Raw genomic sequence first — 57,671 nt, 5'->3', positions numbered from 1 at the left:
TTTCCGATGGCGCGCCGCCGCCTCTGCACGGAGGTCAGGCCGCGTCCGGCCGGGGCCAGCGGCAGCACCGACGGAATCTTCTCCAGGTCCTCGAGCCGCAGCACCTCCTCGACGAGGTCGGCCGGCTGGATGAGGTCGGGCCGCCAACTCGGCGGGGTGACCGTGAGCGCGCCGTCGGCGGAGACGACCCGCGCGCCGATCTGAGTGAGCCGCCGCTCGGCGGTGCCCGGCGCATAGTCGACACCCGCGGTCCGGTCGGGCAGGTCGACCGCCATGGTCACCGGCGGCTGCGACCAGTCCTCGCGGGGCGGTTCACCGCGCCAGTCGGTGAGCGTGGGTTCGACCGTGCCGTCGGCGATCTCGGCCAGCAGCGTGGCGCAGCGGTCCAGCGCGGCGACCGAGATCGCCGGGTCGACGCTGCGCTCGTAGCGGCGGCCCGCCTCGCTGTACAGGCGCAGCCGCCGCTGGGTGCGTGACACCGCGGCCGGATCCCACACCGCGGCCTCGAGCAGCACGTCGGTGGTGGTGTCGCGCACCTCGGTGGTGCCCGCGCCCATCACGCCGCCGATCGCCGCGGTCGCGACGTCGTCGACGATCAGCACGTCGGCGGGGTCTAGGCGGCGTTCGACGTCGTCGAGGGTCACCACGGTCTCCCCCGGTTCGGCGAACCGCACCCGGAATCCGCCGGTGACGAGGCTTCGGTCGTGGGCGTGCATCGGGTGCCCGAGCTCGAGCATGACGTAGTTGGTGACGTCGACCGCGGGTGAGATGGCCCGGATGCCGGACAGCAGCAGCCGTCGCTGCATCCACCACGGTGAGACGGCGTCCGGATCGATTCCGGTCACCGGCCGCAGCCCGAACCGCCGCACGCCGGTGCCCGGTTCGATCGACACAGGCAGCGCCGCGCCCTCCGCGGGAAGCGGCGCGATGTCGGCCGGATCGGCGTAGTCGAGGTCGTAGGCTGCGGCGATCTCGCGGGCCAGACCGCGCACCGACAGGCAGTAGCCGCGGTCCGGTGTGATCGCGAGGTGGAAGACGACGTCGTCGAGGCCCAGCACGTCGGCGGCCGGGGTCCCCGGTTCGGCGGTGCCGGCAGGCAGCACCAGGATGCCCGAATGGTCGGTGCCCAGGTTCATTTCGGCCGTCGAGCAGATCATCCCGTCGGAGATCCGGCCGTAGGTCTTGCGACTGGCGATCGTGAAGTCGCCCGGCAGTACTGTCCCGGGCAGCGCCACCACGACCAGGTCATCCACGACGAAATTGGTTGCGCCGCAGACGATGTCACGGGGTTCGGCCTCGCCGACGTCGACCTTCACGGCGCGGATGGGCTTCTTGAACTCGGTGAGTTCCTCGATCTCGGCGACCCGACCCACCGTCAGCGGTCCGGTGACCGGACCGACGGGAATGACCTCCTCGACCTCGTGGCCGATGCGAATCAACGCCTGCTCGAGGTCGGAAGGGCTCACGTCCCAACCCGGTGCGCCGGCCTGCACGACGTCGCGCAGCCAGCTGTACGGTAGCCGCATCAGGCCCCTACCCCGAACGGCAGGGAGAACCGCACATCACCCTCGACCATGTCGCGCATGTCGGGAATCCCGTTGCGGAACTGCAGCGTTCGTTCCAGCCCCATACCGAATGCGAAGCCCGAGTAGGCGTCGGGGTCGATCCCGCAGGCGCGCAGCACGTTCGGGTTGACCATGCCGCAGCCGCCCCACTCCACCCATCCGGGTCCGCCCTTTTTGTTCTCGAACCAGATGTCGACCTCGGCCGACGGCTCGGTGAACGGGAAGAAGTGCGGCCGGAACCGGGTGCGGGCCTGTGGTCCGAATTCGGAGCGGGCGAACGCGTCGAGCGTGCCGCGCAGGTGTGCCATCGTCAGCCCCTTGTCGACGGCCAGCCCCTCGACCTGATGGAAGACCGGGGTGTGGGTGGCGTCGAGTTCGTCGGTGCGGAAGGTGCGCCCGATCGAGACGATGTAGACGGGCGGTTCGCGCTCGAGCAGCGTTCGGATCTGCACCGGCGAGGTGTGCGTGCGCAACACCTGGCGCGACCCCTCCGGCGCGATGTGGAAGGTGTCTTGCTCGCTGCGGGCGGGATGGTCCGGCGGGAAGTTGAGCGCGTCGAAGTTGAACTGCTCGGTCTCGACCTCGGGCCCCTCGGCCAGCTCCCAGCCCATGGCGACGAACGTGTCGGCGATGCGCTCGCCCAAGATCGTGATCGGGTGGCGCGCGCCGACCGGTTGCCGCGTCGACGGCAGCGTGACGTCAATGCGCTCCGCGACCAGCACCGCGGCGTCGCGCTCCGCGCGCAGCGCCGCCAACCGCTCGTCGTAGGCGCGCTGCGCCTCGCCGCGCGCCACATTGACGCGCTTACCCGCGTCGGCCCGGTCGGCCTTGGCCAGCGACCCAAGCGACTGGCGCGCCAACGCGATCGGCGACCGGTCGCCGAGGTGGTCGGTCTTCGCCCGCGCGAGCGCGTCGAGGTCGGCGGCCGCGTCGAAGGCACGCCGAGCAGCGCTGACAGCCTCGGTCAGCGCTTCTTCGGACAGGTCTGCGGGCTGATCAGCCACCCGGCGATCATAGGCGATGCGCCAGTTGGCCCTCGAACGCCCATCGGCGCCGTAGGCGGGCGACGACCAAACCCGATGCGGCGGCGACGAGCCCACACGCCGTCGCGAGCGTGGCCGACGGACCGCTGGTCACCAACAGGGCGTAGCCGAACGCGACGGCGACACCCAGCAGCAGCCTCCGCACCGTCGTCCAACGTCCCTCGCGGGCGAAGCGGGCGCTCGCCAGCATCCCGAGCGTCAACGCCGCGACATGCCCGACGTCGCTGAACCCGCGCTCGATGGCGAGGGTGGCGAATCCGATCGCCAGCCACCAGCCGATCCAGGCCGGGCGCCACCGCGCCGGCAGCGCCGCGGTGAGCGAGCCCAGGACTGCGGCGGCTCCGTAGCTCATTCCGACATCCGGCGCGCGGGCCACCGAACCCGGCAGCCACGCCTGCGCGACGCCGGCGCCCAGAGCGGCCGCCACGAGCAGGGTGGCCCCGACATGTCCGACCCCGAACACCACCAGCAACCGGATGCTGCCCCACTGCAACTCGGCCAACGCCAGCAGGCAGATCAGCCCTGGCAGCCACACGTAGATCGGTCCCGCGTCGACCACGAACGCGCTGCCCACCAAGGTGCCGAGGCGCCCGTGGGAGAGGTTGTGCAGGTTCGTGCTGGCATGGCAGACGACCCGGTCCTTGAACTCGGGTCCCTGCCACAACAGCACCGACGTCACCGACGTGAGAATGACCGCGTACGCCAGGGTCACCCGAACCGGCCCGAGACGCCCGATCACCACGAGAATCCACTATTCCCCCGCGGGGTGCTCCTCGTTGTTTCCGCCACCTGGCAAGTGCCTGAGGGTTTTCAGCCGGTACATGACGAAGTCGTTCGGCACCCCGTCCTGTTTGTGCGCGAAGACCTGGCGGCGCAGGCGTTTGGCCTCCACGCCCAGCGATGCGAACTCTTCGGCGGGGATGCGGTCGAGCGTGGTCGCCGAGACCACCAATTCCCCGCGGGTCGCGCGGCTCATCACCCGCGCGGCGATGTTGACATCGACGCCCAGCCAATCCGATCCGATGCGCTGCGGGTGGCCGGTGTGCACACCGACCCGCATGCGTGGGGTAAACCCGTCGATGTCAACGGCTTTGACCGCCTCGCGTGCGGAGATCGCCGCTCGTACGGCCGTCGTCGGGTCGGAGAACACCGCCATCAGGCCGTCGCCCATGCGCTTGACGATCTGTCCGCCCGCCTCCAGCAGCGGCGGCTCGGCGACCTGCGACACGCGACGGAGCAGCTTCAACGTCGCATCGTCGCCGGAGTTCAACGCCCACGCCGAGAAGCCGACGAGGTCGGTGAAGACGAGCGTCGCCTCGCGGTTGGCCGGTTTCCCGGAGACCCGCTCGGTGAGCGCCTGCCACACCTGCAACGCGCCGAGGCTCACCTCGCGGGTGGCGGCATTGCGTTCGAGTATCCGGTCCGCGGCGCGGGCGGCCGCCCGCGGTCCGCCCACTCCGTCGGCCGACAGTGGATCCCCGAACTCCGGATCGCCCGGCAACACGCGGCGGGTCCGCCGCAGAAAGGCGATGACGCTCTCGTTGCGGTTGGTGTTCTTCAGCCAGCCCAAAGGCCCGGTCGACCGCTCGAACGGCTCGACATCCACGACGTCAGCCTAAGCGGGCCGCTCGACGCCGAGCAATCTCGTCAGACGAAGCCGTCATCCGAATCACGAAAGCACGGTCAGCGAAGCAGCTGGTCACAGCGATGTGGAGGCCCAGTAGCCACGGAATAACGGTGCGAGACGACGCGCCCCGCAAATCGTAGACAACATTCGTTGTCAGCATTATCGTCGAGTTCGACGCCGATTCAGCGAGGAATCAGATGACCGCGAACCACAGCACCGATCCCCTTGGTCCCGACTCGTTGACGTGGAAGTACTTCGGCGATCTGCGGACCGGGCTGCTCGGTGTGTGGATCGGTGCGGTGCAGAACATGTACCCCGAACTCGGTGCGGGCGTCGAAGACCATTCGATCCTGCTGCGCGAACCGCTGCAGCGCGTCGCGCGCTCGGTGTACCCGATCATGGGTGTCGTCTACGACGGCGAACGCGCTACCAGTACCGGCGAGCAGATCAAGAACTACCACACCACGATCAAGGGCGTCGACGCCGAAGGGCGTCGCTATCACGCGTTGAACCCCGAAACGTTCTACTGGGCGCACGCCACCTTCTTCATGCTGATCATCAAGACGGCCGAATACTTCTGCGGTGGGTTGACCGAGGCCGAGAAACGTCAGCTGTTCGACGAGCACGTGCAGTGGTATCGCATGTACGGCATGAGCATGCGCCCGGTGCCTGAGAGCTGGGAGGAGTTCTGCGAGTACTGGGACCGCAAATGCCGCGAGGAGCTCGAGATCAACCGCGCCACGCTCGACATCTTCTCGATCCGCATCCCCAAACCGTGGTTCGTGTTGATGCCGACCGGGCTGTGGGATCAGCTCTTCAAGCCGATGGTGGGCGCGCAGCGCTGGATCGCGGCGGGCGTTTTCGACGAAGCGCTTCGCGAGAAGGCCAACATGCGGTGGACGCCGGGAGATGAGGTTCTGCTGCGGCTGTTCGGCAAGTTGGTCGAGTTCGCATTCGTGGCGGTGCCCGACGAAATCCGTTTGCATCCACGGGCATTGACCGCATACCGGCGCGCCCAGGGGCGCCTGCCCGCGAACGCCCCGCTGGTCGAGGCGCCGGCGTTCATGGCGCCCCCGAGCGACCGGCGCGGCCTACCCATGCACTATGTGCCGCCCCGCAAGTCGCTGCTAGACCGGGCGGGCTCTCTTGTGCACACCACGTTCTCTTTGGCGGGGCTGCGTCCGGCCCGCGGACGCCATAAGGCAGCCTGAGTGCATGCTCGAATGGTCTGACACCGATATCGCCGTCCGCGACGCCGTGCGCGAGTTCGTCGACAAGGAAATCCGCCCGCACGTCGATGCGCTGGAAAGCGGCGAGATGGAGCCCTACCCCATCGTCCGCAAGCTGTTCGCGACGTTCGGCATCGCCGACATGGCCCGCGAGTCACTGAACAAGCGGCTCGCCCGGCTGCGCGACGGCGGCGGCGCGTCGGAGAAATCCTCGGGCGGCGGCATGTTCGGCGAGGGTTCCGGCGGCATGGGGTTCGTCGTGATCAGCGAGCTGTGCCGGGTCTCGATGGGCGTGGTCACCGGCATGGGCGTCAGCCTCGGGCTGACGGTGCCGACGATCATGAGCCGCGGCACGCTGGCGCAACAGGAGCGCTGGCTGCCGGACCTGGTCACCTACGACAAAGTGGGCGCCTGGGCGATCACCGAGCCCGACTCGGGGTCCGACGCGTTCGGCGGCATGAAGTCCTACGTTGTGCGCGACGGCTCAGGAAATGGGGAGTACATCCTCAACGGCCAGAAGACCTTCATCACCAACGGACCCGATGCGGACGTCGTGGTGGTCTACGCCAAGTTGGACGAGGGCGACCCCAGCGTCGACAAGCGGGACCGCAAGGTGCTGACGTTTGTGCTCGACCGCGGCATGGAGGGCTTCGTGCAGTCGAAGCCGTTCCGCAAGATGGGAATTCACAGCTCCCGCACCGGCGAGTTGTTCTTCAACAACGTGCGTCTGGGCCGCGACCGGCTGCTCGGCGAGACCGAGGAGAATTCCGCCGGCGACGGCCGCGCCAGCGCGCGCTCGAGCTTCAGCACCGAACGCATCGGCGTTGCCGCGATGTCGCTCGGCGTGATCGAGGAGTGCCTGCGGCTGTGCGTCGACTACGCCAAGAGTCGCACGCTGTGGGGTCAAGAGATCGGCCAGTTCCAGCTGATCCAGCTCAAGCTGGCGAACATGGAGGTGGCGCGGATGAACGTGCGCAACATCCTGTTTCGTGTGATCGAAGCGGCGCAGGCCGGCGTGCCGATTTCGCTGCCCGAGGCCTCGGCGATCAAGTGGTACTGCTCGCAGGCGGCCACCGACGTAGCGATGGACGCGGTGCAGTTGTTCGGCGGCAACGGCTACATGACCGAGTACCGAGTCGAACAACTGGCGCGCGACGCCAAGTCGCTGATGATCTACGCCGGAAGCAACGAGGTGCAGATCACGCACGTGGCGCGGGGTCTGCTCGGCTCCTGACGGGTCAGCGGTCCTCGACGATGAACTGCGCGGCGCGCGCGGCCATCGCCATCACCGGCCCGTTCAGGTTGCCCGCCAACATGATCGGCATCGCCGAGCAGTCGACGATGCGCAGACTGTCGATACCGCGCACGCGCAGTCGGCCGTCGACGATGTCGTCGTCGCTGGGACCCATGGCGCAGCTGCCGATGGCGTGATAGCCGCAATAGCCGCCGTCCAACGCGGCGTCGACCAGTTCGTCGTCGCTGCGCGCCTGTGGGCCTGGGAACGTCTCGTGGTCGATGTGCTCGGCGATCGGTGAGTGCTCGAACAGCTCGCGGGCCCGGCGCAGGAGGTTTGCGGTGGTGCTGCGGTCGTAGTCGCTGGTGAGGTAGCTCGGGTCCAGCAGCAACGGCGCCGCCGGGTCCGGCGCGGTGATCTCGACGCTGCCCTCGGATGTGGGGCGAAGGGTGAAACCCAGACACGAAACCCCTGGCTCCCGTTCGAGGGCCACCGGCTCACCGTCGTTGTACGCCGGGATCGTGAAGGGGCCCAACAACAGTTGTCCGTCGACGCGGGGCGCGTCCGGGGTGGTCTTCATGAACGCGAGCACGTCGAAGGTCGGTGTCGCCAGCGAGCCCCGGCGTCTTGCCAGGTAGCGTGCGGCGCTTCTGGCCTGCCCGGATCGGCTGGACAGCTGCCGGTTGTATCCGAGCTCGGCGTTGAGGCGGTACTTCAGCGCAAAGCAGCGGTGTTCACGCATCCGCCTGCCCACGTTCTCGCGTTCGAGCAGCAGCGGGACCCCGGCCCGGTCGAGCACTTCGCGCGGGCCGATTCCCGACAGTTGCAGCAGCTTCGGGCTGCCCATGCTGCCGAGGGCGAGGATCGTCTCACGGTCGGCCTGGAACTGTGAGCGCGCGCCGTCCGGCGTTCGGACGGTGATGCCGGTGGCTCGGTCGTTGTCGATGTCGATGCGGCACACCTCGGCTCGCGTGATCACGGTGAGGTTCGGTCGTCGCATCGCCGGGCGCAGGAACGCGTCGGCGGCGCTCACCCGGCGGCCTCGGCGAATGGTGGCGGGGGTGAACCCGATACGGGGTTCGTCGCTCTCGTTGATGTCGTCGAGCGGCCGGAGCCCGAGGTTCGCGCCCGACCGCACCAACTCGTGGCTCACGACGTCTTGTTCGGCCGCTACCGAGATGTGCAGCGGCCCGCCCGCGCCGCGGGTGGGTGAGGCGCCGAACGCGTTGTCCTCCATGGCTTTGAAGACGGGCAGGATCTCGTCCCAGCCCCACCCCTTGTTGCCCAGCTCCTCGAGCTCGTCGTAGTCGGCCCGGTTGCCCCGGTTGTAGACCATGCCGTTGATGGAACTCGAGCCTCCGATCACCTTGCCGCGGGTCCAGAACTCGGGGCGTTGCCTGGGTCCGAACGGCGTTGTCGCGTAGCGCCAGACGTACTTCTCGTTCTCGAACAACATGCCCGAGCCCTTGGGCACGTGCAGCATCGGATGCCTGTCGAGGCCGCCGGCCTCGACCAGCAGCACCGTCGTCGCCGGGTCGGCTGACAACCGGTTCGCCAATACGCAGCCGGCCGAACCGGCGCCCGCGATGATGTAGTCGAAGCGACGCATCGCCGCACAATACTTCGCCGAGCTAAGTCTGTGGGGAGTTTGGGCGCTGATGTGACGCAGCGCGCTTCGGCGCTAGGTGCGTTGTGCCCGCGCGCTCTGGTAGAGGCAGATCGCCGCGGCCGCGGCCACGTTGAGGCTCTCGGTGCTGCCCGGCATCGGGATGTGGACGCGGTGCGTGGCCGACGCCGCGAGCGCTGCCGGCAGACCGTGCGCCTCCGGCCCGAACATCCACGCCGTCGGTCCCGCGAGGTCGGCTCCCAGATCGGGGCTGTCGAGCGAGATTTCGCCGTCCACCGTGGTCGCCAGCACCTGCAGGCCGGCGCCGGCGAGTTGCGACACCGCCGCCGCAGCGTCGTTTTCAGTGACGACGGGGATGGAGAAGATGCTGCCGGTCGAGGCGCGCAGGCACTTACCGTTGTACGGGTCGACGCTGTGCCCGGCGAACACCACGGCGTCGGCCCCCATCGCGTCAGCGATCCGGATCAAGGTGCCCGCGTTGCCCGGCTCGGACATCTCGACAGCGACGGCCACCAGTCGCGGCGACGCGGCCAGCACATCGTCGATCGAGGTCTGCGGTGTCGTGCAGACCGCGACCAGGCCTACCGGAGTCACCGTCTCCGACAGCGCTTTTGCGGCGCGTTCCGTCACCACGTGCACGGGTGCGTCGGCCAGCAGGGCACCGAACCGGTTCAGCGCATCCTCAGTGGCGAAGACCTCGGATACGAGACCGCGCCGCAACGCCGCCTCGACGAGGTTGGGCCCCTCGGCGAGGAAGCGCGCGGCGCGGCGTCGCCCGACGTGGCGGTGCAGCTTGGCCGCAGCGACCACCCGGGCGGATCGTTCGGTGAGCGTCAGGCAGCCTCGCCCGACGGCGCGTTGACGTCCTCGGGCAGTGCGCCCTTGGCGACCTCCACCAGCGCGGTGAACGCGGCCGGATCACTGACGGCGATCTCGGCGAGGTTCTTGCGGTCCACCTCGACCCCGGCGGCCTTGAGCCCCTGGATCAGCCGGTTGTAGGTGATGTCGTTGGCGCGGGCGGCGGCGTTGATGCGCGAGATCCACAGCTTGCGGAACTCGCCCTTGCGGGCGCGCCGGTCACGATAGGCGTAATTGAGCGAATGCAGCTGCTGCTCTTTGGCCTTGCGGTACAGCCGCGACCGCTGGCCCCGGTAGCCCTTGGAGGCCTTGAGGATTGTCCGCCGCTTCTTCTGGGCGTTGACTGCGCGCTTGACGCGTGCCATGGGAATGTCCTTCGTTCAGGTCGTACGTGTTTGGTCGGTCAGCCGTTGAGCATCTTCTTGATGCGGGCGTTGTCGTTGGCCGACACAACGGTGCGACCGTCGAGTCGCCGGGTGCGCTTGCTCGGCTTGTGCTCGAGCAAGTGGCGGCGGTTGGCCTTCTGGCGCACGATCTTGCCGGTTCCGGTGCGACGGAACCGCTTGGAAGCGCCGCTGTGGGTCTTCGCCTTGGGCATGGGTCCTCTGCTCTGTTGTTCTAGCTGTTTCTGTCGGGTGCTGGGGTCGGCTCTGCGGAGCCTTCGGCCTGCTGCGCTGCCTTGGCGCGAGTCTTCGCGCCGCGGTGCGGGGCCAGCACCATCGTCATGTTGCGCCCGTCCTGCTTGGCGGACGTCTCGACGAAGCCGTAATCGGCGACGTCGGCGCCCAGCCGCTGCAGGAGCCGGAAACCCAACTCGGGTCGCGACTGCTCGCGGCCGCGGAACATGATCGTCACCTTCACCTTGGACCCGGCCTCGAGGAAGCGGATCACGTGACCCTTCTTGGTCTCGTAGTCGTGCGGGTCGATCTTGGGACGGAGCTTCTGTTCCTTGACGACGGTCTGCTGCTGGTTCTTGCGAGACTCGCGTGCCTTCTGAGCCGTCTCGTATTTGAACTTTCCGTAGTCCATGATCTTGCAGACCGGGGGTTTGGCGTCCGGCGCTACTTCGACGAGATCGAGATCGGCATCCGCGGCGACGCGGAGAGCATCTTCGATGCGCACGATGCCTACCTGTTCACCGCCCGGTCCGATCAGGCGGACTTCAGGTACGCGGATGCGCTCGTTGACGCGGGTCTCAGTGCTGATGGGGCCTCCTACTGTTGTCCTCTAGGAGCCCACTCCATCAGCGCTCTGCTCTGCCGAACAGAAAAGCCCTGCTCAAAGCAGGGCCCACAGCCGACCAGGACAGGCATTGATGCCTGTGACCGGACCGCTGAGCCGGTATGGCCAGCGGTGGGAGAGGGACTCCACTTGCTGTCCCTGGCGTTTGCCGGGACGGTCGCGCATGCCAGTCTAGCAGGCATGACCGATGACTCGAACTCAGCTGACCTTGACAGCGCCAGCGGCTCTGCCGGCTCAGGTGATCTGAACGGCTCAGCCGGCTCAGGTGATCTGAACGGCTCAGCCGTTCGTGAGCTCGCCGACATCCCCGCCGTCGAGGTGATCACGCGGTCGGCGGTGATGCTGATGAGCGCGGCCGCCGAGAAGCTCGGGCTGTCGGCCGAGAACCCGGACGACAGCCCCCACCGCGATCTGGACGAGGCGCGCCGGCTGATCACCGCGCTGGCCGGGTTGGTAACCGCCTCCGTCGAGTATCTCGGACCTCATGCCGGGCCGGTACGAGACGGCCTGAAGACGCTGCAGTTGGCCTTCCGCGAGGCCAGCGCATCACCGGACGAACCGGGTCAGGGTCCCGGCGAGAAATACACCGGTCCCGTCTGGTCGTGAGTCGCCGCCCATTCAGCGTCCTAACCGAATAATGTCGCGGCCTATGACCGTCGCTAACGTGCCTGTGACCCGCCGCAGGTCGAGGCACTGGTGGGTGCCCGCCGCGGCCGGTTGGACGGTCGGCGTCATCGCCACGCTCTCGTTGATGGCGAGTGTCTCGCCCTTCGTGCGGTCGGTCATCCGGGTGCCGCGCGAGTTCGTCAACGACTACATCTTCAACTTCCCGGACACCAGCTTCGCGTGGGCGTTCGTGCTGGCGTTGCTGGCCGCGGCGCTGGCCGCCCGTAAGCGCATCGCCTGGTGGATCCTTGTCGCCTACATGGTGGGCGCGATCGTGTTCAACGTCGTCGGCCTGGTGTCCGGCGAGGAGTCGGTGATCGAAGACATCGGCGAGGTCATCGGGCTGGCCTTCCACATCGCCGCGATCCTGTTCCTGCTGCTGGCCCGTCGCGAGTTCTGGGCGAAGGTCCGCCGGGGCGCACTGCTGAAGGCGGCGGCCGTGCTGGTCGCCGGGATGGCGATCGGCACCGCGATCGGCTGGGGTCTTCTCGAACTGTTCCCCGGCAGCCTGGCCCGCAGTGACCGGTTCTGGTACGCGCTGAACCGGGTGAGCGCGTTCGCGGGCGCGGACTCGTCGAACTTCAGCGGCCATCCGCACGTGCTGATTAACGCGCTGCTCGGGCTTTTCGGTGCCCTCGCCCTGATGGTCGCGGCGATCGTGCTGTTCCAGTCCCAGCGCGCCGAGAACGCGCTGACCGGCGAGGACGAATCCGCGCTGCGCGGGCTGCTCGAGTTGTTCGGCAAGAACGACTCGCTCGGCTATTTCGCCACCCGCCGCGACAAGGCGGTGGTGTTCGCACCCAACGGCCGTGCCGCCATCACTTACCGCGTGGAAGTCGGCGTCTGCCTGGCCAGCGGGGACCCCGTGGGTGATCCCAAGGCGTGGCCGGCGGCGATCGATGCGTGGCTTGCGCTGTGTCTGGCCTACGGCTGGGCCCCGGGTGTGATGGGCGCCAGCTCGACGGGCGCCGAGGCCTTCCGCCAGGCCGGACTCAACGCGTTGCAGCTCGGCGACGAGGCCATTCTCTATCCGGACAACTTCCGGCTCTCCGGCCCGGACATGCGCGCGGTCCGCCAGGCGGTGACCCGCGCGCGGCGCGCCGGTGCGAGTGTCCGCATCCGCAGGCACCGCGATCTGGGCGCCGAGGAGATGGCCGATGTCATCGCCCGCGCCGACGCCTGGCGCGACACCGACGACGAGCGCGGGTTCTCGATGGCGCTGGGCAGGCTCGGCGATCCGGCCGACGGCGACTGCCTCCTGGTCGAAGCGGTGCAGAACGGGGGCGGGAACGATGAAGTGGTTGCGATGCTGTCGTTGGTGCCGTGGGGCACCAACGGCGTCTCGCTGGATCTGATGCGCCGCTCCCCCCAGTCTCCCAACGGCACCATCGAGCTGATGGTCAGCGAACTGTGTATGCAGGCCGAAGACATTGGCATCACCAGGATCTCGCTGAACTTCGCGATGTTCCGCTCGGCGTTCGAACATGGCGCCCAGCTCGGCGCGGGCCCGGTCGCGCGGCTGTGGCGCAGCCTGCTGGTGTTCTTCTCCCGGTGGTGGCAGCTCGAGACGCTGTACCGCTCGAACATGAAATACCAACCGGAATGGGTGCCGCGCTACGCCTGCTACGACGACGCCCGGCTGGTTCCCCGGGTCGGGGTGGCATCGGTGATCGCCGAGGGTTTCCTGGTGCTGCCCTTCTCACGGCGCCACGAACAGCCGCACACCGGTCACCACACCGCCGTGCCGCAGAACCTGATGGCGACGGGGCTGCTGCACCACGACGGCTCGGCGCCCGACGTCAGCGGCTTGGCGGCGGATCTGCCCGACGCCGAGGAAGCGCGGCTCCCGGAGCAGGTCCGGGTACGCATGTCCAAGCTGAAGGCGTTGCAGGACAACGGGATCGATGCCTATCCCGTCGGCACGCCGCCGTCGCACACGGTCATCGAGGCGGTCGATGCCGACGACGATGTCGCGGTGACGGTGGCGGGCCGGGTGCTGCGCAGCCGCGACTACGGCGGTGTGCTGTTCGCTCAGTTGCGTGACTGGTCCGGTGAAGTTCAGCTGCTGCTGGACAATTCGCTGCTCGAATCGATGACGACGGCCGACTTCACCCACGCAATCGATCTTGGCGACTTGGTCGAGGTGTCGGGCACGATGGGCTACAGCAAGAAGGGCACCCGCTCGTTGCTGGTACGTAACTGGCGGATGATCGGCAAGTGCCTGCGGCCTCTGCCCGACAAGTGGAAGGGTCTGACCGACCAGGAAGCCCGAGTGCGCGCCCGCTACGTCGACCTGGCGATCAACACCGAGGCTCGTGACCTGATCCGTGCGCGAAGCGGTGTGCTGCACGCAATCCGGGAAACGTTGGTCAGCAAGGGTTTTCTTGAGGTCGAGACGCCCATCCTGCAGCAGATTCACGGCGGTGCAAACGCACGGCCGTTCCTCACCCACATCAACGCCTACGACCTGGACCTGTACCTGCGCATCGCTCCCGAGCTCTACCTCAAGCGGCTCTGCGTGGGCGGGGTCGAGCGAGTCTTCGAGCTGGGCAGGGCTTTTCGCAACGAAGGCGTCGACTTCAGCCACAACCCCGAATTCACGCTGTTGGAAGCTTATCAGGCGCACGCGGACTACAACGTCTGGATCGACGGATGCCGTGAGCTGATCCAAAACGCCGCTGTCGCTGCCAACGGTGCGCAGGTGTTCAACCGGCCCAAGGAAGGCGGCGGGCTCGAGCCGGTCGACATCTCCGGTCAGTGGGCGGTGAAGACGGTGCACGATGCGGTGTCCGAGGCCCTCGGCGAGCAGATCGGCCCCGAAACAGAGCTCCCGAAGCTACGTAAGCTGTGCGACGCCGCGAACATCCCGTACCTGACCCATTGGGACGCCGGGGCCGTGGTGCTGGAACTCTACGAGCGCCTGGTCGAGGACCGCACCGAGGCGCCCACGTTCTACAAGGATTTCCCGACATCGGTGTCGCCGCTGACCCGCCCGCACCGCAGCATCCCCGGCGTCGCAGAGCGGTGGGACCTGGTGGCGTGGGGCGTCGAACTCGGCACCGCCTACAGCGAACTCACCGACCCGGTCGAACAGCGCCGCCGGCTGCAGGAGCAGTCGCTGCTGGCCGCCGGTGGCGATCCGGAGGCGATGGAACTCGACGAGGACTTCCTGCAGGCGATGGAATACGCGATGCCGCCTACCGGTGGCCTGGGTATGGGCGTGGACCGCGTCGTCATGCTGATCACGGGACGTAGCATCCGCGAGACGCTGCCGTTCCCGTTGGCCAAACCCCGTTGACAGCTTCTCCACAGCGCGTCTTAAGGATTACCCCTCACCCTGTAGTCCGTGACACTGGTGACACTGGCTCATTCGCTGCGTGGGCACCTGTCGTTGATGCATGGGTGGATTCCCACCATGGTGCAGATCGTCGCGGCGGTGGTGCTGATCGCCGCCATCGGATGGCGAACGCGGAGGTGGCGCCTGGTGTGGGTGCCGTGGGCCGTGCTGTGTGGTGTCGCGCTCGCGGCGGCGACGTACGCATACATCGCATCCGAGGGCCTGTCTGACAACCCTGCTCCGCGCTCGCTGTGGGTGTGGGTGGCGCTGACGGGTACGGCATGCGCCGTGCTGATCGCGGGTTGGCGAGGCGCGCGTTGGTGGCGGCGCGGCGCCTCGTTGATGTCGCTCCCGCTGTGTCTGCTGTCGGTCGCGCTGGCCGTGAACCTGTGGGTGGGTTACGTCCCGACCGTGGGGGCCGCGTGGAATCAGCTGACCGCGGGGCCGCTGCCCGATCAGACCGACGCGGCGACCATGCTTGCGATGCAACAGCGCCACCAGATTCCGGCCAGGGGCACGGTCGTGCCCGTCAACATCGGCGACAAGGCGTCCGGATTCAAACACCGCGGCGAACTCGTCTACCTGCCGCCTGCGTGGTATGCGACCGATCCCCCGCCGCCGCTGCCGACGGTGATGATGATCGGTGGCGAGTTCAACACCCCGGCGGACTGGGTCCGCGCGGGCAATGCGGTCGCCACGGCCGACGACTTCGCCGCCGTGCACGGCGGCTATGCCCCGGTGCTCGTGTTCGTCGACGCCGGCGGGACGTTCCGCAACGACACCGAATGCGTGAACGGCAAACGAGGCAACGTCGCCGACCACCTCACCAAGGACGTCGTGCCGTTCATGGTGTCGAGGTTCGATGTCAGTGCCAAACAGTCGAATTGGGGAATCGTCGGATGGTCGATGGGCGGAACCTGCGCGGTCGACCTGGCGGTGATGCATCCGGACATGTTCGGCGCCTTCGACGACATCGCCGGCGATCTGAGTCCCAACTCAGGCACGAAGGACCAGACGATCGAGCGCCTGTTCGGGGGTAACGCCGCGGCCTACGCGGCGTTCGATCCAACGACGGTGATCGGCCGTCACGGCCGCTATTCGGGTGTGACGGGGCGCTTCGACGTCAATACCGTGGACGCAGCGCCACAGAAGAATGCGGCCGACGCGCTGTGCGGACTGGCCGCATCCAACGGCATCGACTGCAGCGTCGTGGTTCAACCGGGTAAGCACGACTGGCCGTACGCCGCACACGCTTTTGCGACGGCCCTGCCGTGGCTGGCGGCCCAACTCGGCACGCCGGGCCTCGCGGTCGCTCCCGTTCCGGCCGCGGTTCGCAGTGTCGCGACTCCACCCTCACCGGTGCGCGAGCCGCATTAGCGACCACTATCTCGAATCCTGCTCGGCAGCAGGAACTCCGGCCGTCCGATGAACTAGGACGGGCAGTACGACTGGGTCGCGGCGCCGACGAAGAACCCGCTCTGCTCCACGGTCCAGTTCGCCGGCTCGCTGATCTCGACCGCAACCTGTTCGGGTTTCTGGCCCGCTTCCACGTAGTCACATACCGCGTGGGCGAGGCTGATCGCGTCCTTCGCGGTCGAGAACGGGATTCCTTCTTCCTTGATCACCGAAACGAATATGTCGTCGGTGTCGTCGGCCAGGGCCGGTGCGGCGGCGCCGAGGGACATGCCCGCACCGATGACCGCTGTGAAAATGAGGGTGCCGCGCATGGTGGCTCCTTTCGGCTGAGTAACGGCAGAACGCTATGCGCACCGTGCCGCCGCCGCGGTAGTTTCGTCAAAATTGCCATAACCGTCAGGACCCGCGGAAGGGGTAGCGTGAGCGGCATGCCGGACGACACCACTCCGGAACCGGAGCAGGAAGCCGCGGTCGACGCCGAGGTCGTCGAGCCCACGCCTGGATCCACCGCACCGGTCGAACCGGTCGACAACGGCTACACCCCGGGCGGCGTACCGACTTTCGACGCCGTACGGGAAAAGATCGAGACCCGTTACGGCACCGCGATCGGTGCCTCCGAGCTCGCGGCAGAAACCCCCGAAGGACGCAGCGTCGCCGAACAGTACGACGAACGGCAGCGCGCGGCCGCCGAACGCCTGGAGCAGATTCGGGAGCAGATGCGCAAACAGTCCGACGAGTCTCAGTAATCCGATTCCGCGGCCAGGATCTCGGCCAGGAACGCATCGGGACCGGGCTCGTTCAACCGTGACCGCGCGAAGGCGCGAACCCGGTCGCGGGTTCGCACCGACTCGTCGACGTCGGCACCCACCAATACCCGCGTGGTAGCCCAATCATGGTTCCAGGCAACAGCTTCGGATATCGGCACGCCGTCGTTGTCGACGACGGGGAAGGACGCGCGTCCGTCCGCTCCACGTCGACCACCGCGTCCGCGCCTGTGCCCGCCGGTTCGACTGACCACTCGACGGTGTCCTCGGCCGCGTCGAAGACACCGGGCGGGACGGCCGCCCAGCTGATCGAAGCGAAGCCCCGGGCGACGGTAGCCTAACTGGGACCGCGTGAATTTGAGCCTGCCGCAAGGGCATAGTCGGCTCGCCGGCTGACCGGTTCAGCGTCGAGTGCGACACCGACGTCGTCGGCCACGTCGCGACACCGCTCGATGAGCGCGGTGACCCGCGGATCACCTTCGCGGGCCGCGGCGCTGAGCGCCGCCGCATGCGGCGCGAGCAGATGGGTGATCTCCGAATCGAAGGTGTCCTCGCCGAAGTAGTCCTGGGCGGCGGCGGTCAGGAGCGCAACCTCGGCGTCGAGGACGGCGCCGTCGAGCGTCGCGATCGCGTCGCGTTGACTCGCCGGCCACCAGCGTCGCAGCCAATGGCCGAGCGCGAGTCGGCGCAGCGGAGCCAGCGCATCGGGCGTCAGACTCACGTCGGCCACCTCGACACTGTCTTCGGGGTTGCGGCCGTCCAGCGCGGCCGTCACGGCGTAGTGGCCCCGCTCGCCCACCACACGCCACAACCAGTCGGCTCGCGCAGGGTCGGTGAACGCTATGTGCGCATCCGAAGCCTCGTCGACGGTCCACGACAGCACCGCTCCGCTGACCTCCAGCACGGCCACCAACGGAGCCGATGCGGCCGGCGATCCCGTCGTCCACAGCCCCGAATCCGCGACGAGCCTCATCCGGCCACCTGCAATTCCAGCATCGTCTTGATCCGCTGGCGGTGGTCCAGGCTCACCGACCTGGCCACCCCTTCCAGCACCGCGCGCACGTCGTCGATGTCGTCGCACGGTTCCTGCCACACGTCGCGGCCGTGTAGCCGGGCCCACAGGGCGCGGCAGGCGTTGAAGGACATCGGCGCCGTCGAGGTCGACCTCGACGGCAGACCGGGATTCGCCCTACCCGACGATCTCGACGTCGAACCCGCACCGGAGCCGTGGTGCGCGTTACTGCCGGGCCTCGACGTCACGACGATGGGCTGGTTCGACCGCGACTGGTACCTCGGGCCGCATCGTGAGCAGGTGTTCGACAGGAACGGCAACGGCGGGCCCACCGCGTGGTGCGACGGCAGGATCGTCGGGGCTTGGGGTCAGGACGACGCCGGAGGGGTCGAGCTGCGGCTGCTCGAGGACGTGAGCCGTTCGGCGCATGCCCGATTGCAGAGGCGCGCCGACGAGTTGAGCGAATGGCTGGACGGCGTGCGGATCAGCCCGCGGTTCCCGTCGCCCCTGTCTAAGCGCTGACCTTCCTGCGTTTACCGTTGCGCGCCTTCGCTTTCGGCCGGTCGACACCAAGGCACTCAGCGAGGAAGTGTCCGGTGTAGCTGTCCGGATTGGCCGCGACGTCCTCGGGCGTTCCCGATGCGACGAGCGTGCCGCCGCCGGCCCCGCCCTCGGGCCCCATGTCGATGATCCAGTCCGAGGTCTTGATCACGTCGAGGTTGTGCTCGATGACGATCACCGTATTGCCCTTGTCGACAAGGCCGTTGATCACCTTGAGCAGCTTGCGGATGTCCTCGAAGTGCAGGCCGGTGGTCGGCTCGTCCAGGATGTACACCGTGCGCCCGGTCGACCGCTTCTGCAGTTCGGAGGCCAACTTGACGCGCTGCGCCTCACCGCCCGACAGCGTCGGGGCCGGCTGGCCGAGCCGTACGTAACCCAGGCCGACGTCGACGAGCGTCTTGAGGTACCGATGGATCGAGGTGATCGGCGCGAAGAACTCGGACGCCTCCTCGATCGACATGTCGAGGACCTCGGCGATGGTCTTGCCCTTGTAGTGCACCTCGAGGGTTTCGCGGTTGTACCGGGCGCCCTGGCACACCTCGCACGGCACGTACACGTCGGGCAGGAAGTTCATCTCGATCTTGATGGTGCCGTCGCCGGAGCACGCCTCACAGCGGCCGCCCTTGACGTTGAACGAGAATCGACCCGGTTGGTAGCCGCGCACCTTCGCCTCGGTGGTCGCCGCGAACAGCGTGCGGATCTTGTCGAAGACGCCGGTGTAGGTGGCGGGGTTCGAGCGCGGCGTACGGCCGATCGGCGACTGGTCGACGCGGACCAGCTTGTCGAGCCTGTCCAGGCCCGTCACCCGCGTGTGCCTACCGGGCACCTGCCGCGCGCCGTTGAGCTTGTTCGCCAGCACGGACGCCAGGATGTCGTTGACCAACGTCGACTTACCCGACCCCGACACCCCGGTCACCGAGGTCAGCACGCCGAGGGGGAACGACACGTCGATCTCCCGCAGGTTGTGCTCGCGGGCGCCGACGACGGTCAGCTGCCGCTTCCTGTCGACCGGCCGCCGAATGGCGGGCACCTCGATCTCTTCCTTACCCGAAAGATACGCTCCGGTAAGCGATTCCGGGTTCTTCAGCAGCTCCTCGTACGGACCGCTGTGCACGATCTGACCGCCGTGCTCGCCGGCCGCGGGACCGATGTCGACCACCCAGTCGGCATGGGCGATGGTGTCGAGGTCGTGTTCGACGACGATCAGCGTGTTGCCCAGGTCGCGCAGCCGGACCAGCGTGTCGATCAGCCGGCGGTTGTCGCGCTGGTGCAGGCCGATCGACGGTTCGTCGAGGACGTAGAGCACCCCGACGAGGCCCGACCCGATCTGGGTGGCGAGCCGGATGCGTTGCGCCTCACCGCCGGACAGCGTGGCGGCCGCCCGCGACAGCGACAGATAGTCCAGGCCGACGTCGAGCAGGAAGCCGAGCCGTGACTGGATCTCCTTGAGCACCTGCCCCGCGATGGCCTGCTCGCGTGCTCCCAGCGTCAGCGCGTTGAGAAACTCCGAGCAATCCGCGATCGACAGCTCGGCGACCTCGGCGATGGACTTCGCGCCGAACTGCCCCGCCGTCAGCGACACCGCGAGGATCTCGGGCTTGAGCCGTGTGCCCTCACACTCCGGACACGGCACGTCGCGCATGAAGCCCTCGTAGCGCTCCTTCATCTGCTCGGAATCGGTCTGCTCCATGCGGCGCTGCAGGAACGCCATCACACCCTCGAAATCGGCGTAGTACGAACGTGTTCGGCCGTAGCGGTTTTTGTACCGCACATGCACCTGTTCGTCGCAGCCCTCGAGGATCGCCTTGCGCGCCTTGGCCGGCAGCTTCTTCCACGGCGTGTTCACGTCGAACCCGAGCGCGTCGCCGAGGCCCGCCAGCATCCGGGTGAAGTACTCCGCCGTCTGCCCCATCGACCACGGTGCGATCGCGCCCTCGGCCAGGGTCAGGTCCGGGTCGGGCACGACCAGCTCGGGATCGACCTCCTTGCGGACGCCCAGCCCGGTGCACTCCGGGCACGCCCCGTAGGGCGAGTTGAACGAGAACGAGCGCGGCTCGAGGTCGTCGACGGCCAGCGGGTGGCCGTTGGGGCAGGCCAGCTTCTCGGAGAACCGCTGTTCACGGTGGGGGTGGTCGTCCTCGCGGTCGACGAACTCCAGCACGACGATGCCGTCGGCCAGGTTGAGTGCGGTCTCCACCGAGTCGGTCAACCGCTGCTTGGCGCTGGCCTTGACCGTCAAGCGGTCGACGACCACCTCGATGTCGTGTTTCTCCTGCTTCTTGAGCTTCGGCGGATCGGTGAGCGGATACACCACGCCGTCCACCCGCACGCGGCTGTAGCCCTGGGTGTTCAGCTTGTCGAATAGGTCGACGAATTCGCCCTTGCGGGTGCGGACCACCGGCGCGAGCACCTGGAATCGCAGGCCCTCATCCATCGCGAGCACCTGATCGACGATCTGCTGAGGTGTCTGGCGGGCGATGCGCTCACCGCAGATCGGGCAGTGCGGCGTACCGGCGCGGGCATACAGCAGACGCAGGTAGTCGTAGACCTCGGTGATGGTGCCGACGGTCGACCGGGGGTTGCGGTTGGTCGACTTCTGGTCGATGGATACGGCGGGCGACAGGCCCTCGATGAAGTCGACGTCGGGTTTGTCCATCTGCCCGAGGAACTGGCGCGCATATGCCGACAACGACTCGACGTAGCGCCGCTGGCCCTCGGCGAAGATCGTGTCGAATGCCAGGGACGACTTCCCCGAACCCGACAGCCCCGTGAAGACGATCAGCGCGTCGCGTGGTAAATCAAGATCGACACTTCGCAGGTTGTGCTCGCGCGCACCCTTGACGACAAGGCGGTCAGCCACCCGGTTCCCTCCCGAAGAGATAGTTCAAATCCACTCTATGTGGACCCACCGACAAGCCCCAGACAAGCCGGATACCGTGAGGACATGACCGTCGTCGAGGACAACTACACCGGCCACGTCGAACCAGGGACCGGGGCCCGGCGCACGCTTCCCGGCGCTTCGATCGTCAAGGTCTCGGTCGGCCCGATGGACAACAACGCGTACCTGATCACGTGTTCCCGAACCGGACAGACACTGCTGATCGACGCCGCGAACGACGCGCCGGTCCTGCTCGAGGTGATCGAGAAGCACGCCCCCAAACTGTCGCTGATCGTCACCAGCCACCAGCACTTCGACCACTGGCAGGCGCTGGAGGAAGTGGCCAAGGTCACCGGCGCCCCGACGGCGGCGCACCAGCTCGACGCCGGACCGCTGCCGGTCCGCCCCGACCGGATCCTCGCCCACGGCGACACCGTCGAGATCGGCGATTTGTCCTTCGACGTGATCCACCTGCAGGGCCACACGCCCGGTTCGGTGGCGCTCGCGCTCGACGGGGCCGACGAGGCGACGCACCTGTTCACCGGCGACTGCCTGTTCCCCGGCGGTGTCGGCAAGACGTGGGAGGACGGTGCCTTCGACCAGTTGCTCGGCGACGTGACCCGCCGTGTCTTCGACGTCTACGGCGATTCGACGGTGATCTATCCGGGCCACGGAGACGACACCACGCTCGGCACGGAACGCCCGCACCTGGCCGAGTGGAAAGAACGCGGTTGGTAGACGCGCCGGTCGCGGTCGTCACGGGCGCCAGTCGCGGTGCCGGGCGCGGGATCGCTCACGCGCTGGGCAGCCACGGCTGCACGGTGTATGTGACGGCGCGGTCCGAGTCGATCCACGAGACCGCCGAGCTGGTGACGGCGGCGGGCGGCACCGGCATCGCCGTCCGCGTCGACCACGCCGACGACGTGCAGACGCAAGCGCTGTTCGACCGGGTCGCGCGGGATCACGGGCGGCTGGACGTCCTGGTGAACAATGCGGTGATCCTCCGCGAGGAGCTGATGGGCCGCACCCGGTTCTGGGAAGAACCGGTCAATGTGATCGACACCATCGAGGTGGGGCTGCGCAGCAGCTACGTCGCGACCGTGTACGCGGCCCCGCTGATGCTGCCGCAGCGCCGCGGGTTGGTGGCCTTCACCTCCGCGCCCGGGTCCGCACACTACGTGTTCGGCCCGGCTTACGGCGTGCACAAGGCGGGAACCGACAAGATGGCCGCCGACATGGCCGTCGATTTCAAGGACTTCGGCATCGCGACGGCGTCGATCTGGATGGGCGTCCTGCTGACCGACCGCTTCAAGCAGCTGGTCACGGCCGCGCCCGACAAGCTCGCTCACCTGCTCGACAACACGGAGACACCGGAGTTCACCGGGCATCTGATCTGGGCCCTGTTCAACGACCCCCAGCTGATGGACAAGAGCGGCCAGACCTTCATCGGGGCGGAGCTGGCGGCCGAGTACGGGATCAGGGACGCCGGAGACCGCGAGCCGACGTCGTACCGCGACCTGCACGGAATTCATCCGATCAGGCAATTCGACCGCATATTGCGGTGACACTGATGGGGTGGACGGCGCGCGGTGCCCGTCGTGTGGCACCGAAGTGGGGACGCGGGCCAAGTTCTGCAGCGAGTGCGGAACACCGCTGACCCGTGCCGCTGGGTCGGCCGAGTACAAGCAGGTGACGGTGCTGTTCGCCGACGTCGTGCATTCGATGGACATCGCCAGAGCCGTCGGCCCCGAGCGGCTGCGCGAGATCATGGCCGACCTCGTCGACGTGGCCGGAGGGGTCGTCGCACGGTACGGCGGCACAGTGGACAAGTTCACCGGCGACGGCATCATGGCGGTATTCGGCGCGCCGCTCGCGCTGGAGGACCACGCGGTGCGCGCGTGCCTGGCCGCGCTGGGCATCCAGGCCGCGATGCACGCGGTCGCCGCCGATATCGCCAAGCGCGACGGCGTCGACCTACAACTGCGCATCGGCCTCAACTCCGGGCAGGTGATCGCGGGCGAATTGGGTTCCGGCGCCTTGGGTTACACCGCGGTTGGGGAACACGTCGGAATGGCTCAACGAATGGAGTCGACGGCACCGCCGGGAGGGGTGATGCTCAGCGCGTCGACGGCGCGGCTGGTGGAGTCGGTTGCCACGCTCGCCGCGCCGGAATCGGTGCACGTCAAGGGCGGCGGCGAATCCGTACCCGCCCGACGCTTGCTGAGCATGGGCCGCGAGCAGGGCTCGCTGCGATCCGAATCGGCGCTGGTCGGGCGGCGGTGGGAGAAGTCGGCGCTCGAAGGCTTGCTGGACAGGGCGATCACCGGTCAGGGCGCCGTGGTCGGCATATCCGGGCCACCCGGTATCGGCAAGAGCAGGCTGACGCGCGAGCTGGCCGCGACCGCGCTCGGCCGAGGAATCCCGGTCTACACCACCGTATGTGAGTCCCACACCACCCAGGTGCCGTTCCACGTGGTGGCCCGGCTGCTGCGGGCGGCGACAGGCGTCGAGGACCTGGACGCCATGTCCGCCCGTGCGCTGATCGAAGCGGGGACCTTCCCCGACGCCGGCCGCGACGACGTGGCGCTCCTCGAGGACATGCTGGGCATCGCCGATCCATCCGTCGAGCCGCCGCGGATCGACGCTGACAGCCGTCGGCAACGCCTGATCGCGCTGGTGAATTCGGCCACCCTGGCCACACCGGCGCCTGCGCTCTACATCATCGAAGACGCCCACTGGATCGACGAGTCCAGCGAGTCGATGCTCGCCGCGTTCCTCACCGTCATCCCCAAGACACCGCTGTTGACGGTGATCACGTACCGACCCGAATATCGCGGATCGCTGGTCCAGGTGCCGGGGACGCAGACCGTCGCGCTCGGCCCGTTGAACGACGCGGAAACCGCCGACCTGGTCTCCGCCCTGCTCGGCCCGGACCCGTCCGTGCGTCAGCTCACGCAGACTGTCGTCGAAAAGGCCGTGGGTACACCGTTTTTCGCCGAGGAGATCATCCGCGACTTCGTGGAACGCGGCGTGCTGCAGGGACGCCCGGGCGCCTACGCGTCGACGGCGGAAGCCGCCGATGTCAGTGTGCCCGCCACGCTGCAAGCGACGATCGCGGCCCGCATCGACCGACTCGATCCCGCCGCGAAACAGACTCTCAGTGCCGCGTCGGTCGTCGGATCACGCTTCGGCACAGAGCTGTTGAAGGCGCTCGACATCGAACCGCGCCCGGTCGAGCTACTGACGGCGCAGCTCATCGATCAGGTTACGTTCACCGACGAGCCGGAGTTCGTGTTCCACCATCCCCTCATTCGTGCAGTCGCCTACGAGGCCCAGCTCAAGTCCGACCGGTCCGAGTTGCACCGCCGGGTGGCCGCCGCGATCCAACGGCGAAGCGCAGGCAACCTCGACGAGAACGCGGCCCTGATCGCCGAGCATGCCGAGGCCGCTGGCGATCTGCACGCCGCATTCGGTTGGCATATGCGCGCGGCCGGGTGGTCGAACAACCGAGACGTCTCGGCCGCATTGCTCAGTTGGGAGCGCGCGTGCCGGGTTGCCGACGCCCTGCCCGAGGACGATCCGGGGCGCAACACGATGCGCATCGCGCCACGCACCTTCCTGTGCGCGAGCGGCTGGCGGGTGGCCCGCGAGTGCGGTGCGCGCTTCGATGAGTTGCGCGAGCTCTGCGAAATGACGGGAGACAAAGCGTCGCTGGCCGTCGGCATGATGGGTCCTCTCTCCGATCATCACTTTCGCGGCGAAACACAAGAGTCCGTTCGGCTCGCCACCGAGCAGATGGCGCTGTTGGAGTCGATCGGCGACCCCGGTCTGACGGCGCAGGCCGCATTCGGTGCCATCGGTATCAACGTCCAGAACGGGCGAATGAGCGAGGTGCTGCGTTGGGCCGAGAGCACCATCGAGTGGGCCGACGGCGACCCGGCGAAAGGCGGGCTCGTCTTCGGCTCGCCACTCGCGATTGCGACGGCATTGCGGGGACTTGCCGGCTGGTGGTTCGGCCGCCAAGGCTGGCGTGACGACATCGATGCCGCCTTCGCGTGGGCAGAGGACAGCAACGAACCGCTCACGATCTCCCTCACGACATCGTGGATTCTGGGTTTAGGAGTGCCCTTCGGAGTGGTAGCCGCCGACGAAGCGGCCCACGAGAAGGCCGAAGTGACTCTGAGAACCGCCGACGCGTTCTCCTACGGCTACGCCGCTGAGATCGCCCGATATGTACTCGGTGGACTGCTGTTGTACCAGGACAAGATCGACGGTTGGGACCGCGGACGCGAGATGGTCACTCAGGTCAGGGACGCCTGGACCCGCAACCGGACGATGTTGGTCGAGCTCGCCTTCATGGACGCCCTTCTCGGGCTCGAGCGCGCCAATCGGAACGACTTCGACGCCGCGATCCCCTTGATGCGCGCAGCGGCGGAGATGGTGTTCGCGCGAGGCCAATACACCTATTGGATCCCTGTGATCTGCCTTCTCGTCGAGACACTGCTCAAGCGCGGGGGCGAGGGGGACGCCGCAGAAGCCGCGGCCGCCGTCACCGAGTTGGAGCGCGCGCCACTAGAAGGGGCGGTGATCCGCGACATCTGCGCCCTGCGCTTGAGGGCACTGCTGGCCCGGGCCCGGGGCGACGGCACTGCGTATCGCCGACTCAGGCAACGTTATCGAAAGATGGCTGACGACTTTGGATACGAGGGGCATCAAAAGTGGGCCGCGGCGCTGCCCTGATCAGGCGGGCACCGTCCAGGCGACGGGTAGTCGTTTCATGCCGTGCACGAAAGCCGAATGCTGGACGGCCGGTTCCTCTGCGGCGACGATGTCTGGAAGCCTGCGACAGAGCTCTTCGAACAGCACCCGGATCTCGCGGCGGGCCAGGTTGGCGCCCAGACAGAAATGCGCGCCTCCCGCCCCGTACCCAATGTGCGGGTTGGGATCCCGGGACACATCGAACAGCCACGGATTGTCGAACTTGGTCTCGTCGCGGTTGCCCGAGTTGTACCACATCGAAATCTTGTCACCGGCGTGCATCGTGATGCCGCGCGTCTCGACGTCCTGAGTCAGGTTGCGCCGCATGAAGATGACGGGCGAGGCCCACCGGACGATCTCCTCGACCGCGGTGGCGGCCAGACCGTCGAAGTCGGCCCACCATCTGGCTCTCTGCTCGGGATATCGGGTCAGTGCCACGAGACCGTGACTGATCGCGTTACGCGTCGTCTCGTTGCCCGCCGCCGACAGCAGGATGAAGAAGGATGCGATCTCGTCGGATGTCAGCCGTTCGCCGTCGACCTCCGCCTGCACCAGGTTCGTGGTGAGGTCCTCTGTGGGGTGGGCGCGCCGCTCCTCGGCCAGCTGCACGCCGTACTGGCCCAGTTCCGTTACCGCGCTGACGATCTCCTCGAATCCCCCGGCCACCACCTCGTCGTCGCCGGCGCCCAGGGTGACCGACGTCAGGTAGAAGATGCGCGCTTCATCCTCTTCCGGGATGCCCATCATGTCGCAGATGATCTGAAGCGGCAGCAGCCTCGACACCTCGGCGACGAAGTCGGCTTGCCCGTCCGGATGGTCGGCGATCAGCTTGGTCACGATCCGCCGCGCCCGCTCACGCACGCTGTCCTCGATGCGCGCCACCACCTTGGGCGTGAAGGAGCGGTTGACGATCTTGCGGAGCCGGAGGTGGCGCGGGTCGTCGAGGCTGATCATCGAACCCACGTACTCGGCGACCTCGGCGGGCACATCCGTGAGCGCCGTGCTGGTCGGTACGGAGCTGAAGATCTCGGGGTGCCTGCTGGCGTGGTGGATGTCGTCGAGCGTCGTCAACGCCCAATGACCGGACCCCGCGGTGAAGCCCGGGAACTCCGGCGCGTCGAAGAAGGCGATCGGCGCTTCGCGACGCAGTGTCGCGAACGCGCCGTCGCGTACGTCGTCGTCGCGCTCCCAGAACTCGAGGGAGCCGAGGTTGACGTCGGCGAGTGGTACGACCGGGGGCGGGACACCGTTCTCGCGCGGTGCGATTCCTGACTTGGCCACTGTTGCAGTCATAATTGGCCTCCCCGTCGAGCGCATTGTCCCACCCGAACAAGGCTTGCACCGGAAGTTGGGCGGCCATCTGACGATCGGCGATGTGAACTTCGCTAGATTGCCTGGTGAGGAAGAAAGGGCAGACATGAACACCGATCAGTTGAAGAAGGCGCAGAGCGGCGCCGGGTTCATCGCGGCGCTGGACCAGAGCGGCGGCAGCACCCCCAAGGCGCTGAAGCTCTACGGGATCTCCGAGGACGCCTACTCCGGCGACGACCAGATGTTCGACCTGGTGCACGAGATGCGCACCCGGATCATCACCAGCCCGGCCTTCGACGGAGACCGCATCATGGGCGCGATCCTCTTCGAGATGACGATGGACCGCGAGATCGAGGGCCGCCCAACGGCCGATTACCTGTGGAACGTCAAGAACATCGTGCCGTTCCTCAAGATCGACAAGGGTCTGGCCGAGGAGAAGGACGGCGCGCAGACGATGAAGCCGATGCCCGGCCTCGACGATCTGCTCGACCGCGCCATCGAGAAGGGGATCTTCGGCACCAAGGAGCGTTCAGTCATCAAGCTGCCGGGCGCCGGACTGGACGCTGTGGTGGCGCAGCAGTTCGAGGTCGCCGAGCAGGTGCTCGCCAAGGGCCTGGTGCCGATCATCGAGCCCGAGGTCGACATCAAGAGCCCGAAGAAGGCCGAGGCCGAGGATCAGCTCAAGGCGGCTCTGCTCGACGGGGTCAACAAGCTCGGCGACAAGAAGGTGATGCTCAAGCTGACGCTCCCCGACACCGACAACCTGTACGAGGAGCTGGTCGATCACCCGAACGTGCTGCGGGTGGTCGCACTGTCCGGTGGCTACAGCCGCGATGAGGCCAACGAGAAGCTGTCGCGCAACATCGGGGTCATCGCGAGCTTCTCGCGCGCACTGACCGAGGGCCTGACGGCTCAGCAGAGTGATGAGGAGTTCAACTCCACGCTCGATCAGGCGATCGCGAGCATCGCCAAGGCGTCGAGCACCTGATCTGATCTCGCTGCGGGGTCACGCGCCGGCGGTCGTCGCCGGCGCGTTCCCCGCGCTCGCGTTTCCCGCCCCCGCTCTGTGGTGGCTGGCCTGGTTCGGGCTGGTCCCGCTGTTGCTCGTGTGCCGCGCCGCCCCCACGACCGGGCAGTCCGCCGTCCGGGCGTGGTTGGCGATGGCGGTGTTCGTCGGCGTCACCCAGTACTGGCTGTGGCCGAGCGCCGGTCCGCTGCTGCTCGTGCTCGCGGCCGGATTCGGTGCGCTGTGGCTGCCGTTCGGGTGGGCGGCACGCCGCCTGCTCGCCGGCGAACTCACCACTGCCAGGGCGGTGGTTGCCGTGGTGGTGCTGCCCAGCATGTGGGTGCTCGCGGAGGCGGTCCGGTCGTGGGACCGCCTTGGCGGGCCCTGGGCTGTCCTCGGCGCATCGCAATGGAATCAGCCGGCCACCCTTGCTACCGCCTCCCTCGGCGGCGTGTGGCTCGTCAGCTTCCTCGTCGTCGCGGTCAACACCGCACTCGCCTCGGCCCTGGTACAGCGCTCCGCGGTGCCCGCGGCACTCGCGCTGGCTCTGTTGGCCGCCGGGCCCGCGTGGTTCTGGTGGGGACCGGCACCCACGCCGGGCTCCACGGTCCGCGTCGCGCTCGTACAGCCGGGTGACATCGACGAGGCCACGGCCCGCCAGGCGGCCAGCGAAGCGCTGACCGAAGGGCTGACGGGCCAATCGGTCGACCTAGTCGTATGGGGCGAGAGCAGTGTCGGCGTGGATCTCGCCACCCACCCCGACACCATCTCGCGCCTGTCCGACCTGTCCCGGCGGGTCGGTGCGGACCTGCTGGTCAACGTCGACGCCCGGGCGGCGTCGGGCGGCATCTACAAGACGTCGGTGCTGATCGACTCCGGAGGCGTGCGCGGCTCGTACGCCAAAACCCGTCTGGTGCCGTTCGGTGAGTATGTGCCGTTGCGGCCGTTGATCGGCTGGGCCACCTCGAACAGCGGAGCCGCCGGCGAGGACCGGCGTCGCGGCGACGGACCCGTCGTGCTGCACACCGACACCGTCGCGATCGGACCGCTGATCAGCTTCGAGACGTTGTTTTCCGACCTCGCGCGGTCACAGGCGCGACAGGGCGCCGAGCTGCTCGTCTACCAGAGTTCGACGTCGTCGTACCAAGGCAGTTGGGCCCAACCGCAATTGGCGGCGATGCCCGCCGTTCACGCGGTCGAGGTAAGCCGTCCAGCGGTCCATGCGGCGCTGTCTGGGGTGAGTTCGGCGTTCGACGCGCAGGGACGCAGGTTGGCGTGGTTGCCGTCCGCCGAGCGCGGGGTCGCCGTCGTCGAGATCCCGCTGGATGCGCGGACCACCCTCTATCAGCGATGGGGTGCGTGGCCGATCGCGGCGGCCCTGGCGGTGGCTACGGCGTGGTGTGCACGATCAGCACGTCGGTCTTGGACCGGCGTGCGACGTTGGCTGGGACGGAACCGAGCAGCCTGCCCGCGATGGTGGAGAGGCCGACGTTTCCGACGACCAGGAGGTCGGCCTTGACCTCCTCGGCGAGTTCGACCAGCGCATCGACGGGGGCGCCGACAACGGCCTTCTCCTCGACGTTCTGGGCGCCCGCCTGGTGGGCACGTTCCTTGGCCTCGCGCAGGATCGCGTAGATGGGCGCGTTGCCGGACATCTTGTAGCCCTCGTCCTTGAGCACGTCGGCCGCTCGCTGGTCTTCGTTCTGGGGGAAATACGCCGTGGCGACGATCAGCCTGGCATCGGCTCCGGCGATATGGCCGGCCTTCTCCACCGCCCGCAGCGACGAGTCGGACCCGTCCGTGCCTACCAAGACGGTCTGATACGCGCTCATCCATATCCTCCCAGTGTCAGTTCCGTTGCCACCCGGAACAGTAGCCGCTCGAGTGGCAGTTTCCTGCGATTTCGTCCTACTTCGGTCTCAAGGTCACCCTGGACTATCCCAGGTGACGCCGCCTACACCTACCCGCGCGAACCGATCTCGACGACCCTCGAATCATCGTCTGCGTTACATAGCGCCCATTCCCCGCGCGCACCGAGTTTGCGCGCGCTAGCGTTTGGCCGTTCGCGGGAAGGGTGGGTGGGCAGCCGTGGATCTATCGCTGGGAGCGCGGCGCGTTGCGCGCTTCGACCCCGCCGCGTCGCTGCGCGCGGGCCGGTTCGATGCGGTGCTGACCGCCGTGTTCGCCACCGCGGTGTCGGCGGCGGGCGCGGCTCGGCCGTCGCTGTGGTTCGACGAGGCCGCCACGATCTCGGCCTCCACCCGGTCGATACCTGCGCTGTGGGGTCTGCTGCACAACATCGACGCGGTGCACGGCCTGTACTACCTGCTGATGCACGGGTGGTTGACGGTGTTCCCGGTCACCGAGTTCTACGTGCGTCTGTCGAGCTGTCTTGCGATTGGGCTCGCCGCGAGCGGTGTCGTAGTGCTGGCCCGTCGCTTCGCCTCGCGCACGACGGCGGTCTGCGCGGGCATCGTGTTCGCGATCCTCCCCCGGGTCACGTGGGCGGGCATCGAAGCGCGCTCCTATGCGCTGACGGCGGCCGCGGCCGTCTGGCTGACGGTGCTATTGGTGGTCGCGGTGCGTCGCGACGCCCGATGGTTGTGGGGCTGCTACGGATTGGCGCTGGTGGGCTCGTCGCTCTTGAACGTCTTCGTCGTGCTGATGGTCCTCGTGCACGCGGTGACGATCGCGGCGATGGCGACTCAGCGTGCGGCCGTCCGGCGCTGGTTGGTGACGGCGGCGGTGGCCGTCTCGGCGGTGGCGCCTCTCCTCGCGTACAGCAGGACGCAGATCGCGCAGGTCCGGTGGATCTCGCCGCTGGGTTGGCACACGGTCACCGAAGTGGTGCGGGAGCAGTACTTCGACCACAGCGTGGCATTCGCCGTGCTGGCGGGAGTGATCCTGGGCCTGCTCGCGATGCGACGGTTCCGGCCGACGGATGCGGGTGTCCGGTCGCTGGTGGCGATCAGCGCCGCGTGGGTCGTGCTCCCGACGGCTGTGCTGCTGCTCTATTCGATGTGCGGGGAGCCGGTGTACTACCCGCGCTACCTGACCTACACCTCGCCTGCGGTGGCGCTGTTGCTGGCGATCGGCATCACCGCCGCCGCCAGAGCGCGGGAGGCGCTCGTGGCGGTGCTGACGGCGCTGGCGGTGGCGGCGACCCCGAATTATCTGCTCGAACAACGCGGGCCCTACGCGAAAGAGGGGATGGACTTCAGCCAGGTCGCCGACGTCCTCACGGCCCACGCCTCCCCCGGCGACTGCCTGGTTCTCGACAACACCACCAACTGGGCGCCGGGCCCGATCCGCCCGTTGACCGCCGCACGTCCCGCGGCGTACGCCTCGCTCGTCGACCCCGGACGCGGTCGCCGCGCGGCGGAGCGAAACCGGTTGTGGGACGCCCACCTCGGCATCTGGGGCGTGGCCGACCGGCTGCGGCCCTGCGCCGTGCTGTGGACGGTGTCCCAACGCGATTCCACCGTGCCAGACCACGAGAGCGGACACGCGCTGGATCCGGGACCGCGGCTCCGCCGAGCGCCCGCGTACCGGGTACCGCAGGCGATGGGCTTCCGCATCGTCGAACGCTGGCAGTTCAGTTTCGCCCAGGTGATCAAGTCGACGCGGTAGAGCGTGACCGGCCCCCGAGCGGGTATTCGAACCTCATGTCTGCACGGCCAACTCACACCGCCGAAGAGTTCGTCCCCGACACGCACGATCTCGATGCCCTCGCCGACGCCGCGCACGGTTGCAAGGGCTGCGATCTCTACCTGGACGCGACGCAGGTGGTGTTCGGCGGCGGCTCGCCGGACGCGGAAATGATGTTGGTCGGCGAGCAGCCCGGCGATCAGGAGGACAAGGCCGGCGCGCCGTTCGTGGGCCCCGCGGGCAAATTGCTGGACAAGGCGCTGGTGCAAGCCGGCATCGACCGCGACCGCGTGTATGTCACCAATGCGGTCAAGCACTTCAAGTTCACCCTGCGCGACCGCGGCAAGCGGCGCATCCACAAGACGCCCGGCCGCACCGAGGTGGTCGCGTGCCGGCCGTGGCTCCTGGCCGAACTCGACGCCGTCAGGCCCGAGGTGCTGGTGCTGATGGGCGCGACGGCCGCACAGTCGTTGCTGGGCAGCAAGTTTCGCCTGACGGCACACCGGGGCGAGGCGCTCAAGCTGCCCTCGATCGACGAGATCGACATCTCCCCCGAGGTAGCGGTCACCGTGCATCCGTCATCGGTGTTACGCGGCCCATTGGAGGAACGAGAGAAAGCCTTCGACGCCCTGGTGTCCGACCTGCGGTTCGCCGCCGGCCTCGCTCGCTAGCAGACCGCGGGCGGCACCCAGATCGAAACGGCCGGCGGCACCCATACGCAGGGACCACCATAGCGCGGGCCTTCCCAGTACGCCGGCGCCTCCCAACGCGGTCCGCGACCGGGCTTATCCCAGTGGTGGTCCCAGTGATCCCACTTGTCGAGCTTCCACGTCACGTTCGGCGTGCTGGGCGCCGCCGGTTCGGCGTTCGCCACACCCGCTCCGACACCCAGCGCGGTGAACGCCAGTGCGCCGACGAGACCCGCTTGCACCCCGATCTTCTTCACGTTCACGACCAATCCCTCACTACAGCAACAATTTATCGGTTCCGACCCGGGAACGATTTTATACTCGCTGCCCTCATGTCGACGACTCCGCCTGCAGCGGCGAGCCACCCCGCCGGTGACAGCAAAGGACAGCCAGGTCACGCCTGCAGTGCGCTGAATATCGCTGTCGCACAGCTCGGTTGGGAAGCGTTAATTTGCTGTCGCGGATGACCGTGTCGACCTTGCCGCGCCCCGCAAAGGAACCGACGTGATGCGAGCGGATGGCGGGATTCGAACCCGCGTAAACGGCTTTGCAGGCCGGTGCCTATCCGCTCAGCCACACCCGCATCGTCAGTGAGAATGTCAGGCTCGCGGATAGGAAACCAGCGTTGGAATCGCCGTGATCGCTAACGCGGGTCGCCGTAGCGGGGGCCGAACGCACCCGACGGGAACAGCTTCGCCGCCGATACGGCGTCGCGGATCCGCTTCGCCACGACCGCGATGTGATGACCGTCGTCGTCGGACAACGCTGACCAGGGCGCGTATCCGAGTTCGTCGGTCAGATCCTCGACGCGGGCGCGCAGCTGCCTGCCCGCGTCGGTCAGCGCGCCGTCACCGTCGACGAGACCGCGCGACTGCAGCCGCGACAACCCGGCCCGCCATTGATCCTCGCTCCACCCGCGCAACGCCTGAGCGAACGGCACCGAGAACCCGATACCGGTGGCGGTATGGCTGACCAGCGCCTCCAGCCCGCTCAGCCCGCTGGCCACCAGCGCGGCGATGTGTCCGTCGCCGCGGTACTCGCGCAGCAGCGTGACCGCATGCCACATCTGGCCGTGCACCGATTCGGGCCACGCCAGCCCGGAATGTCCCGCATACAGCGGGCGGCCGTCGCCGTTCGGGATGGCCTCTGCCGCCCGCCGCAGGAGCGCGGCGGCCCGGGCCAGCTCCGGAGACCGCGTCAGCTCCTCGCCGAGGATGCGCGGCAACGCCTCCTCGACCATCGCGTACCGCGTCGCGGACACCGTCTCGGGCGACGCGAGGCTCCAGGCACGCGGGATCGACTCCGCGACGAGTGCGGGGTTGAAGTTGAAGAACGTGGCGGTGACGACTTCCGCGGATACCGCACCCATCGGGGCCGAACGAACAGCGAAATACGGTGTCATTCCGTGCATTCCAAACGCACCGAAACGCTCGGCGGACTCCGGGAGAAAGTAGGACAGCGAGTGCAGCGCGTCGACGCTGCGGCACAGGCGGCCTGCGGTGTATGCATCCACGACGGGAACGCTACGCCTCGCGGGTCCGCCGCCCGCTCCGCGTCGACGCCACCAGGCCCACTGCGGCCAGCCCGGCGAACACCGCCAACAGCCACCGTGCCGGCGTGGCCTGGCCGTCGTCGGTCATGTTCACCAGCACTCCGGCGAGGCCGGCGCCGAACGCACCGGAGATGAGCTGCACGGTGTTGATGGCGGCGGCCGCGGTCGGCCCCTCTTCCGGATCGTCGACGCGGCTCATCGCCCATGCCGACAGATGAGGCCACGCGATGCCGACCCCCGCGCCGGTCACCACGAGCGCAAGGGCCCATATCGCGACCACCGCAGGCGAGGCGCCGCCGCGCATGGTCACCGCGGTGACGGCAAGACCGGCGGCCATCACCGCAGGCGCAGCCGCGACCGTCCGCCGGATGACTCGTGTGTTGCTCAGCGACGCGCTGCCGATCTCTCCCGCCGTCCAGCCGAGTGCCAGACCCGCACCAAGGAACCCCGCCGCGACCGGGGTGAGACCCGCCAACCGCTGCCCGAACAGCGGGACGTACATATCCGCCATCGTGGCGGCCATCAACACCGCCAGGGTGAGGTAGATCCACTTCAACGGGCCGGGTCCAAACACGCTGGGCGGCAACACCGCCGCGGATTGCCGACGATCGACCAACAGGAACACGCCCACCAGGACACCGCCGAGCCCGAGCAACACGACCGTGAGCCACGCGTTCCGCGGGATGCCCGCGGCGCTGACGGCCAGCGCGGCGGCACCCAACAGCAGCAGCGACCACACGGGAATGAACGTTCGCGCGACATCGACGGCGGCATCCCGGCGCGCGGGTAAGGCGACGGGCACCAGCACGGCGATCATCGCGGTCAGGATCGCCAGCGCGCCGAAAGCCCAACGCCACGAACTGTATTGAGAGAACAGCCCGCCCGCGGCGGGGCCCAGGAGCGTGCCAACGCCCCACATCGCCGACACCAGTGCCGAGGCCTTGGTCCACAACCACTCCGGCAGCGCCGTGTTGATCACCGCGTAACCCAGCCCGGCCAGCATCCCACCGGCCAGACCCTGCACCGTGCGGCCAAGGAGCAGTGTCTCCATGGTGGGCGCCGCGGCGCAGGCCGCGCTGCCGATGCCGAACACGCCGAGCGCCAACAGATATGACCTCCGCGGGCCGAGCCGCATCAGCGTCGAGTGCACGGTCGTCGCCGCCACCACCGAGGCCACCAGGTAAACCGTCGTCACCCAGGCGTAGAACCGGTGACCGCCGATATCTGCCACCGCACTGGGCATCAGGCTGATGGTGAGGAACTCGTTGGTGGCGTACAGCGCAACGCCACCGGCGAGCACGGTGCTGGCGCCGAGATACTTGGACCCCAGCAGGTCGCGCCAGCGTCCCCTGGCGGTCGTCGCGGTATCGGTCACCCCGCTCACGCTAGAAGCTGAACCGCACTTGAGGTCAAGCGCCGGTCGGTGATCACTTCAGGCCTGCGGCGTCCATGCCGCGGAGCTCCTTCTTGAGATCATGGATCTCGTCGCGGATGCGCGCGGCCAGCTCGAACTGCAGATCGCGTGCCGCGGCCATCATCTGTTCGGTCAGATCACTGATGAGGTCGGCCAACTCGGCGCGCGGCATGTTCGACGTGTCGCGCCCTTCAATGATGCCCGCGCTGACCGCCCGTCCGGGCTCGCCCTGCGCCCGGCGTCCCCGCGACGCGTTGCGCCCAGAGCCACCCACCTCGACATCGTCGGCCTCCCGGTACACCTGGTCGAGAATGTCGGCGATCTTCTTGCGCAACGGTTTCGGATCGATCCCGTTGGCCTCGTTGTAGGCGATCTGCTTGGCGCGGCGGCGCTCGGTCTCGTCGATGGCCTCGCGCATCGACTCGGTGATGTTGTCGGCGTACATGTGCACCTCGCCCGACACGTTGCGCGCCGCGCGGCCGATCGTCTGGATCAGACTGCGAGTCGACCGCAGGAAGCCTTCCTTGTCGGCGTCGAGGATCGACACCAGCGACACTTCGGGAAGGTCGAGACCCTCACGCAGAAGGTTGATTCCGACCAACACGTCGTAATCGCCCAGGCGCAGCTGACGCAGCAGTTCGACGCGCCGAAGCGTGTCCACCTCGGAGTGCAGATAGCGGACGCGGATCCCCATCTCGAGCAGATAGTCGGTGAGGTCCTCGGCCATCTTCTTGGTCAGCGTGGTGACCAATACGCGTTCGTCGCGCTCGGTGCGCTTGCGGATCTCGCCGATCAGGTCGTCGATCTGACCCTTCGTCGGCTTCACCACGACCTGCGGATCCACCAAACCCGTTGGGCGGATGACCTGTTCGACGAACTCACCGCCCGACTGGCTGAGTTCGTACGGCCCCGGCGTCGCCGACAGGTACACCGTCTGCCCGATCCGATCGGCGAACTCCTCCCACGTGAGTGGGCGGTTGTCGACGGCCGAGGGCAGCCGGAAACCGAAGTCGACGAGGTTGCGCTTGCGCGACATGTCGCCCTCGTACATGCCACCGATCTGCGGCACCGTCACGTGGGACTCGTCGATGACGAGCATGAAGTCCTCGGGGAAGTAGTCGAGCAGCGTCGCGGGTGCGGACCCGGCGGGCCTGCCGTCGATGTGCCGCGAGTAGTTCTCGATGCCCGAGCAGAACCCGACCTGGCGCATCATCTCGATGTCGTAATTGGTGCGCATTCGCAGCCGCTGCGCCTCCAGCAGCTTGCCCTGGCCCTCCAGCTCGGCCAGCCGCTCCTCGAGCTCCTGCTCGATGGTCGAGATCGCGTGCGCCATGCGCTCCGGGCCGGCGACATAGTGCGTCGCCGGGAAGATCCGCAGCGAGTCGACCTTGCGCACGACGTCCCCGGTCAGAGGGTGCAGGTAGTACAGCTCCTCGATCTCGTCACCGAAGAACTCGATGCGGACCGCCAGCTCCTCGTAGCTGGGGATGATCTCGACGGTGTCACCCCGCACCCGGAACGAACCGCGGGTGAACGCCATGTCGTTGCGGGTGTACTGGACGTCGACGAGCAGGCGCAGCAGCGCGTCGCGCGGCACCTCGTCACCGATCTTGAGCTCGACGCTGCGGTCCAGGTAGGACTGCGGCGTGCCCAGACCGTAGATGCAGGACACCGACGCGACCACGACCACGTCCCGGCGCGACAGCAGGCTCGAGGTCGCCGAGTGCCGCAGCCGCTCGACGTCGTCGTTGATCGAGCTGTCCTTCTCGATGTAGGTGTCCGTCTGGGCGATGTACGCCTCGGGCTGGTAGTAGTCGTAGTACGAGACGAAGTACTCGACGGCGTTGTGCGGCAACATCTCCCGCAGTTCATTGGCCATCTGCGCGGCGAGCGTCTTGTTGGGTTCCATCACCAGCGTCGGCCGCTGCACCCGCTCGATGAGCCACGCCGTCGTCGCCGACTTACCGGTACCCGTGGCGCCCAGCAGCACCACGTCGTGCTCCCCCGCATTGATCCGGCGCTCCAACTCGTCGATGGCGGCCGGTTGGTCACCCGCCGGTGCGTACGGGCTGACCACCTCGAAGCGTCCACCGGTGCGCACGACCGAATCGACGGGGCGATACTCCGAGTGCGCGAGCACCGGATGTTCAGTAGCGAAAGCCATAATCTACAAGGGTAGAACCCGCCACCGACAGGTGTGATTCCCCTCGTCAACGAGCACTTACGCCCCGACGAAGTGCGCCGCCCGGCGTTCGACGAACGACTGCACCCCCTCCGCGCCGTCCTTGGTCGAAAACAATGCCGCCACGTCCGCGACGAAACGGTCCTCGGCGGCGCTGTCGCCGTCCCGCAGCGCACGCTGGGCGGCCGTCAACGTCGCACGCACCCCCCAGCGGCGCGGACCGCTCGGCGATCCGTTCGGCCAGCTCGACCGCGCGATCGAGCTGCGTACCCACCTCAACCACCTCGGACACCACACCGATCCGCAGGGCCTCGGCGGCGTCGAACTCATCCCCGGTCAGCAGCCACCGCATCGCGTTGCCCCAGCCCGCGTCGCGCGGCAGCCGCGTCGTCGCGCCACCGAAGGGATAGATGCCGCGTTGCACCTCGAGCTGGGCGAACCGGGTGTCCTCGGAGGCGATGCGGATGTCTGCGGCGAGCAACAGTTCGAGGCCGAGGGTCAGGCACCACCCGTGCGCCGCGGCGACGACCGGCTTCGTCCACGGTAGTCCGTCGTTGCGCCACGGATTGCGCGCGTCGTCTGGCCACTCCATCACGCCGCCGACCAACCGGGGTGCGACGTCGACGAGATCCAACCCGGCGGTGAAGTTGTCGCCCATGGCGTAGAGCACACCGACCCACAGCTCGTCGTCGCGTTCCAGCCGCTCGTAAGCGCGACCCAGCTCTTCCACCATTTCGATGTTGAAGGCATTTCGCTTCGCGGGCCTGTTGAGCCCCATCAGGAGGAGGTGACCGCGTCGCTCGACTATGACAGTTGGCATAATGCTGAGCCTGACTATGATGGTCGTCATATCCAGTGACAGTCGCAGCAAGATGATTCAGAGCGCCGCCCTGCTGTTCCGCGAGAACGGCTACAGCGGCACCGGTTTTCGTGACGTCGTCGCGCACAGCGGGGCGCCGCGCGGTTCGATCTACCATCACTTCCCCGGCGGGAAGGAACAACTCGCTGCCGAAACCGTGGCGTGGGCGGCCGACGTGATCGAACGAGGGATCCAGCGCGCGACCAAAGGTGGCGACCCCATCGCGGCGCTCGACATGTTCGTCGAGTCATGGCGGGAGATCCTCGAGGACAGCGGTTTCCACGCCGGATGCCCGGTTGTCGCCGTCGCCGTGGAGGCCCATGCGGGGTCCGCGGCGACAAGCGCGGCCGCCGAGGCGTTCACGCGATGGCAGGACCTGATCGCGAAGCCGTTGCTCGATGCTGGTGTCAGTCGCGCCGAGGCGCGGCGATTGGCCGCGCTCGTGATCGCCGGCGTCGAAGGAGCGATCGTGTTGTGCCGCGCCCGCCGCGACATCCGGCCGCTGCGCGACGTGCAGCGGGCTCTCGAGGAAGCGCTGCAGACCGCGATCTCCGCGCATGGTCGCGCCGACCGCTGACGCTCCCTATCCTGATCTCATCCACGCTCCCAAACACGAGACGTTCGACCTCGCCGCCCGCACCAACACCGATCCGAAAGGCATCGTGCGGGCCGTCGACGTCTACACGGTCCAGCCGTGGGGCCTCTACATGGCCCGGCCGACCCCGGGGCGGGCGCAGTTCCACTACCTGGAATCCTGGCTTCTGCCATCGCTGCGGCTGCGAGCGACGGTGTTTCACTTCAACCCCGGTCACGAACTGGACCAGGACTACTACCTCGATGTCGGCGACTACCGGCCGGGTCAGCAGGTCTGGCACTCCGAGGACCACTACCTCGACCTGGTGGTCCGCACCGGGCGAGGCGTAGAACTGCACGACGTCGACGAGCTGCTCACTGCGGTGCGCCACAACCTGCTGACGCCCGAGACCGGCGAGCGGGCGGTCCAGACCGCCGTGGCCGCGATCGACGGATTGTCCCGCCACGACTACGACCTGAACCACTGGCTCGCGGCCGAGGGCATGCCGCTGACCTGGCGGGGCGACGAGTAACAGATGCCATGCCCGAACTAGCCGACGTCGAGGGCTTCCGCCGGGACCTGGTGCGCGCGCTGCCCGGGCGACGTGTCCGCGGCGTCGACGTGCGCGATGCAGGAGTGCTGCGCAACACCAGCGCACGATCGCTGGCCCGCAACCTGACCGGCCGCACCTTCGGCCGGCCCCGCCGGCACGGCAAATGGCTGATTCTGCCGACGGATGGTCCCGCGCTGCTGGTGCACAGCGGGATGACCGGCAAGCCGTACTACGTCGACGGCGACGACGACACCAAACACGTGCGCCTGGTCATCGAGCTTGACCGGGGGCAGTTCCGCTACGCGGACCTGCGCAAGCTTCGCGGCGTGTGGCTGCTGCCCACCGAGGACGACATCGGCGAGGTGACCGGCGCGCAGGGACCCGACGCCTTGCATGTCGATCTGCGCACGTTCCGCGAGCTGCTGCGGGGACGGCGGGGACGTCTGAAACCGACGCTGATGGATCAGGCCGTGATCGCCGGGCTCGGCAACCTTCTCGTCGACGAGATCCTGTGGCGCACGCGGCTGTCGCCGCAACTGCCGGTGTCCGCGCTGTCCGACGACGACGTCAGGCGCCTCCACGAGTCGATGCGGCGCGTGCTCGACACCGCGGTCCGGCACGGCCGGGTGCCCGACCTGCCGCGGTGGTTGACCGGCAATCGGGACACCGCAGACCCGACGTGCCCACGCTGCGGCACCCGTCTCGCCCGCGGCCGCATCGCCGGCAGGACGTCGGTGTGGTGCCCCCACTGTCAGCCGGACCACGGGTAACGAATCGCCTGGCCACAGCGATCTTGATTCCGATGGCCACTGCTACAAATTTGTCCGCCCAGGTAACGTCGGTATTCTCTCGTCCCGTGGGCCCCACAGATCGCTTCCGGACCGCTGGTGCAGCGACCGCGGCCATGCTCGTGGGCTCGGTGTTGTCCGCGGGAGTCGCCACGGCACAACCCAGCGACCAGACCGAGGTTGCCCCTGCGCCTCCGGCGCCCGAGATCCTGCACAACGTGATCTACCGGGCCCGTGCGGACGGCACGTCCCGCGGTGCGGTGGTCGCGTACAAGATGGACGACCAGAACGTCAACAGCGCACAGCCGACGCTGCTGCCAGGCCAGACGTTCGAGGTGAACGCGGTGCTGGCCGATCCGAAGCTGGCCGGTATGGAGATCTCCATCGAGTGGCCCTACGGATCGAACCTGCATTGCGAGATCCTCGTCGACGACCAGGTGGTGGCGAAGGCCGATCAGTTCATCGCGCCGCGCCTGCTGCGTCCGAAGGACGACCCGATGTACGGGATGCTGCAGTGCGGCGCACCGCTGAACCTGCCGACCGACGGGGCCGTGCCGGCGACGCCCGACGTCAGCGCACCGCCGCAGGCCTAGCGGCTCACGGCCGCCAGCCCGTGGCGTCGGCCCACTCCCATGCACGCCGGTACGCGTCGAGGAACCAGGGCTCCTTGGCCTCGGCGTACGCGCCCACAGACACATGCCCCTCCCCGGCCACGCGCCGTTTCAACGACAGGTAGTCGGCCTGGACAGCGGGGTTGGACCGCACCCAGTCCACGAACAGCAGCGCAAACTGTTGCCCCGGCCAGCCGTCGACACGGACATGGACGTTGGTCGGCCGGCCGGGGTCGGCGGAGCTGTGAACTCGCTTGTGCCACAACGACTCATCGGTGGAGTGATCGAATTCGCCGACGGTGCTGCGGGCGTCGGGCTTACCGATGTCCGTCGTGATCGGCAGTCGGACGTAGCCCGCTGCCTTCAGCGCATCTTCGAGTTCGTCGGCGTCTGCGAGCGACTTGACCGTCACCTGGATGTCGATCACGTCCTTACCGTCCATCCCCGGCACCGCGGTGGAGCCGATGTGGTCAATGCGCACCGCGCGGTGTCCGCAGGCCGTGTTGAGGCGCGCCACGATGCGCCGCGCCTGATCGGGCCACGACGGGTCATACGGCACCACAGCGGGTTTCGAGTGCGCAGGCCTGTTCTCGTGCACGTTGTGGGCGAACGGCATGATGCGCTCGTGCCACAGCGCACGGGCCTTCTCGACCAGTTCCCCGGCCGTGCCCGAGTTGTCGAGCCAGACATCGGCGACGGCGCGACGCTGTTCCTCGGTGGCCTGCGCAGCGATCCGCGCGCGGGCGTCCTCCTCGGTGAAGCCCCGATGCTCGATGAGGCGCGCGATCCGCGTCTCGGTGTCGGCGTGCACGATCACCACCAACGGAAACATCGGCGCCATACCGGATTCGACGAGCAGCGGGATGTCCTCGACGATCACGGCGTCCTCCGAGGCGGCCGCGATCAGTTCCGATCGACGGTGGGCCACCAGCGGATGCACGATTCCGTTGAGGGTCTGACGCTTCTCCTCGTCGCTGAACGCGATCGCGGCGAGCGCGGGCCGATTCAACGCGCCGTCCTCGTGCAGGATCTCGCGGCCGAACGCGTCGACCAGCTTCGCCAACCCCTCCGTCCCGGGTTCGACGACCTCGCGGGCGATCACGTCGCCGTCGACGACGATCCCTCCGAGGTCGCTGAACGTCGCGGATACGGTCGATTTCCCGGCGCCGATACCGCCGGACAGCCCAATACGCAGCACCGAACCAGTCTCTCAGGGCCGTTCAACGACGAAGGCCCCGGCTCACCGAGCCGGGGCCTTCGATCGTGATGACTTAGGCGTTGCCTGCAAGCTTCTCGCGCAGCGCCGCGAGTTGCGCGTCGCTGGCCAGCGAGCCGCCCGCGGACTGCTCCTCGCCCCGCGAGGCACCGTTGGATCGGGAAACGGACGCCTCGGCAGCTTCTGCTTCAGCGGCGGCGAACTTCTCCATCTGCGCGGTGTGCATCTTGTGCCGGCGCTCGGCCTCCGCGTAGCGGGACTCCCACTCCTCACGCTGCTTCTCGTAACCCTCGAGCCATTCGTTGGTCTCGGGATCGAAGCCCTCGGGGAAAATGTAGTTGCCCTGCTCGTCGTAGCTGTCGGCCATGCCGTACTTGGAGGGGTCGAACTCCTCGGTGTAGTCCTCGTTGGCCTGCTTGAGGCTCAGCGAGATGCGGCGACGCTCCAGGTCGATGTCGATGACCTTGACCATCGCGTCGTCGCCGACCTGCACCACCTGGTCCGGGACCTCGACGTGGCGCTCGGACAGCTCGGAGATGTGCACCAGACCCTCGATGCCCTCCTCGACACGGACGAACGCGCCGAACGGCACCAGCTTGGTGACCTTGCCCGGCACGATTTGACCGATCGCGTGGGTGCGGGCGAAGTGGCGCCACGGGTCTTCCTGAGTCGCCTTGAGCGACAACGAAACCCGCTCGCGGTCCATGTCGACGTCGAGCACCTCGACGGTGACCTCGTCGCCCACCTGCACGACCTCGGACGGATGATCGATGTGCTTCCAGGACAGCTCGGAGACGTGCACCAGGCCGTCGACACCGCCGAGATCGACGAACGCGCCGAAGTTGACGATGCTGCTGACGACACCCTTGCGGATCGCGCCCTTCTGCAGCTGGTTGAGGAACTCGCTGCGCACCTCGGACTGGGTCTGCTCCAGCCAGGCGCGGCGGGAGAGCACCACGTTGTTGCGGTTCTTGTCGAGCTCGATGATCTTGGCCTCGATCTCCTTGCCGATGTACGGCTGCAGATCGCGGACACGACGCATCTCGACCAGCGACGCGGGCAGGAAGCCGCGAAGGCCGATGTCGAGGATCAGGCCGCCCTTGACGACCTCGATGACGGTGCCCTTGACGGCCTCGTCCTTTTCCTTGAGCTCTTCGATGGTGCCCCAGGCCCGCTCGTACTGAGCGCGCTTCTTGGACAGGATCAGGCGGCCTTCCTTGTCCTCCTTGGTGAGGACCAGAGCTTCGACCTCGTCTCCGACGGACACAACCTCGTTGGGGTCGACGTCGTGCTTGATAGAGAGCTCACGGGAAGGGATGACGCCTTCGGTCTTGTAACCGATATCGAGCAGGACCTCGTCACGGTCAACCTTGACGATGGTTCCCTCGACGATGTCGCCATCGTTGAAGTACTTGATGGTCTTGTCGATGGCGGCGAGAAAGTCCTCGCTCGAGCCGATGTCGTTGACGGCTACTTGCGGCGAGGTGACGGAGGGACTTGGCATGTGGTGGGTTGCTCCGGACAGGTTTGATCGTAGGGACTAAGGGACTCGAGTTATTGGCTCGGCGCGGGCGCCGATATCGTGCTCTGTACCCGCCGCAGAAGAATGCAAAAACCACAGACAGGTACGCGTAGAGGTTACTCGACTGGGCACATGCTGGACAAACCCGGTCCCGACAGGCCGTTAGTCTGCTCTGGTGTCACATCCCGGCGCACCGCATCCCGCCTGGCTTCCAGCACCGCCGTTCCAACGCAAGGTCCGCAAAGTCGGAGCGCCCCTCGCGGTGCTCATCCTGCTCGGCACCGTGGCCGGATTGATCATCGTCGGCCTGACCGCGCTGAACCCGGTGGGCGCCGGCATCGGGCTGGTCCTGTCGAGCCTGGCCATGGTGGTCGTTGTCCTGGCCTACGTATGGCTGGATCGGTTCGAGCCCGAACCGCCGCGGCTGCTGGCCTTCGCGTTCCTGTGGGGTGCCTCGGTCGCGGTGGTGCTGTCCGTGCTTCTGGGGCTCTACCTCGAGTCGCTGATCGTGCGTGGCGAGTCCGATGGGGTCAGCGCGGTGTCGGTGGTCGTCATCGCGCCGATCATCGAGGAAGCGGCCAAGGGCGCGTTCCTGCTGGTCATGATGACCGGACGGCGCCGCCGAGAGCTGAACTCGCTGACCGACTGCCTGGTCTACGCCGGGCTGGTCGGCGCCGGCTTCGCCTGGCTGGAGGACATCCTCTACATCGCCAGCGGCGAATCGCTCGGCGACTCGCTTCTGACCGCAGCGCTGCGCCTGGTGATGGCGCCGTTCGCGCATTCACTGTTCACCACGTTCTTCGGCATCGGCGTCTACTTCGCGCTGCAGCGCCGCACGACGGCCGTCAAGGTCGGCGTTCTCGTGCTGGGCTACCTGGCGGCGGTGTTCACCCACGCGCTGTGGAACGGGTCGTCGCTGCTGGGGGTCGGCTGGTATTTCGGCGTCTACCTCTACTGGATGATGCCGCTGTTCGCGTTGGCGATCGTCCTCGGCGTGCAGAGCCGCCGTCGTGAGCAGGCGATCGTCGCCGGCAAGCTCCCCGGCATGGTGCAGGCCGGTCTGGTGACCCCCAACGAGGCCACGTGGCTGGCCTCGCTTCGACAGCGAAAGCTGGTGCTCGCGCAGGCCGGTCGGCAGGGCGGGCGACCCGCGCGCAAGGCGGTCAAGCGGTTCGCCGCCCAGGTCGTCGAGCTGGCGTTCGTGCGCGACCGCATCGACCGCGGGTTCGGCGACCCGCGCGTGCAGGCGATGCTGGTCGACGAGGCCTACGCCCTCTACGCAGTCCGCGCGTCGACCCCGGCGCTACACGCCCTGGCCGGATACCGCGCACCGGCCCGCTGATGATCAGTGAGCTGCGGTGTCCCAGCTGCGGCCGTAGCCGACCGACACCTCCAACGGCACGTCGAGCGGATAGGCGTTGCCCATCTGCTCGCGGACCAGGGTCTCGAGCGCGTCCCGCTCCCCCTCGGCGACCTCGAAGAGCAGTTCGTCGTGCACTTGAAGCAGCATTCGCGACTTCAGGCCGGCGTCCTTGAGCGCCGTATCGACGTTGATCATCGCGACCTTGATGATGTCGGCCGCGCTCCCCTGGATCGGCGCGTTGAGCGCCGCGCGTTCGGCGGCCTCACGCACGTTGCGGTTGCTGCTGTCCAGCTCCGGCAGATAGCGCCGCCTGCCGAACACGGTCGAGGTGTAACCGTCCTTGCGCGCCTGGTCCACCACGTCGCGCAGGTAGTCGCGCACCCCACCGAACCGGTCGAAGTACTGCTCCATCTGCACCTTGGCCTCTTCGGTGGAGATCTTCAGCTGCGCGGCCAGCCCGTACGCACTCAGTCCGTAGGCGAGCCCGTAGGACATGGCCTTGACGCGACGCCGCAGCTCGGCGGTGACCTCGTCGATGGGCACCGAGAACGCGCGTGATGCGACGAAGGAGTGGAGGTCTTCGCCGGTGCGAAACGCCTCGATCAGCCCCTCGTCCTTGGACAGGTGCGCCATGATGCGCATCTCGATCTGGCTGTAGTCGGCGGTCATCAGCTCCGAATAGCCTCCGCCGACGACGAACGCGTCACGGATGCGCCGGCCGGCGTCGGTGCGGATCGGGATGTTCTGCAGGTTCGGCTCGGTGGACGACAGCCGGCCGGTCGCCGCAATCGTCTGATTGAACGTGGTGTGAATCCGGCCGTCGGACGCCACCGAGGCCAGCAATCCGTCGACGGTGACCTTGAGCCGGGTGACGTCGCGGTGCGCGAGCAGGTGCTGCAGGAACGGGTGACCGGTCTTCTCGAACAGCGACTGCAGGGCGTCGGCGTCGGTGGTGTAGCCAGTCTTGGTGCGCTTGGTCTTGGGCATCTCCAGCTCGTCGAACAGCACGGTCTGCAGCTGCTTGGGCGAGCCGAGATTGATCTGCTTGCCGATGACCGAATACGCCGCCTCGGCCGCGTCGCGGATCTGGTCGGCGAACTCGCTCTGCAGCTGGCCCAGCTGCTCGAGATCCACCGCGATGCCCGCGGTCTCCATCTGGGCCAGCACCCGCTGTACCGGCAGCTCCATGTTGTTGAGCAGCGCCAGTGAGTCGATGCGGGCGAGTTCCTCGTCGAGCGCATCGGCCAGATCCATCACGGCGCTGGCCCGCAGGATCACGGTCTGCACCGCCTGGTCGTCGACGCCCCCCGCTTCGTTCAAGCTGTCATCGAGCAACGAAAGCTGTTGCTGCTCAGGGTTTTCGGCGCGAAGCTCACGCTTCAGGTACCGCAGCGACAAATCGTCGAGCGTGAAGCTGCGCTGCCCGGGCCGGACCAGATATGCCGCCAGTGCGGTGTCGGAGGTGACGCCGGCGAGCGTCCACCCGCGGCCCTCGAGGTCGTGCATCGCCAGCTTGGCCTCGTGCAGCGCCTTCGGCGAGCCGGGGTCGGCGAGCCAGGCGGCCAGGGCGGCCTCGTCGTCGGTGGTCAGCACGGCGGTGTCGATGTAGCGCCCGTCACCGTCCGGGGCCACGATGCCCAACGCCGTCGCGTCGGCGTCGAAGGCCAGATGCGTGCCGACGACCGCCAAACCGAACCGCTTGCCCGAGCTGTGCTCGGCGAGCCACGCCGCAAGCTCCCCCGGTTCGAGCGCCTGCCCGCGCACGTCGAAGCCCTGGTCGACCTCGGGATCCGCGGAGGCCAGCGTGTCGAACAGCCGATCGCGCAGGACGCGGAACTCGAGATCGTCGAACAGCCGGTGGATCTGGTCGCGGTCCCACGGCTGCATGCGCAGGGTGTCGGGCGTTTGGGGCAGCGGCACGTCGCGGACCAGATCGGTCAGCTCGCGGTTCAGTACGACGCTTGACAGGTTGGCCCGCAGCGCGTCGCCGACCTTGCCCTTGACGGTGTCGACGTTGTCGACCAGCGCCTGCAACGAGCCGAACTCAGCGATCCATTTGGTCGCCGTCTTCTCCCCGACGCCGGGGATGCCCGGAAGGTTGTCGCTGGGGTCACCCCGCAGGGCCGCGAAGTCCGGGTACTGCTGCGGCGTCAACCCGTACTTCTCGACCACCGCCTCCGGCGTGAACCGCGTCAGCTCGCTGACGCCCTTGCGCGGGTACAGCACCGTGACGTCGTCGCTGACGAGTTGCAGCGAGTCCCTGTCGCCGCTGACGACCAACACCCGGTAGCCGCCCTGCTCGGCCTGCGTGGCGAGCGTGGCGATGATGTCGTCGGCCTCGAAGCCCGGTTCGGCGAGCACCGTGATGCCCAGCGCGCCGAGCACCTCCTTGGTGATGTCGATCTGCCCGCGGAATTCGTCCGGCGTTGTCGAGCGGCCGGCCTTGTACTCGGGGTACTTGTCCACGCGGAACGTCTGACGCGATACGTCGAACGCGGCCGCGATGTGGCTGGGCGCCTCGTCGCGCAGCAGGTTGATCAGCATCGCGGTGAATCCGTACACCGCGTTGGTGGTGAGCCCGCCCTGCGTCTTGAAGTTCTCGGCGGGCAGCGCGTAGAACGCCCGGTAGGCCAGCGAATTGCCGTCGAGCAACATCAATGTCGGCTTCTGATCGGTCGCCTCGGACCCTGTCTTCTGGGAAGCCGTCGTCTTGCCGGTGGCGGTGGTGGCTGGGCTCACGGCCCTACTCTAGGCATCGCCGCCGACACGACCATGCCCGCGGGCGGTAGCCGGTCGGGTCAGTAACCGAGGAGCTTGCGGAACTGCTGACCGACGGCCATCGACTGGCCCATCCGCTGCACCCAACCGTCGAGGTCCGCCTTGGTGTCGATCGGGCCCGCGCCGCGCACGTGCACCATGCCGTCACCGGACCTGGCCTTCTTGAACAGTCCCATCATTCCTCCGATCTCCGTTGTCCCGGCGGCGGATCCGACCGGCGGAACCCAATCCACACCGGGCCGGCGGCTACCGATCCCAACCTCCCGCTGAACTGGAACACGTTTCAGTTCTGCGTCGCGACTCGGTACGCTGAGCCGGTGTCAGCTTCCACTCAGCCCGCGATCGACGGCTGGTTCGCCACCGACGGATCCGGAGAGCCCTACCTGATCGGCGGCAAGTGCCACCAATGCGGCACGTATGTATTTCCGCCCCGCGCCAATAACTGCCCCAACCCTGCCTGCGACGGTGACGAGCTCGCCCAGGTTCCGCTGTCGCGGCGCGGGGCGCTGTGGAGCTACACCGAGAACCGGTACGCTCCCCCGCCGCCGTATCCGGCGCCGGATCCGTTCGAGCCGTTCGCGGTCGCGGCGGTGCAACTCGCCGACGAAGGGCTGATCGTGCTCGGCAAGGTCGTCGACGGAACGTTGGCCGCCGACCTGAAGGTCGGGATGGAGATGGAGTTGACCACGATGCCGCTGTTCGTCGACGACGACGGCGTCGAACGCGTCGTCTACGCATGGAGGCCTGCGTCATGAGTACTGGAACTCCGGAACCGCTGTACATCCTCGGCGCCGGCATGCACCCGTGGGGGAAATGGGGCCGCGACTTCACCGAGTACGGCGTCGTGGCGGCGCGGTCGGCGTTGGCTGAGGCGGGTCTGGACTGGCAACAGATCCAGCTCGTCGCCGGCGCGGACACGATCCGCAACGGTTATCCGGGTTTCGTCGCCGGCTCGACGTTCGCGCAGAAGCTCGGCTGGAACGGGGTGCCCGTGTCGTCGAGTTACGCGGCGTGCGCCAGCGGTTCGCAGGCGTTGCAGAGCGCCCGCGCCCACATCCTTGCGGGATTCTGCGACGTGGCGCTCGTGATCGGTGCGGACACCACCCCGAAGGGTTTCTTCGCCCCGGTCGGCGGTGAGCGCAAAAACGACCCGGACTGGCAGCGCTTCCACCTGATCGGCGCCACCAACACCGTCTACTTCGCGCTGCTGGCGCGCCGCCGCATGGACCTCTACGGAGCCACCCTCGAGGACTTCGCCGCGGTGAAGGTCAAGAACGCCAAGCACGGGCTCGACAACCCGAACGCCCGCTACCGCAAGGAATCCACGATCGAGGACGTGCTCGCCAGTCCCGTGGTCTCCGACCCCCTTCGGCTGCTTGACATCTGCGCGACGTCGGACGGCGCGGCGGCACTGGTGGTGGCGAGCAAGTCGTTCACCGAAAAGCATCTCGGGTCCGTCGACGGGGTACCGTCGGTGCGCGCGATCAGCACGGTCACACCGCAGTACCCGCAGCATCTGCCCGAATTGCCGGATATCGCAACCGATTCCACGGCCGTGGTGAACGCCCCGGAGCGGGTGTTCAAGGACCAGATCCTCGACGCCGCCTACGCCGAGGCCGGTATCGGCCCCGAGGACCTGAGCCTGGCCGAGGTGTACGACCTGTCCACCGCCCTGGAACTCGACTGGTACGAGCATCTTGGCCTGTGCGCCAAGGGCGAGGCCGAACAGCTACTGCGCAGCGGCGCGACGGCGATCGGCGGCAAGATCCCCGTGAACCCGTCCGGCGGCCTTGCCTGCTTCGGCGAAGCCATTCCGGCACAAGCCATTGCGCAGGTCTGCGAGCTGACCTGGCAGCTGAAGGGACAGGCCACCGGCCGCCAGGTCGAGGGTGCCAAGGTCGGCGTCACCGCCAACCAAGGCCTGTTCGGGCACGGCTCGTCCGTGATTGTTGCTCGCTAGGCAGTTCGAACCGTACGGCCCCTCCTACTGGGGCGCCATCGCAGTGTTCGCGGTGGGCGCGGCGCTGCTCCTGTGGGTCGGTCGCCGCGCCACCACCACGCAAGCACGGCGGCTGGGGCGAGTGCTCGGTGGGCTGACCGCGGCGATCTACGGCGCGATCCTGATCTACAACCTGGTGCCGCCGACGCTGGCGGGTTCGGTGCCGCTTCAGCTCACCGACCTCGCGACCGTCGTCGCGGCGTACGCCTTGTGGACACAGCGGCAGTGGGCCTACGCGCTGACCTACTACTGGGGTCTTGTGTTGAGCGTCCAGGCGTTGATCTCACCGGTGTTGCGGGGCCCCGACTTTCCGCACTACCGCTTCCTGGCGTTTTACGCGATCCACCTGCTGGTGGTATGGGCGGCCGTCTATCTGACGTGGGGCCGCGGAATGCGGCCCGGCTGGCGAGACTTTCGACTGGCGGTGGTCGTCACCGGAGCGTGGGCCGTGGTGACCGTGGTGTTCAACAGGATCGCCGACACGAACTACGGCTTCACCAATTACAAGCCGGAAACCGCTTCAGTGTTGGACGTTCTCGGCCCATGGCCGGTGTACATCGTGAGCACCGCAGCGCTCGTCTTCACCGTGTGGGCGCTGATGACGTGGCCGTGGGTGCGGCGATGATCGTGGCGGTCCGGGTCAAGCCCGGCAGCGCCAAGGGCCCGCTGGTCGAGGTCGACGATGCCGGCGAGCTGACCGTGTACGTGCGTGAGCGGGCCGTCGAGGGCAAGGCGACCAAGGCGGTCGCCAAGTTGCTCGCCGAGCATTTCGGTGTCGCACCCAGTCGGGTGAAACTGGTCTCGGGCGCGACCTCACGGGTCAAACGCTTCGAGGTCAGCTGATCAGGCGACGCCGAGGTAGGCCGCGCGAATGCTGTCGTCGGCCAACAGCTCTCGGGCGTCGCCGGTGCGGGTGACCTCGCCAGTCTCGAGGATGTAGGCCCGGTCCGACCGGGTCAACGCCTGCTGGGCGTTCTGCTCCACCAGCAGCACCGTGGTGCCCTGGGCGTTGATCTCGGCGATGATCTTGAATATCTGCGAGATCACCATCGGCGCCAAGCCCATCGACGGTTCGTCGAGCAGCAGCACCCGCGGCCGGGCCATCAACGCGCGGCCGATCGCGAGCATCTGCTGCTCACCACCGGACAGCGTGCCTCCGACCTGACTGCGGCGTTCGGCCAGCCGCGGAAACGTCTCCAGGATCCAGTCGAGTCGTTCCCTGTGCTCGGAGCGTGAGGCGAATTTACGCCCGTAGCAGCCCATTTCGAGATTCTCGACGACCGTCATGCCCGGGAACACCCCGCGACCCTCTGGCGCCTGCACCAGCCCCTTGATTGCCCTCTGGTGCGCCTTGACCTTGCTGATGTCTTGGCCCTCGAACCAGATGGAGCCCGCCGTCAGCGGCAGCAGCCCCGAGATCGCGCGCATGGTGGTCGTCTTTCCTGCGCCGTTGGAGCCGAGCAAGGTGACGAGCTCACCCTCGTGGACCGTCAGCGAGATACCGTGCAGCGCACGTATTCTGCCGTACTGCACGACGATGTCGCGCAACTCCAGCACGACGGGGCGCTCGGCGCTCGGCTGGTCATTCGACCTTTCATTAAAGGCTGTCATCGGGCACCCCCAGATAGGCTGCGACGACCTTCGGGTCCTCGCGGATCTCGGAAGGCAGACCGTCGGCGATCTTGCGCCCGAACTCGAGCACCACGATGCGATCGGTCACGCCCATCACCAGCCGCATATCGTGCTCGATCAGCAGCACCGTGTAGCCGTCGTCGCGGATCTTCTGAATCAGCTCGATCAGGGCGGCCTTCTCGCGCGGGTTGAACCCGGCCGCCGGTTCGTCCAGGCACAACAGCTTCGGTTCGGTAGCCAGTGCGCGGGCGATCTCGAGCCGGCGCTGGTCCCCGTATGGCAGGTTCTTCGCCTTCTCCTCGCCGCGGTGGGCGATGCCGACGAAATGAAGTAGCGCAGCGGACCTCTCGATCGCCGACCGCTCCTCGCGGCGGTGGCGCGGCGTTCGGACCAGTGCGCCGGGCACCGAGGTGAAGTGCCGGGCGTCGGTGCCGACCATGACGTTCTCCAGGGCGGTCATCTCACCCCACAGCCGGATGTTCTGGAAGGTGCGCGCGATCCCCCGTCGTGTGATCTGGTGGCGTTTGATCCGGCCCAGCGGCGCGCCGTCGAACATGACCGTCCCCGACGTGGGGCGGTACACCCCGGTGATCGCGTTGAAGCACGTCGTCTTGCCGGCACCGTTGGGCCCGATCATGCCGAGGATCTCACCGCGGCGGATGTCGAACGACACCGAGTCCAGCGCGGTCAGCCCACCGAACTTCATCGTGAGATCGGTTGTCTTCAGCAGGATCTCGCCTTCGGCGGCCTGGATGTCGCGGTGGACGCCCGCCAGCTCTTCGATGGTCATCGCGCGGATTCCTTCTCCGGCGAGCGCAGCAGGTCGCGTGCGGCCTTGCCGTAGGCCAGCAGCTGCGCGCGGGCCGGGAACAGACCCTGCGGGCGGAAGATCATCAGCATCACCAGCGCCAGACCGAAGAACAAGTACTTCAGGTCACCGAGATTGATGCCGAGGAACTCCACTCCCAGGAGTCGGTTCGGCAGGTAGACGATGACGAACGCCCCCACCACCACACCGAGTTTGTTGCCCTGCCCGCCGAGCACCACCGCGCACAGGAACAGCATCGAGTTGATGATGTTGAACGTCGGCGGCGCGACGAATTGCACCTGGCCCGCGTACAGCGCCCCGGACAGCCCGCCGATCGCCGCGCCGATCACGAACGCCCACAGCTTGAACCGGAACGTGTTGACGCCCATCACCTCCGCGGCGTCCTCGTCCTCCCGGATCGCGATCCAGGCGCGGCCGACGCGGCTGCGTTCGAGGTTCCCGACCAGCAGCAGGATCCCGATCATCAGGATGATGCCGAGCCAGAACCACCACGTGCCGTAGTTGGCGTCACCCGCGGAGTTGCCGCTCGAGAAGACTCCGTCGGGCACGCGGTCGGTCGCGCCGATTCGCGGGTAGGCGACCTCGTTGAGGCCGCGGGGTCCGTTGGTCACCTCGGCGAGGTTGTCGGCCAGCAACCGGATGATCTCGCCGAAGCCCAGCGTGACGATCGCCAGGTAATCCCCGCGCAGCCTCAGCGTCGGCGTGCCCAGGATCAGACCGGTCAGTGCGGTGATGGCCATCGCCAGCGGCACACAGGCCAGCCACGCCCAGTGCTCGTTGAACCAACCGGTGGGTCCCATCTTGTTCCACGGGCTGTTCGGGCTGGTGAGCAGCGCGACGGTGTACGCACCGACGGCGTAGAAGCCTACGTAGCCGAGGTCGAGCAGGCCGGCCTGGCCGACGACGACGTTGAGGCCGATCGCGATGATCGCGACCATCGCGAACTGGGCCATGGTGCCGCCGAAGCTGATGTTCGGCGTGGTCAACAGCGGCGGCGGGAACAGTGGGAGCAGCGCGAGCAGACCGAAGGCAACAAAGCCGAAGCCCCACTTCTGTACGCGGGAAAGCCCGTCCCACCAACGACGCAACGCGTCGCCGGGCGCTAGGAGCTTTTCGCCGGTCGTCATGCTCGCGCCTTCCCGAGGCTTTCGCCGAGTATCCCCGTCGGCCGGAAGAACAGAACGAGAACGAGCAGGACGAACGCGACGACGTCGCGCCACTGCGTACCGAACACCGCCTGCCCGTAGTTCTCCATGATGCCGAGCAGCAGACCACCGAGCAGGGCGCCGCGCAGGTTGCCGATGCCGCCGAGGACCGCGGCCGAGAACGCCTTGATACCGAGAAGGAATCCGCCGGAGTAGATGATGCCCTGCGGCACCTTCAGCGTGTAGAGCAGCGCGGCCGCCCCGGCCAGCAGACCGCCGATCAGAAATGTCAGCATGATGATGCGTTCCCGCGAGACGCCCATCAGGGTCGCGGTATCCGGGTCCTGGGCCACCGCCCGGATCCCGCGGCCGAACTTGGTCCGGTTGATGGTCAGATCCGTCATCAGCGCGAGCACCAGCGCCGCGCCGACGATGATCAGCGTGATGTTGGAGACCGCCGACCCGAATACGGTGAACTGTGTCTGCGGTGCGACGAGCCGGATCGGTTGTTGTGCATTGGAGCCGCCGTACCCGTTGATGATCTTCGGCAGGATGAAGTGCACGAATTCCTGCAGCACGAACGACATACCGATGGCGGTGATCAGAAACGACAGGCGTTCGGCCTTGCGGCGGCGCAGCGGCCGGTACGCCACTGCCTCCAAACCGACTGCGGTTGCGCCGGATACCGCCATCGCGAACAGCATCGCGATCGCCAAATACAGGATGGTGAGCGCGATGCCTTTGTTGTAGGTGTTACCGCTCGGCGTGAAGCCCAGGATCATGTCGAGGCAGAAGTACGCGCCGAACATGCCGAACATGAACACTTCCGAATGCGCGAAGTTGATCAGTTTCAGCACGCCGTAGACGAGCGTGTAACCGACGGCCACCAAGGCGTAGATCGCGCCCCAGGACAGCCCATCGATCGTCAGCTGCCAGAAGCCGTCTCGCAACCCGTCCAGGTTGAAGCTGATGTTGGCGGCCAGACAGGTGTACTGGTCGACGCACTCGGGTGGGATCCCGGTCATCCGGTGGCGGCTCCTCGCGGGAACGGGCCTCTAGCGAAAACGCGTCCGAGCCTTCCGGTCTCGGACGCGTTCCGCCTGTGGGCTATTGAACTTTGTAGATCCAGATCAGGCTGGTGGTCAGTTCGCCGTTCGGCGTCCACTGGTACCGGCGGGCCACACCGCGGCCGTCGTAGTTGCGGACGAAGTCGAGCAGCGCGGGCCGGGTGATGGCGCCCGAGTCGATGCCCTTCAACAGGATGGTGCCCAGGTCGTAACCCTCGCTGCTGTAGGTGCCGGGTTCCTGGTTGAACTTCTTGGTGTACTCGTCGGCGAAGCTGCCGGTGGCCGGGCCGCACGGGCACGACAGCACCGCATCCTTGGACGCGTCGCCGGCCTGCTTGACGAACTCGGGATCCTTGGTGCCGTCGGCGCTGGCGAACGTCCCGTCGTAGCCGCCGTCCCGAAGCTGCTGCACGAACGGCGCGGCTTCGGCGTAGTAGCCGCTGAAGAACACCGAATCCGGGTTGGCGCCCTTGATCTGGGTCACCGCCGCCGAGAAGTCCTTGTCGCCCTTCTTGACCGAGATGTTGCACGACGAGTCGGCCACCGGGCCGAGCGTCTCCCGTACGGTCTGCGCCAGGCCGAGACCGTAGTCCGTGCTGTCGTCGACCACGCAGACCTTCTTGTGGCCCAGCGTGTTCTTCAGGTAGTTGGCGACCGACGGGCCCTGCACGCCGTCGTTGCCCAGGCCGCGGAAGAACGTCCGCCACCCCTTGTCGGACAGCGTGACGTTGGTCGCCGAGGCCGTCGCGGCGACGAGGCCGGCCTGGTTGAACACGTCGCCGGTGGCCATGGTCTCACCGGAGAATGCGGGACCGATCAGGCCGATGGTGAACGCGTCGTTGATGATCTGCGGCGCGATCTGGGTGGCCTTTTGCGGATCACCCTCGGTGTCGAAGGTTTTCAGCTGGACCTGGCAACCGGGGTTGGCGGCGTTGTGCTTGTCGACCGCCAACTGGATGCCGTTCTTGATATTGATCCCGAGCGCGGCATCGGGACCGTTGAGCGCCCCGGCCATGGCGATCGACACCGGCGGGCACTGCGCGTTGCCGTCCCCTGCGGGGTCGGCGGGCGCGGCGCCCTCGTCGGCCTTTACCTCGGCACCGTTTTCGTCGATCTGGATCTGTTCGACGATCTTCAGATCGGTCTGCGCCTCGCCGCCCTCACTCGGCTCGGACTGTTGGCAGCCGGCTATGCCGAGCACAACCAGACCAGCGCTGCTGATAGCAAATGCTCTCCGTGCCATGCGACCGCGCACGCTTCACCTCCGGGTCATTGGGTTAGTCGGCGACGGCGCCTCAGCCCGGCGGGCGGGGGCGGCGACGTTCCGGGAAGACCATAGCCAACGCTTGACGCTGGTGCGCGTTGTTGACCCACGCGTGGGGGGTGTCGTGGCCGAACCGCATCTTCGAAAACCGAATTTTTACGGGCAGCCGGGCCGGAGGTTAGCTCGACTCCGGTGCTTCGCTCGGCGTGTCGAGGGTTTCGAGCACCACTTCGGCGACGCGTTTCATGGTGGTGCGCCGGTCCATCGCGGCGCGCTGGATCCACTTGAACGCCTCGGGTTCGGTCATCCCCTGTTTGGTTTGCAGCAAACCCTTGGCCCGCTCGACCAGCTTGCGCGTCTCCAGTCGCTCGGACAGCGTCGCCACTTCCTGCTCCAAGGCGGCCATCTCCCCGAAGCGGCTCACCGCCACCTCGATGGCCGGGATGAGGTCGGTGATGGTGAACGGTTTGACCAGGTAGGCCATTGCGCCTGCGTCCCTGGCCCGTTCGACCAATTCCCGCTGGCTGAACGCGGTCAGGATGACGATCGGTGCGATGCGCTTACCGGCGATCTCGGAGGCCGCGTCGATGCCGTCGCGGCGGGGCATCTTGACGTCCATGATCACGAGGTCGGGCTTCAGGCTCTCGGCCAGATCGACCGCCTCCTGCCCGTCACCCGCCTCTCCGACGATCTCGTAGCCCTCCTCACGGAGCATCTCGGCGAGATCCATCCGGATGAGCGCCTCGTCCTCGGCGACGAGAACTCGGCGGGCCTTCACGGCGTCGGGCGGTGACCCAGCAGCGGTTGCCATGGAAGCCATTGTGGCGGTAGCGGTGCCGTTCAGCGAGTCCGGGGCATCATCTATGGTGGTAAGCCGCGCCACAGCGAATGCCCTCGTAGCCCAATTGGCAGAGGCACACGACTCAAAATCGTGACAGTGTGAGTTCGAGTCTCACCGAGGGCACCGAGAATCAGCAGGTCGGATGTGTTCGGCGTTACGCTCTAATTGTGGAGATGAGGCTGCGGCCGGTCTGCGTGCCCGAAGTGGCGCTGGAGAACCGGACGCCCGCCCGGGTTCGGCACGACACGGAACGGTCCGTGCGACGCCGCAGGGTGCTCGACGTCACCGCGATGATCAGCGCGGCCATCAGCGCCTTCTTCGGTTTCCAGGGCCTGATCGTCGGGGTCGAGGTGTGGTGGATCCCGATTCTCAGCCTCATCAGCGCCGTGGCGTTCGCAGCGATCCCGCTGCTCTGCCGATTCGGCGAGCTCGTCGCTCCGCTGGTGTTCTTCGTCGTCGCGTTTGTGACCATCACGGTCCAGTGCATCGAGCTCGGCACCGGTTCGGGGCTGCAGTTCTACTTCGTCGTCGCGGCCGCGATCATGGTGGTCATCCTCGGCATCGACCACATCCTGCTGGCGTCGGTGCTGTCGGCGCTGGGTGCGGTGACGGTGGTGCTCCTGGAGTACCTGGTGCCGGATAACACGGGGATACAACCGGATTGGGCCCGTACGACCTCGTTCATCCTGACCGTGGCCACCGCATGGATCCTCGTCATCGCCACGTTGTGGTTCGCGCTGCGGGAGATCCGCCGGGCGCGATTGGCGATGGAGGCCGAATACGAGCGGTCCGAACGACTGCTGGCCAACATCCTTCCCGCGACCATCGCCGAACGGCTCAAGGACCCGAGCCGCACCGTCATCGCCGACCGGTACGACGACGCGTCGATCCTGTTCGCCGATATCGCCGGCTACACGCTGCGGGCCAGCGACACCAACCCGTGCGATCTGGTTCGGTTTCTCGACAGGCTCTACACGGACCTGGACGCGCTCGTCGACCGCCACGGCCTGG

50 protein-coding genes, 2 tRNA genes and 4 pseudogenes (2 of these 56 cut by a window edge) are annotated in these 57,671 nt (G+C 67.5%); 25 read left to right on the top strand and 31 right to left on the bottom strand.

All coding sequences use genetic code 11. The features are described 5' to 3' along the window. The 4 genes in view from pheT to A5650_RS13125 are tightly spaced (at most 9 nt apart) and all read right to left on the bottom strand, a layout consistent with a single transcriptional unit that may run on beyond the window. Positions 1-1,526, bottom strand: partial view of a phenylalanine--tRNA ligase subunit beta gene (pheT, locus tag A5650_RS13140; RefSeq protein WP_067291625.1) — the 5' portion only. 973 nt of this gene lie to the left of the window's left edge; the window shows 1,526 of its 2,499 coding nt (coding positions 1-1,526); it begins with the start codon at positions 1,524-1,526; its stop codon lies beyond the left edge, outside the window. Further along, positions 1,526-2,569 carry a phenylalanine--tRNA ligase subunit alpha gene (gene pheS / locus A5650_RS13135; RefSeq protein WP_067291622.1) on the bottom strand — a complete coding sequence of 348 codons (1,044 nt, stop codon included), beginning with the start codon at positions 2,567-2,569 and terminating at the stop codon, positions 1,526-1,528. The genes pheT and pheS overlap by 1 nt, the downstream gene beginning before the upstream one ends. 7 nt (positions 2,570-2,576) lie before the next feature. Continuing rightward, positions 2,577-3,350: a rhomboid-like protein gene (locus tag A5650_RS13130; RefSeq protein ID WP_156744118.1), complete on the bottom strand. Its 774-nt coding sequence runs from the start codon at positions 3,348-3,350 to the stop codon at positions 2,577-2,579. A 9-nt stretch (positions 3,351-3,359) separates the two neighbouring features. After that, positions 3,360-4,214 (bottom strand): adenylate/guanylate cyclase domain-containing protein, encoded by an 855-nt coding sequence (locus tag A5650_RS13125; protein WP_067291615.1) that lies wholly within the window; start codon positions 4,212-4,214, stop codon positions 3,360-3,362. Between the two features lie 218 nt (positions 4,215-4,432). On the opposite strand from A5650_RS13125, the gene A5650_RS13120 reads away from it, so the two are divergent. Continuing rightward, entirely contained in the window at positions 4,433-5,446 is a 1,014-nt protein-coding gene (locus tag A5650_RS13120) for an oxygenase MpaB family protein (RefSeq protein WP_067085514.1), read from the top strand. A gap of 4 nt (positions 5,447-5,450) precedes the next feature. After that, positions 5,451-6,698, top strand: coding sequence for an acyl-CoA dehydrogenase family protein (locus tag A5650_RS13115; RefSeq protein ID WP_067291612.1), 1,248 nt, complete (start codon positions 5,451-5,453; stop codon positions 6,696-6,698). 4 nt (positions 6,699-6,702) lie between these two features. Here the strand turns inward: A5650_RS13115 and A5650_RS13110 are convergent, their stop codons facing one another. The 5 genes from A5650_RS13110 to infC form a co-directional block, all read right to left on the bottom strand. Beyond that, positions 6,703-8,307 (bottom strand): GMC family oxidoreductase, encoded by a 1,605-nt coding sequence (locus tag A5650_RS13110; RefSeq protein WP_067291609.1) that lies wholly within the window; start codon positions 8,305-8,307, stop codon positions 6,703-6,705. A gap of 72 nt (positions 8,308-8,379) precedes the next feature. Beyond that, positions 8,380-9,135, bottom strand: coding sequence for a TrmH family RNA methyltransferase (locus A5650_RS13105; RefSeq protein WP_067291606.1), 756 nt, complete (start codon positions 9,133-9,135; stop codon positions 8,380-8,382). Positions 9,136-9,158: 23 nt separating this feature from the next. After that, positions 9,159-9,548 (bottom strand): 50S ribosomal protein L20, encoded by a 390-nt coding sequence (gene rplT / locus A5650_RS13100; protein ID WP_064346258.1) that lies wholly within the window; start codon positions 9,546-9,548, stop codon positions 9,159-9,161. Positions 9,549-9,586: 38 nt separating this feature from the next. Continuing rightward, on the bottom strand, positions 9,587-9,781 hold the full coding sequence (rpmI, locus tag A5650_RS13095) for a 50S ribosomal protein L35 (RefSeq protein WP_067291604.1): 195 nt from the start codon (positions 9,779-9,781) through the stop codon (positions 9,587-9,589). Positions 9,782-9,801: 20 nt separating this feature from the next. Further along, entirely contained in the window at positions 9,802-10,389 is a 588-nt protein-coding gene (gene infC, locus A5650_RS13090) for a translation initiation factor IF-3 (RefSeq protein WP_082950741.1), read from the bottom strand. A gap of 216 nt (positions 10,390-10,605) precedes the next feature. Between infC and A5650_RS13085 the strand changes: the two genes are divergently transcribed. Genes A5650_RS13085 through A5650_RS13075 form a run of 3 tightly spaced genes read left to right on the top strand, consistent with a single transcriptional unit; the run spans position 10,606 to position 15,805 of the window. After that, on the top strand, positions 10,606-11,031 hold the full coding sequence (locus A5650_RS13085; RefSeq protein WP_231992608.1) for a DUF1844 domain-containing protein: 426 nt from the start codon (positions 10,606-10,608) through the stop codon (positions 11,029-11,031). Positions 11,032-11,074: 43 nt separating this feature from the next. After that, positions 11,075-14,389 (top strand): bifunctional lysylphosphatidylglycerol synthetase/lysine--tRNA ligase LysX, encoded by a 3,315-nt coding sequence (gene lysX / locus A5650_RS13080; RefSeq protein ID WP_067291601.1) that lies wholly within the window; start codon positions 11,075-11,077, stop codon positions 14,387-14,389. A 57-nt stretch (positions 14,390-14,446) separates the two neighbouring features. Then, positions 14,447-15,805 (top strand): alpha/beta hydrolase, encoded by a 1,359-nt coding sequence (locus tag A5650_RS13075; protein ID WP_502687072.1) that lies wholly within the window; start codon positions 14,447-14,449, stop codon positions 15,803-15,805. Between the two features lie 53 nt (positions 15,806-15,858). Here the strand turns inward: A5650_RS13075 and A5650_RS13070 are convergent, their stop codons facing one another. Continuing rightward, entirely contained in the window at positions 15,859-16,155 is a 297-nt protein-coding gene (locus A5650_RS13070) for a DUF732 domain-containing protein (protein WP_067291598.1), read from the bottom strand. Positions 16,156-16,272: 117 nt separating this feature from the next. Here A5650_RS13070 and A5650_RS13065 point away from each other — a divergent pair, with 117 nt between their 5' ends. Continuing rightward, complete coding sequence (locus A5650_RS13065) at positions 16,273-16,590, top strand: hypothetical protein (protein ID WP_067291594.1); 318 nt, start codon at positions 16,273-16,275, stop codon at positions 16,588-16,590. Here A5650_RS13065 and A5650_RS13060 read toward each other — a convergent pair. Then, positions 16,584-17,581 (bottom strand): annotated as a pseudogene (locus A5650_RS13060) (hypothetical protein). The gene A5650_RS13065 and the pseudogene A5650_RS13060 overlap by 7 nt on opposite strands. Continuing rightward, positions 17,578-17,754, bottom strand: coding sequence for a hypothetical protein (locus A5650_RS26810; protein WP_156744117.1), 177 nt, complete (start codon positions 17,752-17,754; stop codon positions 17,578-17,580). Before A5650_RS26810 ends, A5650_RS13060 begins: the two are co-directional and overlap by 4 nt. Between A5650_RS26810 and A5650_RS13055 the strand changes: the two are divergent. Continuing rightward, a pseudogene (locus A5650_RS13055) lies at positions 17,732-18,142 on the top strand (DNA glycosylase AlkZ-like family protein); the annotation flags it as partial. The gene A5650_RS26810 and the pseudogene A5650_RS13055 overlap by 23 nt on opposite strands. On the opposite strand, the gene uvrA reads toward A5650_RS13055, so the two are convergent. Beyond that, positions 18,132-21,041 carry an excinuclease ABC subunit UvrA gene (uvrA, locus tag A5650_RS13050; protein WP_067291591.1) on the bottom strand — a complete coding sequence of 970 codons (2,910 nt, stop codon included), beginning with the start codon at positions 21,039-21,041 and terminating at the stop codon, positions 18,132-18,134. The pseudogene A5650_RS13055 and the gene uvrA overlap by 11 nt on opposite strands. Positions 21,042-21,125: 84 nt before the next feature. Between uvrA and A5650_RS13045 the strand changes: the two genes are divergently transcribed. From A5650_RS13045 to A5650_RS13035, 3 genes are read left to right on the top strand one after another with little or no spacing between them, the layout of a single operon-like run. Further along, entirely contained in the window at positions 21,126-21,797 is a 672-nt protein-coding gene (locus A5650_RS13045; protein ID WP_067291589.1) for an MBL fold metallo-hydrolase, read from the top strand. Beyond that, positions 21,791-22,624: an SDR family NAD(P)-dependent oxidoreductase gene (locus A5650_RS13040; protein ID WP_067291582.1), complete on the top strand. Its 834-nt coding sequence runs from the start codon at positions 21,791-21,793 to the stop codon at positions 22,622-22,624. The genes A5650_RS13045 and A5650_RS13040 overlap by 7 nt, the downstream gene beginning before the upstream one ends. Positions 22,625-22,634: 10 nt before the next feature. Continuing rightward, on the top strand, positions 22,635-25,799 hold the full coding sequence (locus A5650_RS13035; RefSeq protein ID WP_067291578.1) for an adenylate/guanylate cyclase domain-containing protein: 3,165 nt from the start codon (positions 22,635-22,637) through the stop codon (positions 25,797-25,799). Here A5650_RS13035 and A5650_RS13030 read toward each other — a convergent pair whose 3' ends face one another. Next, entirely contained in the window at positions 25,800-27,110 is a 1,311-nt protein-coding gene (locus tag A5650_RS13030) for a cytochrome P450 (protein WP_067291563.1), read from the bottom strand. Positions 27,111-27,234: 124 nt separating this feature from the next. Here A5650_RS13030 and A5650_RS13025 point away from each other — a divergent pair, with 124 nt between their 5' ends. Both A5650_RS13025 and lnt read left to right on the top strand, forming a co-directional pair. Then, the gene (locus A5650_RS13025) at positions 27,235-28,116 is read left to right on the top strand and encodes a fructose bisphosphate aldolase (protein ID WP_067291561.1); all 882 of its coding nucleotides are present in this window, start codon (positions 27,235-27,237) and stop codon (positions 28,114-28,116) included. Then, positions 28,052-29,557 (top strand): annotated as a pseudogene (gene lnt / locus A5650_RS13020) (apolipoprotein N-acyltransferase); the annotation flags it as partial. The gene A5650_RS13025 and the pseudogene lnt, both read left to right, overlap by 65 nt. On the opposite strand, the gene A5650_RS27350 reads toward lnt, so the two are convergent. After that, on the bottom strand, positions 29,523-29,966 hold the full coding sequence (locus A5650_RS27350; RefSeq protein ID WP_067085481.1) for a universal stress protein: 444 nt from the start codon (positions 29,964-29,966) through the stop codon (positions 29,523-29,525). The pseudogene lnt and the gene A5650_RS27350 sit on opposite strands and share 35 nt — an antisense overlap. 256 nt (positions 29,967-30,222) lie before the next feature. On the opposite strand from A5650_RS27350, the gene A5650_RS13010 reads away from it, so the two are divergent. Next, positions 30,223-31,764, top strand: coding sequence for a glycosyltransferase family 39 protein (locus A5650_RS13010; RefSeq protein WP_231992607.1), 1,542 nt, complete (start codon positions 30,223-30,225; stop codon positions 31,762-31,764). A gap of 35 nt (positions 31,765-31,799) precedes the next feature. Beyond that, on the top strand, positions 31,800-32,453 hold the full coding sequence (locus A5650_RS13005) for a UdgX family uracil-DNA binding protein (protein ID WP_067291558.1): 654 nt from the start codon (positions 31,800-31,802) through the stop codon (positions 32,451-32,453). On the opposite strand, the gene A5650_RS13000 is transcribed toward A5650_RS13005, so the two are convergent. The 6 genes and pseudogenes from A5650_RS13000 to A5650_RS12975 form a co-directional block, all read right to left on the bottom strand. Continuing rightward, positions 32,450-32,734 carry a hypothetical protein gene (locus A5650_RS13000; RefSeq protein WP_067291555.1) on the bottom strand — a complete coding sequence of 95 codons (285 nt, stop codon included), beginning with the start codon at positions 32,732-32,734 and terminating at the stop codon, positions 32,450-32,452. The two genes, A5650_RS13005 and A5650_RS13000, sit on opposite strands and share 4 nt — an antisense overlap. A gap of 249 nt (positions 32,735-32,983) precedes the next feature. Beyond that, positions 32,984-33,054, bottom strand: a tRNA-Cys gene (locus A5650_RS12995). A gap of 60 nt (positions 33,055-33,114) precedes the next feature. Next, positions 33,115-33,984 (bottom strand): SCO6745 family protein, encoded by an 870-nt coding sequence (locus A5650_RS12990; protein ID WP_067291551.1) that lies wholly within the window; start codon positions 33,982-33,984, stop codon positions 33,115-33,117. 10 nt (positions 33,985-33,994) lie between these two features. Further along, on the bottom strand, positions 33,995-35,398 hold the full coding sequence (locus A5650_RS12985) for an MFS transporter (protein WP_067291548.1): 1,404 nt from the start codon (positions 35,396-35,398) through the stop codon (positions 33,995-33,997). 52 nt (positions 35,399-35,450) lie between these two features. Next, positions 35,451-37,601, bottom strand: coding sequence for an excinuclease ABC subunit UvrB (uvrB, locus tag A5650_RS12980; RefSeq protein WP_067291544.1), 2,151 nt, complete (start codon positions 37,599-37,601; stop codon positions 35,451-35,453). A gap of 57 nt (positions 37,602-37,658) precedes the next feature. Further along, positions 37,659-38,469, bottom strand: a pseudogene (locus A5650_RS12975) (crotonase/enoyl-CoA hydratase family protein). Here A5650_RS12975 and A5650_RS12970 point away from each other — a divergent pair. The 4 genes from A5650_RS12970 (at position 38,441) to A5650_RS12955 (ending at position 40,986) form a co-directional block, all read left to right on the top strand. Next, a complete protein-coding gene (locus A5650_RS12970; RefSeq protein WP_231992606.1) occupies positions 38,441-39,055 on the top strand; it encodes a TetR/AcrR family transcriptional regulator in 615 nt (204 codons plus the stop codon). The pseudogene A5650_RS12975 and the gene A5650_RS12970 sit on opposite strands and share 29 nt — an antisense overlap. A gap of 19 nt (positions 39,056-39,074) precedes the next feature. Next, positions 39,075-39,584: a ribonuclease FAU-1 family protein gene (locus tag A5650_RS12965; RefSeq protein ID WP_067291736.1), complete on the top strand. Its 510-nt coding sequence runs from the start codon at positions 39,075-39,077 to the stop codon at positions 39,582-39,584. An 8-nt stretch (positions 39,585-39,592) separates the two neighbouring features. After that, the gene (locus A5650_RS12960) at positions 39,593-40,375 is read left to right on the top strand and encodes an Fpg/Nei family DNA glycosylase (protein WP_067291539.1); all 783 of its coding nucleotides are present in this window, start codon (positions 39,593-39,595) and stop codon (positions 40,373-40,375) included. Positions 40,376-40,461: 86 nt separating this feature from the next. Next, positions 40,462-40,986 (top strand): hypothetical protein, encoded by a 525-nt coding sequence (locus tag A5650_RS12955; protein WP_231992605.1) that lies wholly within the window; start codon positions 40,462-40,464, stop codon positions 40,984-40,986. Positions 40,987-40,990: 4 nt separating this feature from the next. On the opposite strand, the gene coaE is transcribed toward A5650_RS12955, so the two are convergent. Next, positions 40,991-42,202 carry a dephospho-CoA kinase gene (gene coaE / locus A5650_RS12950; RefSeq protein ID WP_067291534.1) on the bottom strand — a complete coding sequence of 404 codons (1,212 nt, stop codon included), beginning with the start codon at positions 42,200-42,202 and terminating at the stop codon, positions 40,991-40,993. Between the two features lie 73 nt (positions 42,203-42,275). Next, entirely contained in the window at positions 42,276-43,724 is a 1,449-nt protein-coding gene (gene rpsA / locus A5650_RS12945; RefSeq protein ID WP_067088390.1) for a 30S ribosomal protein S1, read from the bottom strand. A gap of 193 nt (positions 43,725-43,917) precedes the next feature. Here rpsA and A5650_RS12940 point away from each other — a divergent pair, with 193 nt between their 5' ends. Further along, positions 43,918-45,084, top strand: coding sequence for a PrsW family intramembrane metalloprotease (locus A5650_RS12940; RefSeq protein ID WP_067291532.1), 1,167 nt, complete (start codon positions 43,918-43,920; stop codon positions 45,082-45,084). A 3-nt stretch (positions 45,085-45,087) separates the two neighbouring features. Here the strand turns inward: A5650_RS12940 and polA are convergent, their stop codons facing one another. Beyond that, complete coding sequence (gene polA / locus A5650_RS12935; RefSeq protein WP_197501861.1) at positions 45,088-47,760, bottom strand: DNA polymerase I; 2,673 nt, start codon at positions 47,758-47,760, stop codon at positions 45,088-45,090. A gap of 143 nt (positions 47,761-47,903) precedes the next feature. Next, on the bottom strand, positions 47,904-48,059 hold the full coding sequence (locus A5650_RS12930; protein WP_156744115.1) for a hypothetical protein: 156 nt from the start codon (positions 48,057-48,059) through the stop codon (positions 47,904-47,906). Between the two features lie 141 nt (positions 48,060-48,200). Here A5650_RS12930 and A5650_RS12925 point away from each other — a divergent pair, with 141 nt between their 5' ends. From A5650_RS12925 to A5650_RS12910, 4 genes are read left to right on the top strand one after another with little or no spacing between them, the layout of a single operon-like run. Then, positions 48,201-48,638, top strand: coding sequence for a Zn-ribbon domain-containing OB-fold protein (locus A5650_RS12925; RefSeq protein WP_067291520.1), 438 nt, complete (start codon positions 48,201-48,203; stop codon positions 48,636-48,638). Then, on the top strand, positions 48,635-49,843 hold the full coding sequence (locus A5650_RS12920) for a lipid-transfer protein (RefSeq protein ID WP_067291727.1): 1,209 nt from the start codon (positions 48,635-48,637) through the stop codon (positions 49,841-49,843). Before A5650_RS12925 ends, A5650_RS12920 begins: the two co-directional genes overlap by 4 nt. Continuing rightward, positions 49,833-50,507, top strand: coding sequence for a YwaF family protein (locus A5650_RS12915; RefSeq protein WP_067291733.1), 675 nt, complete (start codon positions 49,833-49,835; stop codon positions 50,505-50,507). Before A5650_RS12920 ends, A5650_RS12915 begins: the two co-directional genes overlap by 11 nt. Next, positions 50,504-50,725, top strand: coding sequence for a DUF167 domain-containing protein (locus A5650_RS12910; RefSeq protein ID WP_067291730.1), 222 nt, complete (start codon positions 50,504-50,506; stop codon positions 50,723-50,725). The genes A5650_RS12915 and A5650_RS12910 overlap by 4 nt, the downstream gene beginning before the upstream one ends. On the opposite strand, the gene A5650_RS12905 is transcribed toward A5650_RS12910, so the two are convergent. From A5650_RS12905 to A5650_RS12880, 6 genes are all read right to left on the bottom strand, one after another. Next, a complete protein-coding gene (locus tag A5650_RS12905; RefSeq protein WP_067291516.1) occupies positions 50,726-51,493 on the bottom strand; it encodes an ABC transporter ATP-binding protein in 768 nt (255 codons plus the stop codon). It abuts the gene before it with no gap. Continuing rightward, positions 51,480-52,304 (bottom strand): ABC transporter ATP-binding protein, encoded by an 825-nt coding sequence (locus A5650_RS12900; RefSeq protein ID WP_067291513.1) that lies wholly within the window; start codon positions 52,302-52,304, stop codon positions 51,480-51,482. The genes A5650_RS12905 and A5650_RS12900 overlap by 14 nt, the downstream gene beginning before the upstream one ends. Then, on the bottom strand, positions 52,301-53,470 hold the full coding sequence (locus A5650_RS12895; protein ID WP_067291510.1) for a branched-chain amino acid ABC transporter permease: 1,170 nt from the start codon (positions 53,468-53,470) through the stop codon (positions 52,301-52,303). Before A5650_RS12895 ends, A5650_RS12900 begins: the two co-directional genes overlap by 4 nt. Then, positions 53,467-54,513 (bottom strand): branched-chain amino acid ABC transporter permease, encoded by a 1,047-nt coding sequence (locus A5650_RS12890; protein ID WP_067291506.1) that lies wholly within the window; start codon positions 54,511-54,513, stop codon positions 53,467-53,469. The genes A5650_RS12895 and A5650_RS12890 overlap by 4 nt, the downstream gene beginning before the upstream one ends. An 82-nt stretch (positions 54,514-54,595) precedes the next feature. Further along, positions 54,596-55,810 (bottom strand): branched-chain amino acid ABC transporter substrate-binding protein, encoded by a 1,215-nt coding sequence (locus A5650_RS12885; protein ID WP_067291501.1) that lies wholly within the window; start codon positions 55,808-55,810, stop codon positions 54,596-54,598. Positions 55,811-55,997: 187 nt separating this feature from the next. Further along, complete coding sequence (locus A5650_RS12880) at positions 55,998-56,630, bottom strand: ANTAR domain-containing response regulator (RefSeq protein ID WP_067088372.1); 633 nt, start codon at positions 56,628-56,630, stop codon at positions 55,998-56,000. Between the two features lie 79 nt (positions 56,631-56,709). On the opposite strand from A5650_RS12880, the gene A5650_RS12875 reads away from it, so the two are divergent. Both A5650_RS12875 and A5650_RS12870 read left to right on the top strand, forming a co-directional pair. Further along, positions 56,710-56,783 (top strand) — tRNA-Leu (locus tag A5650_RS12875). 50 nt (positions 56,784-56,833) lie between these two features. Further along, a protein-coding gene (locus A5650_RS12870; RefSeq protein WP_082950743.1) for an adenylate/guanylate cyclase domain-containing protein crosses the window boundary here: on the top strand, positions 56,834-57,671 show its 5' portion. The gene runs 464 nt beyond the window's last position; the window shows 838 of its 1,302 coding nt (coding positions 1-838); its start codon is at positions 56,834-56,836; its stop codon lies off the right edge, out of view.

The sequence above is a fragment of the Mycobacterium sp. 1164985.4 genome (assembly GCF_001668575.1).
Classification (GTDB): domain Bacteria; phylum Actinomycetota; class Actinomycetes; order Mycobacteriales; family Mycobacteriaceae; genus Mycobacterium.
Note: the sequence above shows the minus strand (reverse complement) of the source record. Positions and strands in the feature narration are given on the sequence as shown.

Bases quoted from the DNA above. Each gene is read 5' to 3' on its own strand.
- A5650_RS13115 (WP_067291612.1), top strand. From the start codon at position 5,451: ATGCTCGAATGGTCTGACACCGATATCGCCGTCCGCGACGCCGTGCGC.
- A5650_RS13045 (WP_067291589.1), top strand. From the start codon at position 21,126: ATGACCGTCGTCGAGGACAACTACACCGGCCACGTCGAACCAGGGACC.
- A5650_RS12970 (WP_231992606.1), top strand. From the start codon at position 38,441: ATGCTGAGCCTGACTATGATGGTCGTCATATCCAGTGACAGTCGCAGC.
- A5650_RS13070 (WP_067291598.1), bottom strand. From the start codon at position 16,155: ATGCGCGGCACCCTCATTTTCACAGCGGTCATCGGTGCGGGCATGTCC.
- rpmI (WP_067291604.1), bottom strand. From the start codon at position 9,781: ATGCCCAAGGCGAAGACCCACAGCGGCGCTTCCAAGCGGTTCCGTCGC.
- A5650_RS13110 (WP_067291609.1), bottom strand. From the start codon at position 8,307: ATGCGTCGCTTCGACTACATCATCGCGGGCGCCGGTTCGGCCGGCTGC.
- A5650_RS12920 (WP_067291727.1), top strand. From the start codon at position 48,635: ATGAGTACTGGAACTCCGGAACCGCTGTACATCCTCGGCGCCGGCATG.
- uvrB (WP_067291544.1), bottom strand. From the start codon at position 37,601: ATGGCTTTCGCTACTGAACATCCGGTGCTCGCGCACTCGGAGTATCGC.
- A5650_RS12905 (WP_067291516.1), bottom strand. From the start codon at position 51,493: ATGACAGCCTTTAATGAAAGGTCGAATGACCAGCCGAGCGCCGAGCGC.
- A5650_RS13065 (WP_067291594.1), top strand. From the start codon at position 16,273: ATGCCGGACGACACCACTCCGGAACCGGAGCAGGAAGCCGCGGTCGAC.
- A5650_RS13120 (WP_067085514.1), top strand. From the start codon at position 4,433: ATGACCGCGAACCACAGCACCGATCCCCTTGGTCCCGACTCGTTGACG.
- A5650_RS12895 (WP_067291510.1), bottom strand. From the start codon at position 53,470: ATGACGACCGGCGAAAAGCTCCTAGCGCCCGGCGACGCGTTGCGTCGT.
- A5650_RS13025 (WP_067291561.1), top strand. From the start codon at position 27,235: ATGAACACCGATCAGTTGAAGAAGGCGCAGAGCGGCGCCGGGTTCATC.
- A5650_RS12880 (WP_067088372.1), bottom strand. From the start codon at position 56,630: ATGGCAACCGCTGCTGGGTCACCGCCCGACGCCGTGAAGGCCCGCCGA.
- A5650_RS13085 (WP_231992608.1), top strand. From the start codon at position 10,606: ATGACCGATGACTCGAACTCAGCTGACCTTGACAGCGCCAGCGGCTCT.
- A5650_RS13005 (WP_067291558.1), top strand. From the start codon at position 31,800: ATGTCTGCACGGCCAACTCACACCGCCGAAGAGTTCGTCCCCGACACG.
- A5650_RS12930 (WP_156744115.1), bottom strand. From the start codon at position 48,059: ATGGGACTGTTCAAGAAGGCCAGGTCCGGTGACGGCATGGTGCACGTG.
- lysX (WP_067291601.1), top strand. From the start codon at position 11,075: ATGACCGTCGCTAACGTGCCTGTGACCCGCCGCAGGTCGAGGCACTGG.
- A5650_RS27350 (WP_067085481.1), bottom strand. From the start codon at position 29,966: ATGAGCGCGTATCAGACCGTCTTGGTAGGCACGGACGGGTCCGACTCG.
- A5650_RS26810 (WP_156744117.1), bottom strand. From the start codon at position 17,754: ATGTCCTTCAACGCCTGCCGCGCCCTGTGGGCCCGGCTACACGGCCGC.
- A5650_RS12960 (WP_067291539.1), top strand. From the start codon at position 39,593: ATGCCCGAACTAGCCGACGTCGAGGGCTTCCGCCGGGACCTGGTGCGC.
- polA (WP_197501861.1), bottom strand. From the start codon at position 47,760: ATGTTGCTCGACGGCAATTCGCTGGCCTACCGGGCGTTCTACGCGCTG.
- A5650_RS12900 (WP_067291513.1), bottom strand. From the start codon at position 52,304: ATGACCATCGAAGAGCTGGCGGGCGTCCACCGCGACATCCAGGCCGCC.
- rplT (WP_064346258.1), bottom strand. From the start codon at position 9,548: ATGGCACGCGTCAAGCGCGCAGTCAACGCCCAGAAGAAGCGGCGGACA.
- rpsA (WP_067088390.1), bottom strand. From the start codon at position 43,724: ATGCCAAGTCCCTCCGTCACCTCGCCGCAAGTAGCCGTCAACGACATC.
- A5650_RS12910 (WP_067291730.1), top strand. From the start codon at position 50,504: ATGATCGTGGCGGTCCGGGTCAAGCCCGGCAGCGCCAAGGGCCCGCTG.
- A5650_RS13030 (WP_067291563.1), bottom strand. From the start codon at position 27,110: ATGACTGCAACAGTGGCCAAGTCAGGAATCGCACCGCGCGAGAACGGT.
- A5650_RS12890 (WP_067291506.1), bottom strand. From the start codon at position 54,513: ATGACCGGGATCCCACCCGAGTGCGTCGACCAGTACACCTGTCTGGCC.